Source organism: Mycobacterium sp. G7A2, from assembly GCF_041902445.1.
Classification (GTDB): domain Bacteria; phylum Actinomycetota; class Actinomycetes; order Mycobacteriales; family Mycobacteriaceae; genus Mycobacterium.
Genome location: NZ_CP169251.1, coordinates 5,802,371 through 5,859,033, shown reverse-complemented (window position 1 = coordinate 5,859,033; position 56,663 = coordinate 5,802,371). Strand labels below are relative to the sequence as shown.

General features: G+C 68.4%; 54 protein-coding genes (2 of these 54 running past the window's edge). 29 read left to right on the top strand and 25 right to left on the bottom strand.

Features of this window, described 5'->3' with window-relative positions; all coding sequences use genetic code 11:
* Nucleotides 1-741 carry the 3' portion of an NmrA family NAD(P)-binding protein gene (locus tag ACEWX3_RS27830; RefSeq protein WP_374158325.1) on the top strand. The gene continues 129 nt to the left of window position 1, outside the view, so only the last 741 of its 870 coding nucleotides appear in the window; its start codon lies beyond the left edge, outside the window; it ends in the stop codon at nt 739-741.
* A 62-nt stretch (nt 742-803) separates the two neighbouring features.
* On the opposite strand, the gene ACEWX3_RS27825 is transcribed toward ACEWX3_RS27830, so the two are convergent.
* Nucleotides 804-1,016: a DUF3072 domain-containing protein gene (locus ACEWX3_RS27825; protein ID WP_221351024.1), complete on the bottom strand. Its 213-nt coding sequence runs from the start codon at nt 1,014-1,016 to the stop codon at nt 804-806.
* Nucleotides 1,017-1,099: 83 nt separating this feature from the next.
* On the opposite strand from ACEWX3_RS27825, the gene ACEWX3_RS27820 reads away from it, so the two are divergent.
* Together ACEWX3_RS27820 and ACEWX3_RS27815 are read left to right on the top strand one after the other, a co-directional pair.
* On the top strand, nt 1,100-1,597 hold the full coding sequence (locus ACEWX3_RS27820; protein ID WP_207068552.1) for a pyridoxamine 5'-phosphate oxidase family protein: 498 nt from the start codon (nt 1,100-1,102) through the stop codon (nt 1,595-1,597).
* 54 nt (nt 1,598-1,651) lie between these two features.
* Complete coding sequence (locus tag ACEWX3_RS27815) at nt 1,652-1,897, top strand: hypothetical protein (RefSeq protein WP_283605081.1); 246 nt, start codon at nt 1,652-1,654, stop codon at nt 1,895-1,897.
* Nucleotides 1,898-1,912: 15 nt separating this feature from the next.
* Here ACEWX3_RS27815 and ACEWX3_RS27810 read toward each other — a convergent pair whose 3' ends face one another.
* From ACEWX3_RS27810 to ACEWX3_RS27790, 5 genes are all read right to left on the bottom strand, one after another.
* Nucleotides 1,913-2,248 carry a GNAT family N-acetyltransferase gene (locus ACEWX3_RS27810; RefSeq protein ID WP_374158324.1) on the bottom strand — a complete coding sequence of 112 codons (336 nt, stop codon included), beginning with the start codon at nt 2,246-2,248 and terminating at the stop codon, nt 1,913-1,915.
* A 9-nt stretch (nt 2,249-2,257) separates the two neighbouring features.
* Nucleotides 2,258-2,566, bottom strand: coding sequence for a GNAT family N-acetyltransferase (locus ACEWX3_RS27805; RefSeq protein ID WP_163672477.1), 309 nt, complete (start codon nt 2,564-2,566; stop codon nt 2,258-2,260).
* Nucleotides 2,567-2,573: 7 nt separating this feature from the next.
* Entirely contained in the window at nt 2,574-3,572 is a 999-nt protein-coding gene (locus ACEWX3_RS27800) for a pirin family protein (protein ID WP_374158323.1), read from the bottom strand.
* Nucleotides 3,569-4,009, bottom strand: coding sequence for an EVE domain-containing protein (locus ACEWX3_RS27795; RefSeq protein ID WP_374158322.1), 441 nt, complete (start codon nt 4,007-4,009; stop codon nt 3,569-3,571). The genes ACEWX3_RS27800 and ACEWX3_RS27795 overlap by 4 nt, the downstream gene beginning before the upstream one ends.
* Nucleotides 4,010-4,075: 66 nt before the next feature.
* A complete protein-coding gene (locus tag ACEWX3_RS27790) occupies nt 4,076-4,927 on the bottom strand; it encodes an alpha/beta fold hydrolase (protein ID WP_374158321.1) in 852 nt (283 codons plus the stop codon).
* Nucleotides 4,928-4,987: 60 nt separating this feature from the next.
* On the opposite strand from ACEWX3_RS27790, the gene ACEWX3_RS27785 reads away from it, so the two are divergent.
* The 3 genes from ACEWX3_RS27785 to ACEWX3_RS27775 all read left to right on the top strand — a co-directional run bounded on the left by ACEWX3_RS27785 (nt 4,988) and on the right by ACEWX3_RS27775 (nt 7,513).
* Complete coding sequence (locus ACEWX3_RS27785; RefSeq protein ID WP_374158320.1) at nt 4,988-5,605, top strand: TetR/AcrR family transcriptional regulator; 618 nt, start codon at nt 4,988-4,990, stop codon at nt 5,603-5,605.
* A gap of 95 nt (nt 5,606-5,700) precedes the next feature.
* The gene (locus ACEWX3_RS27780; protein WP_374158319.1) at nt 5,701-5,970 is read left to right on the top strand and encodes a DivIVA domain-containing protein; all 270 of its coding nucleotides are present in this window, start codon (nt 5,701-5,703) and stop codon (nt 5,968-5,970) included.
* Entirely contained in the window at nt 5,963-7,513 is a 1,551-nt protein-coding gene (locus ACEWX3_RS27775) for an acyl-CoA carboxylase subunit beta (RefSeq protein ID WP_374158318.1), read from the top strand. The genes ACEWX3_RS27780 and ACEWX3_RS27775 overlap by 8 nt, the downstream gene beginning before the upstream one ends.
* 185 nt (nt 7,514-7,698) lie before the next feature.
* On the opposite strand, the gene ACEWX3_RS27770 is transcribed toward ACEWX3_RS27775, so the two are convergent.
* A complete protein-coding gene (locus tag ACEWX3_RS27770; protein WP_152514878.1) occupies nt 7,699-7,992 on the bottom strand; it encodes a WhiB family transcriptional regulator in 294 nt (97 codons plus the stop codon).
* Between the two features lie 276 nt (nt 7,993-8,268).
* Here ACEWX3_RS27770 and ACEWX3_RS27765 point away from each other — a divergent pair, with 276 nt between their 5' ends.
* Nucleotides 8,269-9,009: a transcriptional regulator gene (locus tag ACEWX3_RS27765; protein ID WP_374158317.1), complete on the top strand. Its 741-nt coding sequence runs from the start codon at nt 8,269-8,271 to the stop codon at nt 9,007-9,009.
* 11 nt (nt 9,010-9,020) lie between these two features.
* Here ACEWX3_RS27765 and ACEWX3_RS27760 read toward each other — a convergent pair whose 3' ends face one another.
* The gene (locus ACEWX3_RS27760; protein WP_374158316.1) at nt 9,021-10,304 is read right to left on the bottom strand and encodes a MinD/ParA family protein; all 1,284 of its coding nucleotides are present in this window, start codon (nt 10,302-10,304) and stop codon (nt 9,021-9,023) included.
* Nucleotides 10,305-10,653: 349 nt separating this feature from the next.
* On the opposite strand from ACEWX3_RS27760, the gene ACEWX3_RS27755 reads away from it, so the two are divergent.
* The 15 genes from ACEWX3_RS27755 (at nt 10,654) to ACEWX3_RS27685 (ending at nt 27,057) form a co-directional block, all read left to right on the top strand.
* Nucleotides 10,654-11,760, top strand: coding sequence for an EspA/EspE family type VII secretion system effector (locus tag ACEWX3_RS27755; RefSeq protein WP_374158315.1), 1,107 nt, complete (start codon nt 10,654-10,656; stop codon nt 11,758-11,760).
* Between the two features lie 17 nt (nt 11,761-11,777).
* Nucleotides 11,778-12,098, top strand: coding sequence for a type VII secretion target (locus tag ACEWX3_RS27750; RefSeq protein WP_374158314.1), 321 nt, complete (start codon nt 11,778-11,780; stop codon nt 12,096-12,098).
* Entirely contained in the window at nt 12,098-12,979 is an 882-nt protein-coding gene (locus tag ACEWX3_RS27745) for an ESX secretion-associated protein EspG (protein ID WP_374158313.1), read from the top strand. Before ACEWX3_RS27750 ends, ACEWX3_RS27745 begins: the two co-directional genes overlap by 1 nt.
* A 15-nt stretch (nt 12,980-12,994) precedes the next feature.
* On the top strand, nt 12,995-13,555 hold the full coding sequence (locus tag ACEWX3_RS27740) for a hypothetical protein (protein ID WP_374158312.1): 561 nt from the start codon (nt 12,995-12,997) through the stop codon (nt 13,553-13,555).
* Nucleotides 13,552-15,273 (top strand): type VII secretion AAA-ATPase EccA, encoded by a 1,722-nt coding sequence (eccA, locus tag ACEWX3_RS27735; RefSeq protein ID WP_374158311.1) that lies wholly within the window; start codon nt 13,552-13,554, stop codon nt 15,271-15,273. Before ACEWX3_RS27740 ends, eccA begins: the two co-directional genes overlap by 4 nt.
* A 3-nt stretch (nt 15,274-15,276) precedes the next feature.
* Complete coding sequence (gene eccB / locus ACEWX3_RS27730) at nt 15,277-16,749, top strand: type VII secretion protein EccB (protein WP_207068536.1); 1,473 nt, start codon at nt 15,277-15,279, stop codon at nt 16,747-16,749.
* Nucleotides 16,746-18,971, top strand: coding sequence for a type VII secretion protein EccCa (gene eccCa / locus ACEWX3_RS27725; protein WP_374158310.1), 2,226 nt, complete (start codon nt 16,746-16,748; stop codon nt 18,969-18,971). The genes eccB and eccCa overlap by 4 nt, the downstream gene beginning before the upstream one ends.
* Complete coding sequence (gene eccCb / locus ACEWX3_RS27720) at nt 18,968-20,749, top strand: type VII secretion protein EccCb (RefSeq protein WP_374158309.1); 1,782 nt, start codon at nt 18,968-18,970, stop codon at nt 20,747-20,749. Before eccCa ends, eccCb begins: the two co-directional genes overlap by 4 nt.
* A 148-nt stretch (nt 20,750-20,897) precedes the next feature.
* The gene (locus ACEWX3_RS27715) at nt 20,898-21,194 is read left to right on the top strand and encodes a PE family protein (RefSeq protein ID WP_152514889.1); all 297 of its coding nucleotides are present in this window, start codon (nt 20,898-20,900) and stop codon (nt 21,192-21,194) included.
* A 30-nt stretch (nt 21,195-21,224) separates the two neighbouring features.
* Nucleotides 21,225-22,532, top strand: a complete 1,308-nt coding sequence (locus tag ACEWX3_RS27710) for a PPE family protein (protein WP_374158308.1) — start codon at nt 21,225-21,227, stop codon at nt 22,530-22,532.
* Between the two features lie 86 nt (nt 22,533-22,618).
* Complete coding sequence (locus tag ACEWX3_RS27705) at nt 22,619-22,924, top strand: WXG100 family type VII secretion target (protein WP_152514891.1); 306 nt, start codon at nt 22,619-22,621, stop codon at nt 22,922-22,924.
* 38 nt (nt 22,925-22,962) lie between these two features.
* Nucleotides 22,963-23,250 (top strand): WXG100 family type VII secretion target, encoded by a 288-nt coding sequence (locus ACEWX3_RS27700; protein WP_152514892.1) that lies wholly within the window; start codon nt 22,963-22,965, stop codon nt 23,248-23,250.
* A gap of 93 nt (nt 23,251-23,343) precedes the next feature.
* Nucleotides 23,344-24,723 carry a MinD/ParA family protein gene (locus ACEWX3_RS27695; RefSeq protein ID WP_374158307.1) on the top strand — a complete coding sequence of 460 codons (1,380 nt, stop codon included), beginning with the start codon at nt 23,344-23,346 and terminating at the stop codon, nt 24,721-24,723.
* Nucleotides 24,720-26,246, top strand: a complete 1,527-nt coding sequence (gene eccD, locus ACEWX3_RS27690) for a type VII secretion integral membrane protein EccD (RefSeq protein WP_374158306.1) — start codon at nt 24,720-24,722, stop codon at nt 26,244-26,246. The genes ACEWX3_RS27695 and eccD overlap by 4 nt, the downstream gene beginning before the upstream one ends.
* A gap of 10 nt (nt 26,247-26,256) precedes the next feature.
* On the top strand, nt 26,257-27,057 hold the full coding sequence (locus ACEWX3_RS27685; protein WP_374158305.1) for a hypothetical protein: 801 nt from the start codon (nt 26,257-26,259) through the stop codon (nt 27,055-27,057).
* Between the two features lie 50 nt (nt 27,058-27,107).
* Here ACEWX3_RS27685 and ACEWX3_RS27680 read toward each other — a convergent pair whose 3' ends face one another.
* On the bottom strand, nt 27,108-29,762 hold the full coding sequence (locus ACEWX3_RS27680) for a beta strand repeat-containing protein (protein ID WP_374158304.1): 2,655 nt from the start codon (nt 29,760-29,762) through the stop codon (nt 27,108-27,110).
* A 538-nt stretch (nt 29,763-30,300) separates the two neighbouring features.
* Here ACEWX3_RS27680 and ACEWX3_RS27675 point away from each other — a divergent pair.
* On the top strand, nt 30,301-31,947 hold the full coding sequence (locus ACEWX3_RS27675) for an IS1634 family transposase (protein WP_374158303.1): 1,647 nt from the start codon (nt 30,301-30,303) through the stop codon (nt 31,945-31,947).
* A gap of 424 nt (nt 31,948-32,371) precedes the next feature.
* Here the strand turns inward: ACEWX3_RS27675 and ACEWX3_RS27670 are convergent, their stop codons facing one another.
* The 12 genes from ACEWX3_RS27670 to ACEWX3_RS27615 form a co-directional block, all read right to left on the bottom strand.
* Nucleotides 32,372-33,181 carry a secretion protein EccK gene (locus ACEWX3_RS27670; protein ID WP_374158302.1) on the bottom strand — a complete coding sequence of 270 codons (810 nt, stop codon included), beginning with the start codon at nt 33,179-33,181 and terminating at the stop codon, nt 32,372-32,374.
* A gap of 1,338 nt (nt 33,182-34,519) precedes the next feature.
* Complete coding sequence (locus ACEWX3_RS27665; RefSeq protein ID WP_374158301.1) at nt 34,520-35,437, bottom strand: hypothetical protein; 918 nt, start codon at nt 35,435-35,437, stop codon at nt 34,520-34,522.
* Between the two features lie 343 nt (nt 35,438-35,780).
* A complete protein-coding gene (locus tag ACEWX3_RS27660; RefSeq protein ID WP_221350673.1) occupies nt 35,781-36,119 on the bottom strand; it encodes a YbaB/EbfC family nucleoid-associated protein in 339 nt (112 codons plus the stop codon).
* Complete coding sequence (locus ACEWX3_RS27655; protein WP_374158300.1) at nt 36,116-37,711, bottom strand: ESX-1 secretion-associated protein; 1,596 nt, start codon at nt 37,709-37,711, stop codon at nt 36,116-36,118. The genes ACEWX3_RS27660 and ACEWX3_RS27655 overlap by 4 nt, the downstream gene beginning before the upstream one ends.
* 25 nt (nt 37,712-37,736) lie before the next feature.
* Nucleotides 37,737-39,134 (bottom strand): type VII secretion protein EccE, encoded by a 1,398-nt coding sequence (gene eccE, locus ACEWX3_RS27650; RefSeq protein WP_374158299.1) that lies wholly within the window; start codon nt 39,132-39,134, stop codon nt 37,737-37,739.
* Entirely contained in the window at nt 39,131-40,477 is a 1,347-nt protein-coding gene (mycP, locus tag ACEWX3_RS27645; RefSeq protein ID WP_374158298.1) for a type VII secretion-associated serine protease mycosin, read from the bottom strand. The genes eccE and mycP overlap by 4 nt, the downstream gene beginning before the upstream one ends.
* A gap of 213 nt (nt 40,478-40,690) precedes the next feature.
* Nucleotides 40,691-41,080, bottom strand: coding sequence for a type II toxin-antitoxin system VapC family toxin (locus ACEWX3_RS27640; protein ID WP_374158297.1), 390 nt, complete (start codon nt 41,078-41,080; stop codon nt 40,691-40,693).
* Nucleotides 41,077-41,322, bottom strand: coding sequence for a type II toxin-antitoxin system Phd/YefM family antitoxin (locus ACEWX3_RS27635; RefSeq protein WP_374158296.1), 246 nt, complete (start codon nt 41,320-41,322; stop codon nt 41,077-41,079). The genes ACEWX3_RS27640 and ACEWX3_RS27635 overlap by 4 nt, the downstream gene beginning before the upstream one ends.
* 87 nt (nt 41,323-41,409) lie before the next feature.
* On the bottom strand, nt 41,410-41,667 hold the full coding sequence (locus ACEWX3_RS27630) for an HPr family phosphocarrier protein (RefSeq protein WP_152514905.1): 258 nt from the start codon (nt 41,665-41,667) through the stop codon (nt 41,410-41,412).
* A gap of 60 nt (nt 41,668-41,727) precedes the next feature.
* Entirely contained in the window at nt 41,728-43,728 is a 2,001-nt protein-coding gene (locus tag ACEWX3_RS27625) for a fructose-specific PTS transporter subunit EIIC (protein WP_374158295.1), read from the bottom strand.
* Between the two features lie 24 nt (nt 43,729-43,752).
* Complete coding sequence (locus ACEWX3_RS27620) at nt 43,753-44,730, bottom strand: 1-phosphofructokinase family hexose kinase (RefSeq protein ID WP_207068824.1); 978 nt, start codon at nt 44,728-44,730, stop codon at nt 43,753-43,755.
* Complete coding sequence (locus ACEWX3_RS27615; RefSeq protein WP_374158294.1) at nt 44,727-45,506, bottom strand: DeoR/GlpR family DNA-binding transcription regulator; 780 nt, start codon at nt 45,504-45,506, stop codon at nt 44,727-44,729. The genes ACEWX3_RS27620 and ACEWX3_RS27615 overlap by 4 nt, the downstream gene beginning before the upstream one ends.
* 102 nt (nt 45,507-45,608) lie before the next feature.
* On the opposite strand from ACEWX3_RS27615, the gene ptsP reads away from it, so the two are divergent.
* Complete coding sequence (gene ptsP / locus ACEWX3_RS27610; RefSeq protein WP_374158293.1) at nt 45,609-47,306, top strand: phosphoenolpyruvate--protein phosphotransferase; 1,698 nt, start codon at nt 45,609-45,611, stop codon at nt 47,304-47,306.
* Nucleotides 47,307-47,473: 167 nt separating this feature from the next.
* On the opposite strand, the gene ACEWX3_RS27605 is transcribed toward ptsP, so the two are convergent.
* Together ACEWX3_RS27605 and ACEWX3_RS27600 are read right to left on the bottom strand one after the other, a co-directional pair.
* Complete coding sequence (locus ACEWX3_RS27605) at nt 47,474-47,731, bottom strand: hypothetical protein (RefSeq protein WP_374158292.1); 258 nt, start codon at nt 47,729-47,731, stop codon at nt 47,474-47,476.
* 62 nt (nt 47,732-47,793) lie between these two features.
* Nucleotides 47,794-47,949 (bottom strand): hypothetical protein, encoded by a 156-nt coding sequence (locus ACEWX3_RS27600; RefSeq protein ID WP_152519433.1) that lies wholly within the window; start codon nt 47,947-47,949, stop codon nt 47,794-47,796.
* A 111-nt stretch (nt 47,950-48,060) separates the two neighbouring features.
* Here ACEWX3_RS27600 and ACEWX3_RS27595 point away from each other — a divergent pair, with 111 nt between their 5' ends.
* Nucleotides 48,061-49,803, top strand: a complete 1,743-nt coding sequence (locus ACEWX3_RS27595; RefSeq protein WP_374158291.1) for an FAD-dependent oxidoreductase — start codon at nt 48,061-48,063, stop codon at nt 49,801-49,803.
* Between the two features lie 88 nt (nt 49,804-49,891).
* On the opposite strand, the gene ACEWX3_RS27590 is transcribed toward ACEWX3_RS27595, so the two are convergent.
* Entirely contained in the window at nt 49,892-50,251 is a 360-nt protein-coding gene (locus ACEWX3_RS27590; protein WP_283605044.1) for a hypothetical protein, read from the bottom strand.
* Nucleotides 50,252-50,443: 192 nt separating this feature from the next.
* Nucleotides 50,444-53,230 carry a LuxR C-terminal-related transcriptional regulator gene (locus tag ACEWX3_RS27585; RefSeq protein WP_374158290.1) on the bottom strand — a complete coding sequence of 929 codons (2,787 nt, stop codon included), beginning with the start codon at nt 53,228-53,230 and terminating at the stop codon, nt 50,444-50,446.
* Between the two features lie 134 nt (nt 53,231-53,364).
* Between ACEWX3_RS27585 and ACEWX3_RS27580 the strand changes: the two genes are divergently transcribed.
* The 4 genes from ACEWX3_RS27580 to ACEWX3_RS27565 all read left to right on the top strand — a co-directional run.
* On the top strand, nt 53,365-54,510 hold the full coding sequence (locus ACEWX3_RS27580; protein WP_374158289.1) for a DUF5995 family protein: 1,146 nt from the start codon (nt 53,365-53,367) through the stop codon (nt 54,508-54,510).
* 126 nt (nt 54,511-54,636) lie between these two features.
* Complete coding sequence (locus ACEWX3_RS27575; RefSeq protein ID WP_374158288.1) at nt 54,637-56,346, top strand: carbon starvation protein A; 1,710 nt, start codon at nt 54,637-54,639, stop codon at nt 56,344-56,346.
* Nucleotides 56,347-56,350: 4 nt separating this feature from the next.
* A complete protein-coding gene (locus ACEWX3_RS27570) occupies nt 56,351-56,626 on the top strand; it encodes a cory-CC-star protein (RefSeq protein ID WP_374158287.1) in 276 nt (91 codons plus the stop codon).
* Nucleotides 56,617-56,663, top strand: the start of a protein-coding gene (locus ACEWX3_RS27565) for an ArsA family ATPase (RefSeq protein ID WP_374158286.1). 1,015 nt of this gene lie beyond the right edge of the window; the window shows 47 of its 1,062 coding nt (coding positions 1-47); its start codon is at nt 56,617-56,619; its stop codon lies beyond the right edge, outside the window. Before ACEWX3_RS27570 ends, ACEWX3_RS27565 begins: the two co-directional genes overlap by 10 nt.

Genomic DNA, 56,663 nt, shown 5'->3' with positions numbered 1-56,663 from the left:
GTGCGCTTCGACTTCTTCGACCGTGGCACCTGGGCGGCGGCCCTCGACGGGGCGCAGTCGCTGTTTCTGCTGTTCCCGCTGCCGGGCAACAAGGCCGCCCGGGCGGCGCTGGTGCCGTTCGTGCAGGCTGCGCAGCAGGCGGGCTGCCGGCACGTGGTGTACGTGTCGGTGTTCGGCGCGGACCGGGCCCGCGTCATCCCGCACCACACGGTCGAGAAGGCGCTGCGGGACAGCCGAATGACGTGGACCGTGCTGCGGTGCGGGTTCTTCATGCAGAACCTGCACCGCGCCATCTCCACCCACGGCATCGACATCACCGAACGCCACGAGTTGTTCATCCCGGCCGGCCGCGGCGCCACCGCTTTTCTGGACGCCCGAGACGCCGCGGCGGTGGCCGCCGCCGTCCTCGACGACCCGGACCGGCACCGCAACGTCGTGCACCATCTCAGCGGCCCCCGGCGGTGGCGGATGGCCGAGGTGGCCGACGAACTCAGCGCCGTGCTGGGGTATCGGGTCCGTTACACCGACCCCAACCTGATCGCGTTCGCGCGCCGGCTACGTGCCCGCGGTGTCGGGTGGGACACCATCGGGTTCATGGCCGCGGTCTACACCCTGACCCGATTCGGGGCCAACCAGCAGATCACCACCGACGTGCAGCGCCTGCTGGGCCGGCCCCCGGGCACGCTGGAACAGTTCCTGCGCGACAGCGCCTGGCGGTTCCGCGATCGGGTGTGGACCTAGGAGTCACTCGCCACGGTCGGATATGCCGGTCACTGTCCGCGATCAGGTGTGGACCCAGCCGGTCACTCGCCGCGCCCGGTCTGCTGCTGCAGGTCGTCGATCATCTCGGAGGCCTGCGCCTTGGTCAGGTCGTCGGACACCTCGGCACCGGCTTCCTGGGCCAGAGTGTGCAGGTAGCTGCGCTGCGCGCCGGTCATCGGCTCGTCGCCGGTCACCCACTGCGAGGTGTCCTTCGTGGGGTTCTCCTGCGGGGCCTGGGTGATGTCTTCGCTCATGCCGACCCGAATGCCCATCGCAAGTGTGTTCGAAACGCGGGCCTCGGTGACGGGCGCGATCGCGGCACTGCCAGTATCGACGGGTGGGCAAGAACGAACGCGCCAAGATCGTCATGACCGACGGCGAGATCGCCGAATTCATCGAACGCAGCCGCACCGCCACGATGGCCACCGTGCTTCCCAGCGGCCGGCCTCACCTGGTGGCCATGTGGTACGCCGTGCTCGACGGCGAGATCTGGTTCGAGACGAAAGCCAAGTCGCAGAAGGCGGTGAATCTGCGTCGCGACCCGACCATCACCGTGATGATCGAGGACGGCCTGTCCTACGACACGCTGCGCGGGGTGTCGATCGACGGGACGGCCGAGATCCACGACGATCCGGAGACGAATCTGCGGGTCGGCATCAGCGTGTGGGAGCGCTACACCGGCCCCTACACCGAGGAGATGCGGCCCTTCGTCGACCAGATGATGAACAACCGCATCTGTGTGCGCGTGGTCCCGTCGCGGCTGCGCAGCTGGGATCACCGCAAGCTGGGCATGGACGGCATGCCGATCTCCGGCAGCACGGCGCAGTACCTCTAGGCCAAAAGGCCGTTTGACCTGGAGTCATGCGCCTGTGCATGTCATGCTGCAAGCATGCCTAAGACGGTGCGAATCCGTGACATCGACGATGAGGTGTATGCGGGTTTGGTGCGCCGAGCCGGCGAAGAAGGAATCAGCGTCCCGGAGCTGCTGCGCCGTGAGGCGGCGCGCATAGTCGCGCGGCCATCGATCGCGGAATGGCTGCGGCGGGCCGGTCGTCGGCCCTCACAGATCACGACCGGTGACGTGGTGCAGACGCTGGACGGGTGGCGCGGTGCGTGGCCCGATGCTGATCGTTGACGGGGACCTGGCCCGCTAACGCTGCGACGCCACCTGCTTGGCCTCGGCGGTCACCGGGTCGGTGATGTCGCCGAACTCATCGTTCTTGTCGATGAACGCGGCGACCATCGGACACACCGGCACGATCCGCAGTCCGGCGTCGCGGGTGGCTTCCAGCGCCTGACGCACCAGGATGGTGCCCAAACCCCGCCCTTCGAACTTGTCGTCGACTTCGGTGTGCGGGAAGATCCGCTGGCCGTCACGGTCGAGGAACTCGGTGAAGCCGGCCTGCTCGCCGTCGACACTGATGGTGAACCTGTCAGACTGCTGGGTGACTTCGGTGGGAGCACCGGTCTTGTCGGTCGTCGTCATGGTCTCTGGCTACCCACTCGAGCGGTCGAGCAGATCAGCGAATTCCGGATTCTTGTCGATGAACTCCGCGACCATCCAGCAGTGCGGCACCACCCGCAACCCGGTGGGGCGGGTGGCCTCCAGCGCTGCGCGCACCAGGATGGTGGCCAGACCGCGGCCCTGGAACTGCGGGTTGACCTCGGTGTGCGGGAAGAGGCGCCGGCCGTCGCGGTCGATGAAGTCGGCGACGCCGACGATGCGGCCGTCGACCGAGATGGTGAAGCGGTCGCCCTGCTCGCTGACCTGGGTGGGCGCACCGGTCCGGTCGGTGGTGGTCATCTGTTCTCTATACCCCCGGGTTGGCGCGCGATACCCCCGGATTGGACCGCGGACGCAGCCTGCCGTTGGGCAGCGGAGGCGCGGGCAACCGATCCGGCGATCCGCGGTAGCCGTCGACGGCGCCGAACCGGGCGTCGTGGCTCTGCCATTGCTCGCGGTAGGCGGCGATGTCGTCGTGGCTGCGGCCGACGAAGTTCCACCACATGACCAGCTCCTCGCCGAACGGGGTGCCGCCGAGCACCAGGACCCGCGCCGGCGTCGAACCGCGGTTGGCCAGGTGTAGCCGAGGTCGGCCCGGCTCCTGGTAGGCCAGGTCGGCCACCTGTAGCCGCGCTCCGCACGCCTCGACCTCCCCCTGGTCGACGAGCACGCCGTGTTCGAAGCCCGGGTCGACGTCGAGGTCCGCCTGCGCGCCCGCCTCGAGGTCCAGCTGCGCACCGAGCAGCGGAGTGAACGTATGCACCGGGGAGCGCTGCCCGGCGAGCTCGCCGAGGAACACCCGCGCGGTCACCCCGTCGCCCGCGGCGCCGGGATCGGGCGCGTAGTGCGCGAAATCGCGCGCGGTGTCGCGGTCGGCGTGCGGCAGCGCAACCCAGAGCTGCACCCCGTGCAGCACCTCGTCACCCGGCGCGGTCGTCACCGACACCTCGGAGTGGCAGATGCCAGCCCCGGCCGTCATCAGGTTCAGCTCACCCGGACGCACCATGGCGTGCACGCCGGCGGAGTCGCGGTGCTCGACCAGGCCGCTGAACAACCAGCTGACCGTCTGCAGCCCGGTGTGCGGATGGGGCGGCACGTCCATGCCGGAGCCGCCGCGCTGGTCGTGCGGGCCGTAGTGGTCGACGAAACACCACGCCCCGATCAGGGAGCGTTCCCGCTGGGGAAGTGTCCGGCGCACCCGGACGGCGCGCGGCCCACCCAGCGGCACGTCACGGGGATGCAGAACACCGGTGAATGACGATGGGGCACAGTCGACTTCGTCAGGTGCGGTGTCGGTGTTGCTCACGTGCCCACAGTAGCGTCCCGGATGGGTACCAACATGGCCGATCGCAGCACGTCGAGGTCGTGGTCGTCGATGCGGAACACCCCGAACCGGAACTTGAAGCCCCACCGGGACTTGTCCTCGATGAAGTCCAGCCGCTCGAGCAGCGGCCGGATCGGGGTTTCCACGCAGTCGAGGAAGTCGACTTTGCGCCGCCACGGCGTGAAGTCCGGAGACACCTCGGCCTGGTACGGCTCGTCGTCGGTGATCTGCCCGATCGCCGTGAACGCCTGCAGCGGCGGGCCGTCGGGATAGACCGTGCGCGGTGAGTAGAAGGCGATCCAGTCGCCGCGGGCCATCTTGGCCAGCATGTGCGGCTTGCCGTGGTTGGCCTGGGTGAACCCGCCTTGAACGCCGCGTTCGACGTGGTCGCGGCTGACCGTGTTGATCCAGTTCGTCATGGACTCACGCTAGGACCGGGCACCGACGATCCGCGGCCCTCGGGAGACCGCCTGTGGATAACTTTGTCATGGGGACGTGCTGGCGGCGGTGATGTCGGAGACGGCGTGTGCCACCGCGGCCGGGTTGTCCAGCGCGACGAACGTCGTCGCGTCGGGCACGGCGACGAGCGTCGCCGCGGGGAACGCCTCGGCCAGACGACGCCCGAGTTCCGGGGTGAAGCACCTGTCGCGTTGACCCCACACCAGCGTGACGGGCTTGGTGAACCGGTTCAACCGCGTCCCGACGTCGGTGAGGTCGGTGGCCGCGACCGCGCGCAGCAGCGCCGCAAGATCGAGCCGGATGCGGACGTCGCGGCGCGCCGGCGCCAACCACGAGTCGGTCAGGTGCGGGTCGGGGCGGGTCATCAGCAGGCCATAGCCCAGCGGAGAGTGGCGCAACGCACGCAACCGCAGCTGCTCGGCCAGCACCTTGATCGAGCGGGGACCGCGCAGCAGCGCGAACACCAGTGTGAACGGAAACGGTGGAAACTGTTCGAACGCATCGCAATTGGTCAGCACCATCCGGCCGATGCGTTCGGGGTGCGCGTCGACGACCAGCTGGCAGATGCCGCCGCCGGTGTCGTTGCCGACCAGCGTCACGTCCTGCAGGCCCAGCTCGGTGATGAAGTCGTGGACCAGTTCGGCCATCCCGGACGGTGACAGCACCGCGGCATCGGTGACCGGGATCGTGTGGGAGCCCAGCGACAGGTTCGGCAGGAAGCAGCGATAGCCCTGCTCGGCGAGCGTCTCGGCTGCGGCGGCCCACAGTCGGCTGTCGACGAGGATGCCGTGGACGAACACCACCGGCGGGTGGGGCGAGGTGTCCGGCCCGATCACTCGGTAGTCGATCGTGGCCTGGGGGAGCGCGAGCTGCGGCATGGCCGCTATCCTTTCCGGGAAACTTACAAACACTGTGTATGAAAGTTACGTACAGACTGTATGGAAGTCAATGGTCGCCGTAGGACGCAGGCCGAGCGCACCGCCGCCACCCGGGCCGTCCTGATCGACGCGGCACGGGCGCTGTTCGCCGAGCAGGGCTTTGCCAACGTGCCCACCCAGGCCATCGCCGCCGCGGCGGGCGTCACCCGGGGGGCGCTGTATCACCAGTTCGCCGACAAGACAGCGCTGTTCACCGCGGTGTACGAGGACGTCGAGCGCACGGTGGTGGCCGAAGTCGCCGAGCGCATCGCCGCCGCGCAGCCGCCCGACTCGCTGGCCGCCATGCGGTTGGGGGCGCGGCTGTTCCTGGAGGTCTGCTCGGCGCCCGACGTGCAGCAGATCGTGCTGATCGACGCGCCGGCGGCGCTGGGCTGGGACACCTGGCGCGCGGTGGGGGCGAAGTACGGACTGGGGGTGATCGAGGCGATGCTCGCCCAGGCCGTTGCGGAGGGCGCGATTCCCGAGCAGCCGTTGCGTTCGACCGCGCACGTGCTGCTCGGTGCACTCGACGAGGCGGCGTTGTTCGTCTCGCGTGCCGAGGATCAGCAGCAGGCCCGCGCGGAGATGGACGCGGTGTGCGCGCGGCTCATCGACGGCATCGCCGGGCGAACGGGGTGATCAGTGTCCGGGCATGTACGTCGCTGAGGTGACTCGCCGCCAGTGAGGCGCGAACCCGAGGAGGCACCACGTCGCCGGGGCTAGAGTCAGGCCCCATGGGCGACGGCGTGCTGCGAGCTGAGGATCTGCGCAACATCACCTTCGAGAAGCCGGCGTTCGGCAAACGCGGTTACGACGAGAAGTCCGTCAACGATTTCCTGGCGCTGGCCGCCCGCCGCCTCGACGGGCGCGGGCATCTGTCGGCCGACGACGTGCGGGGCATGCGGTTCAACAAGCCCAAGCTCGGCAAGCGTGGCTACGACCCCGCCCAGGTCGACACGCTCGTCGACGAGATCGCCACCGCCATCGCGCATCTCGATGGCTGAGCGCGACGACCTCACCGAACTGAGGCGCCGCCGGGAGCTGACCGAGGACGCCGCCCGCCCGGATGCGGTGACCCGGCGGCACGAGCGCGGTGGGCGCACCGCGCGGGAGAACGTCGCCGACCTCGTCGACGCCGGCTCGTTCGTCGAATACGGCCGCTTCGCCATTGCCCCGCAGCGGATGCGCCGCGACGTCGACGACCTCATCGCGCGCACCCCGGCCGACGGGCTGGTTGCCGGCACCGCGCGCATCAACGGCGACGTGTTCGGACCTGAAGCCAGTGCCTGCGCGGTGCTGTCGTACGACTACACGGTGCTGGCCGGCACCCAGGGCGCGCTGGGGCATCGCAAAAAGGACCGATTGTTCGAGCTGATCGAGCGGATGCGGCTGCCCACGGTGTTCTTCGCCGAGGGTGGTGGCGGTCGGCCGGGCGACACCGACTATCCGGTGGTGTCCGCGCTGGACACCCGGGCCTTCGCGCTGTGGGCCAAGCTGTCCGGGGTGGTGCCGCGTATCGCCGTGGTGCACGGCCGCTGCTTCGCCGGCAACGCCGTCATCGCCGGCGCGTCGGATCTCATCGTCGCGACGAAGACCGCGTCGCTGGGCATGGGCGGGCCGGCGATGATCGCCGGCGGCGGGCTCGGTGAGGTGGCGCCTGATGACGTCGGGCCGATGTCGGTGCAGGAACCCAACGGCAACGTCGACGTCGTGGTCGCCGACGAGGCCGAGGCGGTCGCGGTGACCAAGACGCTGCTGGGTTACTTCCAGGGTCGGGTGACTGCATGGACGGCACCGGATCAGACGCCGCTGCGCGACGCGGTGCCCGAGAGGGCGCGGCGCGCCTACGACGTCGCCCCGATCATCGAGACGCTGGCCGACGAGGGGTCGGTGACGTTCCTGCGGCCCCGGTTCGCCCGGGAAATGGTGACCGCGCTGGCGCGCATCGAGGGCCGTGCCGTCGGCATCATCGCCAACGACACCCGCTTCACCGCCGGCGCGATCACCGCGGCCGCCTCGGACAAGGCCGCCCGGCTGCTGCAGCTGTGTGATGCGTTCGGGTTGCCGGTGGTGTCGCTGATCGACTGTCCCGGATACATGGTCGGTCCGGCTGCCGAGGCGGAGTCGCTGGTGCGCCGGGCATCGCGGATGCTGGTGGCCGGGGCGGCACTACGGGTGCCGATGGTCGCGGTGATCCTGCGGCGCGGCTACGGGTTGGGTGCGCAGGCGATGGCCGGCGGCAGCCTGCATGAACCGGTGCTGACGGTGGCGTGGCCGGGGGCGCATCTGGGCCCGATGGGCCTCGAGGGCGCGGTGCGTCTGGGTATGCGCAAGGAACTCGAGGCGATCGCCGACGACGCCGAACGTGAGAAGCGAGTCGCCGCGGCGACGGCTGCGGCGCAGGACAACGCCAAGGCGCTCAACGCGGCGATGCTCTTCGAGATCGACGACGTGATCGACCCCGACGAGACCCGCGGCGTCATCGCCGCGACGTTGGCGGCGGCGCGTACCGAAGACCAGCGCGACAGGTTCGTCGACACCTGGTGAGAGAAATCTGGGGGACGGTGCCGGCTGCGCCTCTCGGCAAGTGGTCGCTCGAAGCGACGGTTCTGAGTTGGGGCCCGGGGCATGCCCGGCACCGTCGGACGGTGTAACCACGCGGTACGGCGCGCTATTCCACCGGGCCCGTACGCTGCCGGACCCCTCGTTCCCGGCAGCGGGCGGGCGCGGCATCAGGCGATGTCGGCGTAGTAGACGCGCCGCTCGCGGACCGGGTAGCCGTTGCGCTCGGCGAGTGACTTGAGCTGGCGAAGGGCAAAGGTGCGGCCACGACCGGCCTCGGGAACGTAGATGCCGGCCCACAGGCCTTCGGCGCGGGGCAACTCGCAGGCATCCCGGGCGCACAGCCAGCGGCGCGGGCACGACCGGCACAGCGCCTTTGCCTCGTCGTCGGCCGTCGTGGTCCACCTTTCCGGATCGCGGGTGCAGACGCCGACCGGTGTCTCGTCGAAGGGATTGGCGGTCATCGGCTTGCTCCTCACGTGCGCTGGGCGGCGCTGTCGCCGCGGTGAAGTGAAACTATCGCACAAAACCGTAGCAACGCAACAGTTAGATCGAGTGGAAGCGCAGCGGCCACTGTGGCGCTCACGCATGGCAGCGCTACTCAGCGATTCAAATACCTGCGATCAACTGCTAAAACATCTAGACACGTCGCCGAATGCAGCACCAAGTCGTAGCGGCTTGCGTAGCGATCGCTACGATGAATTCCGCCGATCCCAGCCCGATCCGGAGGACGCCGGTAGATGACCACCCCCGAGCCGGTCGATCAGTCGACCGGCGCTCCGGATCCCGGGATGGTCCGGGCGGGGGCTGCCGCGGCGGCCCGGCGCCGTGAGCTGAACATCAGCCAGCGCAGCCTGGCCAGCAGCGGCATCATCAACGCCGGGGCGTTGATCGCCTTCGAGAAGGGCCGAAGTTGGCCCCGTGAACGGACGCGGGCAAAGCTCGAAGAGGTGCTGAAGTGGCCGCCCGGAACAATCGCCCGACTGCGTCGCGGCGAGGTGTTACGGCCCGTAGAGCCACCCGCCACCGCGTCGGCATCCTCCGACGGGGACGAGGTGTCGCTGCTCGCACAGGCGGTCGTGGCCGCGGTCGGGGGCTTCGGCTCGACGGTCGCGTCGCTCCCCCCGGTCGAGGACCCGGCATTCACCCCCCGGGTCACCGCGATCCTGTCCGATCTGCGTCAACTCGAAGCGGTGGCCGCCCGCGCCGCACGCATCGGCAGGGTCACCCCGGCGTTGATCAAGGCGCTCGGCACAGTGCGTCGGCTCTACGACGACGTGATGCTGAGGGCGGCCACCGCGCCGCAGGCCACCCTCGGGCAGCGGCTCTACGCCGCCCGACGCGAAGCCAACCTGACGGTGGATGAGACCGCCCAAGCCGCAGGCGTCGACGGGGCGGCGATCCAGCAGGCGGAGTCCGAACTGCCGGTCCCTGCATCCGACGCCGAGGCCATCGAAGCGCTCGTCGCTCAGCTCAGGTGAGCTCGGCCGGCTCAGTGCCGGTCGCGGCTGCGGTCGTCCTGGCGGGGGAAGTGCTCGGCCAGCGCTGCGCACACTTCGAGCAAGCGCGTCCGGGTCGGCCGCGACATCTCCGCGGTCCCGTCGATCACCCCGCCGGGGCGCAGATGGCCGTCGAACGGCACCTCGACGACCCGTTGGCCCTGACTCGAGAACTGCTGAGCCAACGTCGATTTGGTGCGCTTGTCGGCGTGACCGTCGGAGTCGTTGAGCACCACGACGGTGCGGCGCAGCAGTCCGGTCATACCGCGCGCGGACAACCAGTCCAGCGTCTGGCCGGCCGCGGCGGCACCGTCCACCCATGGCGACGACACCACCACCAGCGCATCCAGGTCGCGCAGCACTTCCTGCGTGACCGGTGAATCCATCGTCGAGCTGCAGTCGATGACCGAGATCGAGAAATGGCGGTCCAGGCGGGCCGCGGCTTCCCGGTAGATGGCCGGGTCGAGCACCCGGCGACGGGCCGGTGTGGCCTCCCCGGCCAGAACGAACAGACCGGCGGCGTTGCTGCCGACGCGGTGACGGATGTCGGCGAACGTCTCCAGATGTTGATCGGCGGTCAGTTCCCAGAACGAGGTTTGTACCCGAGGGTCGACCCGGCTGCCGAGCTTGCCGAATGCGGTGTCGGCGTCGACGGCGATGACGCGGTCGTCCTGACGGAGTTCGGCGAGCACCGAGCCGATACTCGCCGAGACGGTGGTCTTGCCGACCCCGCCCTTGCCCATCACGCCGACCTTGAAATGCCCGCGCAGTGGGTCCCGGATCGTCTTCTCCAGCTCCGCGATCCGGCGTTCCTCGGGGGAGGGGCCGAGGTTGACCAAGCCGAACGTGGCGGTGAACAGCGCCCGTCGCCAACCCCGGCCCGGCGTGGGTTTGCGGGTCGGAACGACACCGTCGGCGCGGATCAGCTCGGCATAGGAGTTGGTTTGTGGTGGTGCGGGGGGCTGCGGCGCGCCACCGAACATCGGCGCCGGCTGCCCGGGCTGGATCGGCCGGGTGGGCGGGGTCCAAGCCTGTGGACCCGGTGCGGAGCCCCACCCGCCCGGACGTGCGGGCGGCGCGCCGTACACCGGCTGCCGAAACGAGTTGCCGGGGCGCTCGGCCTCGAACGGGTGCGGGTGAGCGCCGGCGGGGGGCCGAGGGGGCACGGGTTGCCGCGGCGGCGACGCCGGTTCCTGGTGCGACGCCGGCTCGGCATCGGGGTCCCCGGGTCCGGTCCAGCCCGGCTCGTTCCGCAATGTCTCATCGCGGTCGGTCACAGCACGTCTCCTCCAGGTTGGTCGGTCGCCGAGACTAAGCGAACGCGTACCACGAGCGTCCGCCAGGCTAGCGGGCGACGGATGCGAGCAAATCGACGCGTGGGTCACTGTTCGCAGGACGGCGCGGGACGCGACACCTACCGGCAGCCGCCGCGTCCGACGTCGAGAGGCGGAGATCGCCTGCAGCTACAAAAATTTGCTGACAGCTGAAACAAGCACATCAATGGGTAAGCAGAAGTTGCTGATCGGCGCTGCAGATCGAGGCCGCATTCCCTTCTGGGCAGCGATATTGGCGTCTGGAGGACCCGGGCTCCACTGGTAGTCTGCCCTGGGGAAGGGGAGGTTCAGCATGCGCGGAATCGATGGGGTCGGCAGTTCCGGCAAAGGTACCGGTTCGCCGGTTCTCGAAGCCGGTCTCGACGTCATCGACGGGATGCGCAGAACCACCGGGTCGGGGGAGCCGGAGCGCGGCGAAGCGTTCCGGCGGGGTGCGCAGCGATTCCGAGAGGCCGGCGACCACATCACGGCGGCACAGCCCCAGGACTGGGCGGGTCGAGGCGCTCAGGCGTACGGGCTGGCCAACCGCCGCCACGCTCGCCGCGTCGCCGCGGTCGCGGCACTCGACGATGCCGCGCATGCCGTACTGGCCCGCCAAGCCGAGCAGATCGTCCACCGTCGGCACGTGATCGATGACCAAGCGGATCGCCTGGCCCGCTTCAGCCGCACCTCGCGCGACATCGCCACGACGCCAGGCGTCGGCGCAGCGTTGAAGGCCACGTTCGAGATGGCTGCGGTGGCGACCGCCCTCGACACCTGCCGCGATGCGCTTCACGGGCTGATGCAGCAGGTCAACGACAATGCCGATGAGCTGCGCAGTATCACCGTCGAGTACGCGGTCCTGACCGACGATCCGCCGGGTCCGTCGGACGCGCCGGCGGAGCAGGGCGACCCCGGGCCGGGCGGCCGTGAGGACGAGAATGAGGCCGAGCCGCAGGTCGCAGTGCCGGCCGGGTTCGGTGGTGCCGGCGTACCTGCGGCCACGGCTGACGTGGCTGGCCCGCCGGAGTCGCATCAACCCGAAGCGATGCCTGCCGAGGCGATGTCCGCGCTGAGCTCCGCGATGGGGGGCGCGGGCGGAATGATCGGCGCACTGGTCGCCCCGGTCGCCGCGGCGCTCGCGGGGGTTGCCGGTGCGGTGACGCAGGCTCTGCCAGTCCTCTCGGACTCCCCGGGGACACTCGGTGACGAAGCTCGCTCCGATGACAAGGCACCTCCCGAAGAGTCGGTGGACGTCGAGGACGAGAAGGCCGAGCACGACGAGACCGACGAGGCCGAGGACCCGGACAGGGCCCCGGCGCCTGCCGAGAATGCCGCCTCGGCCACGGCCACCCCATCCCCACCGCTGCTGCCGCCGACCGTGCCGAGTCCCGCTGCGCCCATCAGGCCGCCGACATGACCGAGCAGGAGACTGTTGTGACCTCCCACCGGCTGCAGGTGACGACGACGCACCTGCGGGCTCTGGGTGACCATCACGCCCGCGCCGCCGGCGCGATCGACGCAGCCGCAGGCTTCACGGCCGGCACCGACCGGTCGGTCACGTCCTCGCATGGCGTCATCGCCGCATCGACGGTGCAGGTCATGGAGGAACTCCTGCAGGCCCGGCGGCGGTGCAGCTCCGCGGCGGCCCACGCCGCGCGCGCGGTCAGCGAGGACTTGGCGGTCGTGGCGCAGCGCTACGAGGCGACCGACGAGTCGGCCGGCGTCGACCTCGACCGCCAGATCGGGTCGCCGTGATGGCCAGCCCGTTCATCGGCGACGGGGAACCCACCCACTACGACGATGTCGTCGGCGTCGAGGTGACGATCGACGGAATGCTGGTGATCGCTGACCTGCTGCACCTGGTCGACTTTCCTCTGTCGCTGGGTATCCGCCCCAACATCCCGTACGAAGACCAGCGCAAGATCGTATGGGACCAGGTCACCCGCGATCTGACCGCACAGGGGATTCTCACCGCCTTCGGCGATCCGCACCCCGAGGTGGCGGCCATGGTCGACACCCTCAGCAGGCCCGACCGGCTGCTGGACTGCCGGTGGTGGCGCCGCGACGTCGGTGGCAAAATGGTTCGCTTCGTGGTGTGTCGCAAGGGGGATCGGCATGTCGTGGCCGCGCGGGACGAGGACATGCTCGTGCTGCAGCGGGTGGCACCCCAGGTGGGGCTGTCGGCCATGGTGAACGTCGTGATCGGCGACGCCGCCGCCGCCGACGTCGAACCCCTGACGGGGATCGCCACGAAGCTGGCGGAGGTCCGCACCGCAGAACAACTCGCCGGTTACGGCATCCCGCCGTCGTCGGCCCGCATCTATGCCGAAGCGACCGGCAACCCCGACAGCTGGGTGGAAATCACCGCCTCCGAACGTCACCCCGGCGGCACGTTCTCCCCGGCCGGGGTGGCCGCGGGAGTGCTCGACTCGCCGCACGGCAGAATCGTGTCGATTCCGCGGCGGGTGAGCGGCGAGCTCTACGGCAGCTTCCTGCCCGGCACACCCGAGAACTTCCGGCGTGCGCTCGACGGCCTGATGGAGTTCCTGCCGTCCAAGAGCTGGTTCGAGCACAAGGACGTGCTCGAACCCGACAATGTCCTCGACACCGACGCAGACCTGTCGTACCCCGACTGAGAAAGGCGATCCACGGTGGCCCACCTCCCGCCCGGCGATCCCGGGGACGACGGGAATCCCGACGGCGACTTGGCGGCGCTCGACTTCGGCGCCGCCGCAGACGACGACGCTCCTGAGACCGACCTCGGCGTCATCCTCGGGGACTACCCCGGTGACGGCGGCGACATCGACGCGGCGACGGACAACGATCCCATCGCTGCGTTCCCGTCCCCCGGCCTCGGAGACGGGCACGCCGACGATGCCGCCGCACCGCTGTTCACCGTCGGCAACCCTCCCGGCACCGTGACCGTGACGACGTTCCTGGATGGCCGCGTCCACCGGGTGGACCTCGCGCCGGCGACCGCGACGATGGCCGAGTCCGCCCTGGCCGACGAGATCGTCGTCATCGCGGCGCTGGCCACCCAGGATGCCCGGTCGGCCCAGTACACGGTCATGCTGGACGGCATGCGTGAACACGGCCACGACAATGCCGCCACCCGCGACTTCCTCAATCGCGAACTGGATCTGCCCACCCCGGAACAAGCTGCGGCCGCACGGATCGAGCTGTTCACGAACCGCTACGCAGGTGAGGAATGACTGAACATCTGGCCGGCCTCTTCGGCACCGCGGTCGGCATGCTGCCCAGCGCGCCCGCACGCTCGCTCGAGCTGTTCACCGAGATCACCGATGTCGACGACACCGCCTGCGACGCGTGGGTGGGACGCATCCGCTGCGGTGACCGAGATCGGGCGACCATGTTCAGGGCGTGGTTCTCGCGCACCAGTTTCGGCCAGCTCGCGGGCGCCGCCGAGATGTCGATGAACAGCCTGGGCACCAGGGTCCCGATCGGCGGCATGTTCGGTGACATCACCTATCCGGTCAATTCGCCGCTGGCCATCACCATGGGATTCGCGGTGAGCGAGGCCGCCGAGGGTAACTACGCCGACGCGATGGAGGCGATCGAGGACGTCCCCGCGGCCGGCGCCGAACACCTGGTCGCCTGGGTCAAGGCCGTCATCTACGCGGCGGCGCAACGATGGACCGACGTCATCGACGAGGTGCGCAGCGCCGCGGCCTGGCCGGACAAGTTCCTCGCGGCCGCAGCCGGGGTGGCCCACGGTGTCGCTGCCGCCAACCTGGGCCTGTTCACCGAAGCTGAGCGCCGGCTGACGGAGGCCAACGCCTCACCCGCCGGGGAGGCCTGCAACCAGGCGATCGCCTGGTTCCTGGCGATGACCTACCGGAGCCAGGGCAACGAGGAGGGCGCCCTGGCCCTGCTGGAATGGCTGCAGGCAAGCCATCCGACGCCCACTGTCACCGCCGCACTGCGTGACCCCGCCTATCGGTTGCAGACCACGACTGCTGAGCAGATCAGCGCCCGGCGCGACCCGTGGGACCCGAGCAGTGGCGAGGCCGACACGTCGGTGCGCGATCAGCTCTTGGCCGATGCCCAGGCCGAACTGGACCGCCAGATCGGGCTGAGCCGGGTCAAGGAACAGATCGAGCGCTACCGCGCGGCGACGCAGATGGCCAAGGTGCGCGCCGCTCGCGGGATGAAGGTCGCGCAGGCGTCCAAGCACATGATCTTCACCGGCCCGCCCGGCACCGGAAAGACCACGATCGCGCGGGTGGTCGCCAACATCCTGGCGGGCCTCGGTGTGATCGCCGAACCCAAACTCGTCGAAACCTCCCGCAAGGACTTCGTCGCCGAATACGAAGGGCAGTCGGCGGTCAAGACCGCGCGCACCATCGACCGGGCCGTGGGCGGCGTGCTGTTCATCGACGAGGCCTACACCCTGGTGCAGGAACGCGACGGCCGTGCCGACCCATTCGGTACCGAGGCGCTGGACACCCTGTTGGCCAGAATGGAGAACGACCGCGACCGGCTGGTGGTGATCATCGCCGGCTACAGCAATGACATCGACCGGCTGCTGGAGACCAACGACGGATTGCGTTCGCGGTTTTCCACCCGCATCGAATTCGACTCGTACTCACCGCAGGAGATCGTCGAGATCGCCGAAGTCATTGCCGCGGGAACGGATTCGAGCCTCAGTGCGGAGGCAGCGACCGCGGTGTTCGAGGCCGCGACGCTGCTGGTTCAGAGCAGCACCAACGGCAAGCCCGCGATCGACGTCGCCGGAAACGGGCGCTACGCCCGCCAGTTGGTCGAGGCCGGTGAGCAGACCCGGGACATGAGACTGGCCCGGTCCGCGGACATCGACAGCCTCGAGGTCGCCCAGCTCAGCGAGATCAGCGGGGCGGACATGGCTGCGGCGATCACGTCGGTGCACAGCAGACTGAACATCAGCGGGTAGACGATGGCAGGTTTCAGGCTCACCACCAAGGTGCAGGTCAGCGGCTGGCGTTTCCTGCTGCGCCGCGTCGAGCATGCCATCGTGCGACGCGACACCCGCATGTTCGACGACCCGCTGCAGTTCTACAGCCGCGCAGTGAGCGCAGGCATCATCATCGCGGTCCTCATCTGTCTCGGCGCCGCGTTGCTCGCCTACTTCAAACCGCTCGGCAAGCGCGGCGGGGACAGCCTTCTGGTCGACCGCACCACCAATCAGCTCTACGTCGTGCTGCCCGATACCGGCCAGCTGCGTCCCGTCTACAACCTCACCTCGGCGCGACTGATCCTGGGCAACAGCAACAACCCGGTCGCGGTGAAGTCCGAGGAACTCGACAACATGCCAAAGGGGCAACCGCTCGGCATCCCCGGGGCCCCATACGCCACCCCCGTCTCGTCGTCGCCCGTCTCGCAATGGTCGTTGTGTGACACGGTGATCCAACCGGAGACGGTGGCGCCGAGCGTCGACACGTCGGTGCTGATCACACCTCTGGCGCTGGACGGTTCGGTCGGCGCGCTGAGATCCGGGCAGGGCATGCTGGTGTCCTACGAGGGACAGGACTGGCTCATCACCGACACCGGCCGCCACTCGATCGACCTCGCCGACCGGGCGGTCACCTCGGCGGTCGGCATCCCCGTCACGGCGCGTTCGGCACCGATCTCCGAGGGCCTGTTCAATGCTCTGTCCGACGCCGGGCCGTGGCGGCTGCCCGCGATTCCGGGCAGTGGCGCACCCAACACCGTCGGGCTACCACCGGAACTGGTCATCGGATCCGTGTTCACCACCGACACCGAATCCGACGAACAGCATTACGTGGTGCTGCCCAATGGCGTCGCCAAGGTCAACGACACCACCGCCGCGGCGCTGCGGGCCACCAACTCCTACGGATTGGTCGCCTCGCCGTCGATGGCACCGAGTGCGGTGGCCGCGATCGTCGAGCAGGTGTACGACTCGCCGCTGCCCGACGCACCGATGGACATCCTTGCGCGCGAGGAACTTCCGGCGCTGTGCTGGACATGGCAGCGTGAGACCGGCGACCAGGCGCCGCAGACGACGGTCATCGCCGGCCGCCACCTGCCGCTACCCGCCGCCGACATGGCCACCGGGATCAAACAGATCAGCGGTGACGCGACCGTGCACATCAGCGGTGGTCAGTACATTCGGCTGCAATCACCGGATCCCCGCTTCGGCGAGAGCCTCTACTACATCGACCCACAAGGCGTCCGCTACGGACTGCCCGACGAGGACACGGCAGCCAAATTAGGGCTGACGTCGCCGCGCACCGCGCCGTGGCAGGTGGTCAGCCTTCTCGTTGACGGCCCGGTGCTGTCCAAAGAGGCTGCACTGATCGAACACGACACATTGCCGCCGAACCCGAACCCGCGCAAGGTCGGAGCAGGGGACGCCCAGCCCGCCGGAAGCAACGGAGGTGGCGGATGACGACCCGCAAGTTCACACCCATCATGAAGCGCGGCCCGAGGCTCAGCCCCGGGGAGATCAACGTGGTCCCGCCCGACGACCTCGGCGTCGACATCCCGCCGTCGGGCATGCAGAAGGCCCTGCCCTGGGTGCTGGGCGGCTGCATGCTCGGCATGATCGCGATCATGATCTTCAGTGGGGTGCGGCAACTCTCGCCGTACATGTTCATGATGCCGCTGATGATGGTGATGGGCGCCGTCGGTCTGGTGGCCAGCGGCGGCAGCGGAGGCAAGAAGGTCCCGGAGATCAATTCCGACCGCAAGGAGTACCTGCGTTATCTCGCCGGACTGCGGACGAGGGTCACGTCGTCGGCGGCGGCGCAGGTGACGTTCTTCAACTATCACGCACCGCATCCCGACGACCTGCTGTCCGTAATCGGCACCCACCGGCAGTGGTCACGGGCGTCCACCGCCGATTTCTATGCGGCGGCCCGAATCGGCATCGGGTCCGAGCCCGCGGTGGACCGCCTGTTGAAGCCTGCGGTCGGCGGCGACCTGGCCGGACCCGCGGGTGCGCCGCAGGCGCACCTCGAGCCCGTCAGCCACATGTGGGTCACAAAATTCTTGCGCACCCACGGCCTGATCCATGACTGCCCGAAACTCGTTCAGCTGCGCACGTTTCCGACGATTGCGATCGGGGGCGACCCCGACGGCGCGGCCGGACTGTTGACGGCGATGATCTGCCACCTGGCGGTGTTCCATCCGCCGGACCTGTTGCAGATCCGGGTGTTGACCGATGATCCGGAGGATTCCCACTGGGCCTGGCTGAAGTGGCTGCCCCACGTGGCACACCAGTCCGACACCGACGCCGCCGGTCACACCCGGATGATCTTCACCCGGCCCGACGGTCTGAGCGACCTGGCCGCTCGTGGCCCGCACACCGCCGACGCCACACCGAACGGCCCCTATGTCGTCGTCATCGACCTGTCCGGCGGCAAAGCGGGCTTCCCCGCCGACGGCCGGGCCGGCGTCACCGTCATCACGCTCGGTAACCATCGCTCGGCCTACCGCATCCGCGTCGACGCCGACGGCACAGCCGACGACCGGCTCCCCAACCAGACCTTCCGGCTGGTGGCCAGCCAGGTCGACACGATGACCGCCGGGCAGGCCCAGCGGGTGGCGCGCAAGCTGGCGGGATGGTCCATCACCGGGACGATCATCGACAAGAGCACCCGGGTGCAGAAGAAGGTCGCCACCGAATGGCACGAGATCGTGGGCGCGCAATCGGTGGAGGAGGTGACCCCCGCGCGCTGGCGAATGTTCACCGACACCGACCGTGACCGGCTCCGAATCCCGTTCGGCCACGAGCTCAAGACCGGCGACGTGATGTACCTCGACATCAAGGAGGGTGCAGAGTTCGGCGCGGGCCCGCACGGCATGCTGATCGGCACCACCGGCTCGGGTAAGTCGGAGTTCCTGCGGACGTTGATCCTGTCGCTGGCCGCCACCCACCACCCCGACCAGATCAATCTGCTGCTGACGGACTTCAAGGGTGGATCGACATTCCTGGGCATGGAGAAGTTGCCGCACACCGCCGCGGTGGTGACCAACATGGAAGAGGAGGCGGAGCTCGTCAGCCGGATGGGCGAGGTGCTCAGCGGCGAACTGGACCGTCGGCAGTCGATCCTGCGCCAGGCCGGCATCCAGGTCGGAGCGGCCGGCGCCCTGTCGGGCGTGGCCGAGTACGAGAAACATCGTGAGCGCGGCGCCGATCTGCCACCGTTGCCCACACTGTTCGTCGTCGTCGACGAGTTCGCCGAGCTGCTGCAGAACCATCCCGACTTCATCGGGCTGTTCGACCGCATCTGCCGGGTGGGCCGTTCGCTGCGGGTGCACCTGCTGCTGGCCACGCAGTCGCTGAACACCGGCGGCACCCGCATCGACAAGCTCGAGCCGAACCTGACCTATCGCATCGCGTTGCGCACCACGAGCTCCGCGGAATCCAAGGCGGTGATCGGGACGCCCGAGGCGCAATACATCTCGAACAAGGAGAGCGGCGTCGGGTTCCTGCGGGTCGGCATGGAGGATCCGGTGAAGTTCCAGAGCGTCTATACGGGTAACCCGTACGTGCCCGTCGCCGCCGCCGCCGGTGACGACGACGCACCTCGGGCCCAGGCAGACAAGACGCTACGGATCCACCGCTTCACCGCAGCCCCGATCATGGATGCGACGGTGGCGCAATGACGATCGAGTCCGGGCAGAAGGTGCTCCGCGAGGTCGTCCTCGACCAGCTGACCACCGGCGAGAACCATGCGTATCGGATGTGGTTGCCCCCGTTGGCCGATCCAACTCCGGTCAACGAACTGATCGCGCGTGACTACGATCGTCGCCCACTGCGGATCGGTCTGGGAGTCATGGACGAGCCCCGCCGGCACCGCCAAGAAGTCTGGGGTATCGACATCTCCACCGCCGCGGGCAACATCGCCGTCGGCGGAGCCCCACAGACCGGCAAGTCGACCTTCCTGCAGACGTTCATCCTGTCGGCCTCGGCGTCACACACCCCGCGGCAGATCCAGTTCTACTGCGTGGACATGGGCGGCGGTGGCCTCATGTACATCGAGGACCTGCCCCACGTCGGCGGTGTCGCCACCCGCGCCGAGCCCGACCGGGTCAACCGCGTGATTGCGGAGGTCAAAGCCGTTCTGCGGCAGCGCGAGCAGACCTTCAAGCAGTTCCGGGTCGGCTCGATGGCCGACTACCGGCAGATGCGCGAAGATCCGGACAACCCGGCGTCGGCGGATCCGTTCGGTGACGTGTTCCTGGTGATCGACGGTTGGCCGGCCTTCGCCGCGGAGTTCACCGACCTGGAAGCCGTCGTGCAGGACATCGCCGGGCAGGGGTTGGCCTACGGTGTGCACACGATGATCTCCACCCCGCGGTGGACGGAGCTCAAGGCGCGGATCCGCGACTACCTGGGCACCAAGGTCGAATTCCGGTTGGGCGATGTCAACGAGACCCAGATCGACCGCATCACCCGCGAGATCCCACTGAACCGGCCGGGGCGCGCGGTGTCCACCGAGAGGTTCCATCTGATGATCGGCGTGCCGCGCCTGGACGGTGTGCACAGCGCCGAGGCGTTGGTGCCGGCGATGGCCGCGGCCGTACAGGAAGTGTCCGCGCGCCACACCATGGAAGCGCCGCCCGTGCGGGTGCTGCCCAGCCGGATCCATCTGCACCAGCTCGATCCGAATCCACCCGGCCCCGAGGCCGATTACCGGACCCGGTGGACAGTGCCGGTGGGGGTGCGTGAAGCCGATCTCACCGTGGCGCACAGCCACATGCACACCAGCCCGCACCATCTGATCTTCGGAGCGCCCAAATCCGGGAAAACGACCATCGCTCATGCGCTGGCCCGGGCCATCTGCGCGCGCAACAGTCCAGAACAGGTCCGGTTCATGGTGGCCGACTACCGGTCGGGGCTGCTGGAAGCGGTCCCGGAGACCCATCTGCTGGCGGCCGGCGCCATCAATCGCAACCATGCCACCCTCGAACAGTCGGTCAAGGCGCTGGCGGCGAACCTGACCAAGCGTCTGCCACCGGCGGATCTGACACCGTCACAACTGCGGGCCCGGTCATGGTGGACAGGCCCCGACATCGTGCTGTTGGTCGACGACTGGCACATGATCGTCGCGGCCGGCGGGATGATGTCGCCGATGGCCCCGTTGGCGCCGCTGCTTCCGGCGGCCGCGGACATCGGTCTGCACCTGATCGTGACCTGTCAGATGAGTCAGGCCCACCGGGCCACGATGGACAAGTTCGTCGGCGCTGCGTACGGGGCGGGTACGCCGACGATGTTCCTGTCCGGTGAGAAGCAGGACTTCCCGTCGCGCGAGATCCTGGTCAAGAAACGACCACCTGGCCAGGCGTTTTATGTGACGCCGGATGGTAAGGAAGTGATTCAGGCGGCGTATGTGGATCCGCCCGAAGAAGATGTGTTCGCAGCACCCTCGGACGCCGGTTAGTATGGAATAGCGGTTCATTCCAGCAAACGCTGTTTGACCGGATGGCAATTGGGTCGGGGGACTCCAATCTCACCCACAGATAATTGCTGCTGTTTGCGCAAGTAACTAAATACATGCATGTCTTTAGCAAGAGTGAGGAGAACAGCAAATGCAACCACTGAGCCACAATGCAGGTGCTGTGGGGGTCGGCGGTCAGGTCGTCGCAAATGGCGCGCGGGGATTGGCAACGGGAACTGCGGCGACTGCACAAGTAAGTGCACTTACGCCCGCCGGTGCTGACGAGGTGTCCGTGCTGGCCTCGACGGCGTTCATGGCCGAGGGGGTGCAGACGCTCGGCATCAACGCACTGGCTCAGGAGGAGATCTCCCGCGCCGGCGCGACCGTGATCGAGGTGGCCGGCGTCTATCAGGCGGTCGACGGCGAGAACGGCGCCACGCTGATCTGAGTTGAGCACCCGATTCGAGTCGAGTGAGCCATGGCCATTCCACCCATCTTCATTCCACCCATCTGGGGAGCGTTTCCTCCCGAGGTGAACACCTCGCGCCTGATGGCAGGCGCGGGGCCCGCGCCGATGTTGCAGGCTGCGGCCGGCTGGGAGGTGCTGGCGGTCTCGTTGGAGACCCAGGCTGACGAGCTGGCCGCCAGCCTGGCCTCGTTGGCCCAGATGTGGCAGGGCATGGGCAGCGAGCGGGCCATCACCGCATCGATGCCCATGGTGGTGTGGTTGCGGATGCTCGCACTGCAGGCGCAGAAGCGCGCGCTGCAGGCCTCGGCGCAGGCCAGTTCCTATACGACGGCGTTGGCCACGACGCCCCCACTGCCGGAGATCGAGCTCAACCACGTCACTCACGGGGTCCTCGAGGCCACCAACTTCCTCGGTGTGAACACCGTGCCGATCGGGCTGAACGAGGCCGACTACGTGCGGATGTGGGACCAGGCCGCGACCGTCATGAGCGCCTATCAGGCCGAGACGACGGCCAACGCCACGTTCGAGCCGGTCGCTCCTCCCCAACCGATCGTGCTGCCCGGGGCAGCGAGCGCAGCGATGTCGATGGGCATGGCCAGCGCCGCCCCGATGGCCGGCAGCGCCGCGGTCCGCAATGCGGCGTTCACCCACGTCAGCGGGCAGGGCAAGATCGAGGAAGCCAACCTCAAGGCGGGCCGCATGGAGCAGGCCGTCAACCAGGCGGCCAATCAGGGCCGCTCGCAGGGCGACCCGGGTCAGATGATGCAGCAGGCGCCCCAGATGGGCATGCAGATGGCTTCGCAGCTCGGCTCCACGCTCGGTCAGTTGCCTCAGCAGATGATGCAGGGCGTCACCCAGCCTTTCCAGCAGCTCACCCAGCCGCTGCAGCAGGTGTCGTCGATGTTCGGCCAGATGAGCGGAATGATGGGCGGCGATCGGGGCGCGCAGATCGGAATGCTCGGCGCCACACCGTTTTCCAACCACCCTGCGATCGGCGGCAATGGTGCGGCCAGCGGCGCCGGCCTGGTCCGGGCCGCGTCACTGCCCGGCGCCGGCGGCACCGCGGCGCGCACCCCGCTGATGTCGAACCTGGTAGGCAAGGAACTGCAGCCCACCTTGTCACCGGTATCGGTCGGTGCCGGCGCGGCTGCGGGAGCGGCCGCGGCAGGACTGGCCCCCGTCGGTGGTGGCGGCATGGGCGGCGGACCGATGGGCATGCTCGGCCAACGGGGGAAAAGCGGCGGCAGCAGGGCAAGTCTGAATGCGCCGGCCCCACTCGAACACGACCTCAGTGAGGACGACGAGGACGACTGGTGATCGTCCCCCACGACTTGCCGACCGCCTGGGTCGGGAGGGCCCGCCGACGTCGGCGGGAGCACAGGTAAACAGAGAGAAGGTCAGCAATGGCATTGGTGAATGCGGATACCCCGCAGTTGATGGCGGAGGCGGCGAACTTCGACCGGATCTCCGGTGAGCTTCAGTCCGTCCTCGCCCAGGTCGAGTCGACAGCAGCGGCGCTGCAGCAGAGTCTGCACAGCGAAGGTGCGGGGCAGGCCGCGCAGGCCGCGCTGCTGCGTTTCCACGAGGCGTCGAATCAGCAGATCCGTCTGCTCACCGACATCTCGCAGAACATCCACACCAGCGGATCGTCGTACCTCAACACCGACGCGAACAACGCCGACGACCTCGCGTCGCAGATGCAGATCTAGCCAAATCCCGAGACCGAGACTGAGAACGGAGAACACAAGTGGGACAGATCAACTACGAGTTCGGCGCGATCGAGGCCGGCGCGGGCGAGATCCACGCGGCCGTCGGACGCACTGCGGGGCTGCTCGACGAGGGCCAGGGGTCGCTCGCCCGCCTGCAGTCGGCATGGGTCGGCGACGGCTCGATGTCGTATCAGGCCGTCCAGCAGCGCTGGGACGCGAACTCCAACGAACTCAACATGGCCCTGCAGAGCCTGGCTCAGGCCATCAGCAACGCCGGTTCGACGATGGGAACCACCGAAGCGGGCGTGATCGGGACCTTTTCCTAAACGCGGTGGAGCGCGCCGGTGGGCGACCGGTTTAGATGAAGGGATCGCCCACCGCGTGCACCGCTTTCCATGCCGAAACACTGAGAGGTACACATGTCGGCCGACTACGACCGGCTCTTCCACTCCCCGGATGCCGTTCGAACGGCCGACGAGGAGATAGAGCACGACACCCCGCCAGCCGGCCGGGACACCGCGTCCTCGCATGTGGCTGCGCCGCGCAACGACGCGACCCCACCGCCCATGCCGATCGCGCAGCCGCGCGCGCAGGCTGCCGCCGCTCCGCCGCCCCGGCAGTCCGAGATCACCAGCCAGATCCCGGCGACACAGACGACCGGCCCGCAGCACGTTCCCAACAACGGGATGATGCGTGCGCCCCAGACCTCCGCGCCGCAGGGGGCACGCCACGAACAACAGCGGCCTGCCCCGGCGCCTGCCCCCCGCCACGCGCCCGCACCGGCACCGTCGCAGCACTTCGCGGACCCCGCCGCCGACTGGCGTCCCTCGCCGCAGCCGGCGCCGACGTCCGCGGCGTCGATGGGTAACCACCGCGCGATCGACGCGCTGTCGCACGTCGGCGTCCGTTCGGCGGTCAAGATGCCCTCCCAACGTGGGTGGCGGCACTGGATCTACCTGATGACCCGCATCAATCTCGGCCTCTCGCCCGACGAGATGTACGAGATGGATCTGCACGCCAGGATTCGTCGTAACGCGCGCGATTCGTACCAGATCGGCGTGTTCGGTCTCAAGGGCGGAGTCGGAAAGACCGCTGTCACCGTGGCGCTCGGCTCAGCTCTGAGCAAGGTGCGCGGCGACCGCATTCTCGCGATCGATGCCGACCCCGACGGCGGGAACCTCGCCGACCGGGCCGGCCGGCAGTCCGCGGCGACGATCTCGGATCTGCTCTCCGACAAGGAGCTGCACCGCTACAACGACATCCGTGCCTACACCAGCATGAACGGCTCCAACCTCGAGGTGCTCTCCTCCGAGGAGTACAGCGCGGCCCGTCGCGAGTTCAACGACGAGGATTGGCAGGGCGCCACCGACATCGTGTCGCGGTACTACAACCTCGTGCTCGCTGACTGTGGCGCCGGGCTGTTCCAGCCGGCGGCGCGCAGCGTGTTGTCGACGGTGTCGGGCCTGGTGATCGTGGCCAGCGCCTCGATCGACGGTGCGCGGCAGGCGGCGATCACCATGGACTGGTTGCGCCAGAACGGATATCAGGATCTGCTCGGCCGCTCCTGTGTGGTGATCAACCACGTCGTCCCGGGCAAGCCCAACATCGACGTCGACGACCTCGTGCAGCAGTTCGAACGGCATGTGTCCCCCGGTCGGGTGATCGTGTTGCCGTTCGACAAGCACATCGCGGCCGGCACCGAGATCCAACTCGACCTGCTGGGCAAGACGTTCGAGCGTCGGATCGTCGAGTTGGCGGCCGCGCTGTCGGACGACTTCGACAGGCTCGAGCGGCGTTGACCGCCACGGCGACCCCGGCCAGTTCGCCGAGCGTCACCCCCGGCCGTCCGTCGACCACCCGGGTCACCATCCTGACCGGGCGGCGGATGACCGATCTGGTGCTGCCCTCGACTGCGCCGATCGAGAGCTACGTCGACGAGACGGTGTCGGTGCTGGCCGAGATCCTCGACGACACCCCACCGGACGTGCTGGCCGGCTTCGACTTCAACGCACAGGGGGTGTGGTCGTTCGCCCGGCCAGGTGCCCCGCCGATGAAGCTCACGGAGTCACTCGACGAGGCGGGGGTGGTCGACGGTTCGCTGTTGACGGTGGTGTCGGTGAGCCGTACCGAGCGGTACCGGCCGCTGGTCGAGGACGTCATCGATGCGATCGCCGTCCTCGACGAGACCCCGGAATTCGACCGGCGCGCGCTGTACCGCTTCATGGGGTGGATGGTGCCGTTGGTGGCGTTGGTCGTCACCGTGGTCACGATGCTGTCCTGGTCGGCGACGGGTCGCGACTGGTGGTGGGCGGCCGCGCTCGGTGCATTCGGGCTGGGCCTCGCGGCCGCAAGCACATTGGCCCAGAACAGGTTCAACAGCCTCGACATGGCTGAGAGCCTGCTGGTCGCGTCGCTGTTCACCCTCGGCGGTGCGGTGGCCCTGGCGGTACCGCTGCCAAGGGGCGTGGACAGTATCGGCGCGCCGCAGATCGCCGGTGCAGGGGCGCTGATCTTCTTGATGGTGCTCGCCTCCCGCGGTGGACCACGTCGGCGGGCCGAAGTCGCCGCGTTCCTCGCGGTGATGGCGTTGGCGGTGACCGTCGCTGCGGTCGCGTTCGGCTACGGCTGGGACAGTTGGGTGCCGGCCGGGGCCATCGCATTCGGTCTGATCGTCGTCACGAACGCGGCCAAACTGACGGTCGCCGTAGCGCGGATCGCGTTGCCGCCGATCCCGGCGCCGGGCGAGACCGTGTCGAACGACGAACTGCTCGACCCCGTCTCCACGACCGACACCTCAGAAGAGTCCGAGACCTGGCAGGCGATCATCGCATCGGTGCCCGACTCGGCGGCGCGGCTGACCGAGCGCAGCCGCCTTGCCAAACGGTTGCTGATCGGGTTCCTCACCGCCGGTGCGGCGATCTTGGCGGCCGGGTCGATCGCGGTTGTCGTGCAAGGCCATTTCTTCCTGCACAGTCTGATCGTCGCGGGGCTGGTGACGGTGGTCTGCGGGTTCCGGTCTCGGCTCTATGCCGAACGGTGGTGTGCCTGGGCGCTGATCGCTGCCGCCATCGCCATTCCCACAGGCGTGATGGTCCGACTGTGTCTGTGGTACCCGGAGCGGGCCTGGCTGGTGCTGGGGATCTACGTGCTTGTCTCGGTGGTGGCGGTGATCGTCGTCGGCGCGACCGAGAGCGTCCGGCGGGTGTCTCCGGTCACCAAACGCATTCTCGAGCTGCTCGACGGTGCGGCGATCGCTGCGGTGATCCCGATGTTGCTGTGGATCGCCGGGGTGTACGACCTGCTGCGGAACCTGCGGTTCTAGGAGGCTGAGCATGGGCAATCCACCACCGTTGTCGGTCGATCCCGAACAGCTCGCTGCAGCCGGCAACGAGTTGAAGTACTCGGCGAGCCAGATACCCGCTGCCCCTGCGCCTTTCGGTGTAGTGGGCTCGGATCCGTTGACCCAGGCCATCGACCTGCAGATTCCCGCCATCGAAGATCCGATCGCCACGCAGTTGCCGGCGGTGAAGACGCAGGCGACCAAGACCGCGCAGAACGTCATCTCAGCAGCCGAGGCATACCTGACCACCGATCAGCAGCTGGGCGGGCAGGTCAGCCAGGAGATGCAGAACCTCCCTGCTGCCGAAGGGCTTTCCGGTGGGGGCGGCTCCGCCGGTGGTGCCGCGGCGTCCGCTGCCGGCGGTACGGCCGGTGCGGCGGGGTTGGCAGCGGGTGGCTCGGGGCCGATGAGTCAGATGATGGGCATGCCGATGCAGATGGCCAGCCAGATGTCGCAGATGCCGACCCAGGCGATGGGCGCGATGACATCGGCTCCGCAGGGCGTGATGCAGGGCGCCCAGCAGGTTGGGCAGCAGGTGCAGCAGATGGTCGGGCAATTCGGCGAGGCCGACCAGTTCGGTGAGGCCGGCCAGCTCTCTGACGCCGCCGGGTCGGACGAGCCTGGCTCAGGACCTCACGCGGAGCAGTCCGTGCAGGAGGGTGCGGCGGCCGGTGATTCCAACGCCGAACGCGCCCCCGAGGCAAAGGAAAAGACCGAGGGTGAGGACGCTGATCGAGACGAATCAGGCGGCCGGCATCGGCGTGCCGAGGAAGACCCTGGCATCGATCTGTAGCCCTGACGCCGTGCCTGGTTCCTGCCGGGCGCCGCGTCGTTTCGTCTCCGTCAGCTGTTGATGTATTGGGTGACGGCGTTCATGGCCTTGTCGGCGATCTGGGCCTTGAGAACCGTCACCAGTGCAGTCACCTCGAAGATGGCGGTTTGCAACGCCGCTCCACCACTGCCGTCGGTGGCCAGATCGCTGACCACGGCGCCGTCGGTTGCCTCCGCCTCGGCGAGGTTGTCCTCACCGAGAGCAATGGCGTTGGCCGAGCCGTTGACACTGTCGGCCAGAGCGGCGCTCATGTCGCCGACTACGGTGGCTTCGGCCCGGCCGGCGTCGCTGGCCGCCTGGGCGGCGCTGCCGCTGCCGAGGATGACGCCTCGGCTGCGGCCACCGTTGTCCGCCTGACTGGCGATCACGCTGTTTCCGCCGATGTTCGTGGCTGACGCCACGCTGCCAGCTCCCTCGGCCTCAGAGACATTGGTCGAACTGCGGCTGACTGTGACGTAAGCGCGTGCGCCGTTCTCGGCGGCCGCACTTCCTGAGCTGTTGGTGTCGCTGGTGACCGTGGCGCGGCCGTCATTCTGGGCATAGGCAAGGCCGTCCGAGTCTTTGCTCACATCCACGGTGGCCCGACTGCGATCGATCGCGACGGCGCCAGCGATGCTGCTGACTTGGGCGACGGAATTGGCTGCGCCTTCTTCGGCGCCGAATGCGGTGGCGGAGCTGGTATCTCGGGCGACTGAACGGGCCGTGCCGCCCTCGAAAGCGGTCGCGGTGGCGGAGCTGCCGCTGCTGGCCAGGGCGCTGGAGCGGCCCATCTCGCTGGTGGCTTCGGCGACGCTGCCGTTGATGGCGACGGCGCTGGCCAGACCGCCGTCAGCGCTGGCGGAGGCGGCGCTGTCATCGTCGGCGAAGGCGCTGGCCAAGCCGCCGTCTGTGCTGTCGGCGCTGGCGACGCTGGAGTCGTAGGCAGCAGATTTCGCCCAGCCGCCGTCGGTGTCGGCAACTGCGGTGCTCTCGCTGCCCGCGACGGCTTTGGCCACGCCGTCTACTGCGCTCGCCTCCGCGGAACCGTTGTCGCCGAACGCCAGGGCACGGCTGATGCCGCCGAAAGCGTCGGCATCGGCCGTGTTGCCGTCACCGATAACCCGCGCGTAAGCGGCGCCGCTGTCAGTTGCTTCCGCTGTCCCATGGTTGCCGGTGCCGCTCACCAGGACCGTGGCACGAGAGTCGGTGGCCGCAGCCGAACCGACGTTCTCGTCACCAATGAGAACGACACTGGCGCCCCGGCCGAAACCACCGTTCGCTTCTGCCGAGGCGTTCGCTGAGCTGTCCGTGCCGACGACGAGGCCTGTCGAGTTTGCAGCTCCTTGGCCGAACGCCAAGACGTCGCTGCTGGAACCGACGATGCGACCGATCGCCGTGGACCCGTCGAGACCCACGGAGTTGGCGACACTGCCGGAGCCGATGATGACCGATTTACTTCGCGACCCCGCCCCGGCAAACGCTGCGGCGTTATTGATTTCACCAATGATCGCGGCGGTCGCGAAGCCCTCCCCACTTGCGGTGGCGGTGTTGCTGTCGCCGTGGATGTAGGCCACGCTGCGACCGTCGCTGGCCGTGCCGACGTTGCCGTCGCCGACGATCCGCACCGTGTTGAAGTCGCCGTCGGTGGCGTCAGCGTCGTTGTTGTTGCCGTAGACGCGGGCGGTGTTGAAGTTGCCGCCGGTGGCATCGGCGGTGGAGTCGTCGCCGCGGACGACGGCGCGGCTGAACCAGCCTTCGGCGGTGGCGACGGCGTTGTTGCCGCGGGCGATGGCGATAGAGCCGAAGCCGTCGGAGATGGCGACGGCGGTGCCTCGCTGGATGATCTGGTTTCCATTGATCGAGACGCTGAAGTCGGCGAAGGAGATTCCGATTTGTTCGCCGATCCAGCTGAGCACACCCACCAGCGCGGAGGCCTGCGCCGACGCCGGCGCAGGGGCGGGGGCGGTCATTGCGGTGACCTGCTGCGAGACCAGGGTGGTGGCGACCTGGGTGAAGGTGCCGGGAGCGTATTGCAACGCTGCAGGCTTGGTCGGCGGGGCCTCGGCGGAGTCGTCCACCTTTGCGGCTGCAGCGGGCTGTGCGGCCGCGGCCGCCGCGGGGGCCAGCACTGAGCGTCGCGACGACTCCGTGGACACCGCTACCGGGAGCACCGGGCTTTCCGTGGGAGTTGCCGGCGTCTGCGGGTCTGGGGCCTCGTCGGTATCGCGGACGGTGTCGGCGACCTCGACTTCGGCCAGGTCGCCCGCGGAGTTGTCCAGGTGGGCGGTGAGGTCCACCTCGTCCTCAGCCGCGTCGTCGGTGCCGAGATCGTCAGCGTCGTCAGTGTCCGCGTCGGCAATGTCGACATCGTCGACCTCTGCGCCGAGATCCTCGGCATCCTCATCGGTGTCGGTGTCGGTGTCGGTGTCGGTGTCGGTGTCGGTGTCGGTGTCGGTGTCGGTGTCGGAGGACCGCTCAGCGGCGGGGCTGGAACCGGCGGAGCTTCTGGCCGAGGACGCCCCAGGCGACGAGGATGACGATGCTGAGGAGCTGGCGTTGCTGCTCGATGATGAGGCGTCATCGGAGTCAGCGGCCGCCGTCCAGGGCGCGGCGAGCAGCACAGCCCCCACACCGAGTGCGGCGGCCAGCCCGCCGACCCGGCCGATGCTCTGGGAGTGGGCCCGCACCTGTATCCGACGGTGGGCGCCTATAGGCGGTGTCTGTAGCCGATGCTTGCCCGTCGAACCCACCTGTGACCCCCTTGGATCGCCTGCCAAAGCAGGCACCTGAGAACTTGCTGCGAATGCGCTGGGCTTCCACGCTATCGCCGTCGACGACGGTGGGGATATAGGGAATTCCCTACACTTGACCCTCGCTGTCGTTCCAGGATCACCATTCAGCGCGAGGCCGCCGGCCCGGATCAAACACGCCTAGGCACTCCAAATCACGCCCTTCCGGCTCGTGACTGGGCGTTCGGTGTCCGCTACGACGACCCCAAACGCTGGTCTGCGGCTCTTGCGCCAACCGTGAGTTGCGACGATGCAAATTCAGGGTTTCGGCCTCAAACTTGAAATCTGAAGCGCCAAATTCAAGGTTGGGGGCTCAACCTTGACCTGACTTGGGTCACATTGGACTTTCCCTCGAAGTGGTGATGCGTTGACCTGCGGTGATGGTTGCAGTTAGTGCACCGGCTAGGCACTAATTCGTCTCGGTAGGCTCGGGCTGGTGGTGTGGATTCGGCGGGTGCGCACGGCCTCGGGGGCCACTGCGGTTCAGATCGCCGAATCGGTCGACGGCCGCCGGCGGATCGTCCGGCATGTGGGGTCGGCCCGCGATGACGCTGAACTGGGACTACTCGTCGAGGAGGCTCGGCGGTTGTTGGCCGATGATGCCCAGCGGGAGCTCGATCTGGGAATCACCCCGAAGGCCGTCAAAGCCGAGTTGGTAGGCCCGCCGGCCGCGACGCTGTTCACCGACGCTGGTGGTGGGCCCGCGCCGCGGCAGCTGGTCACCCGAGCTCAGGTCTTGAAGTCCTGCAGCGGACTGCTCTACGACGCCCTCGCCGGTGTGTACGCCGACCTGGGCTTCGACGACGCGGTCGACGATCGAGTGTACCGGGATCTGGTGATCGCTCGGGTGGTGGAGCCGACCAGCCTGCTTGATGTTGATCGAGTGCTGGCCGAGATGGGCCGCGCATCGGCATCGCTGTCGACACGTAAACGGACGTTGCGTCGTGCGTCGTCGGGTGGCTACCGTGCTCAGATCGCCGCCGCATGTTTCAAAACCGCTTGCGCCACAGGTGATCTGAGCCTAGTGCTCTACGACGTCACGACCCTGTATTTCGAGGCCGACAAAGAAGACGACCTGCGTAAAGTCGGGTATTCCAAGGAGCGCCGCGTCGATCCGCAGATCGTGGTGGGGCTGTTGGTCGACAGGCGTGGGTTCCCGCTGGAGATCGGGTGCTTCGAAGGCAACAAGGCGGAGACGCTGACCATCGTGCCGATCGTGAAAGCGTTCCAAACGCGTCACCAGGTCGCCGACATGGTCGTCGTCGCCGACGCCGGCATGCTGTCGGCCACGAACCTGCGTGACCTCGATGAGGCCGGGTTGCGGTTCATCGTCGGATCCCGCGTGACCAAGGCGCCGGGCGATCTGGCATCCCACTTCCATTGGCACGGTGATTTGTTCACCGACGGCCAGATCATCGACACCATCACCCCACGCGACCAACGCGGCACCGACACCAAGAGTAGCGACCCGAAACTCAAAGCCGAACCGGTCTGGAACCCGAATACACACCCGAAATCGTGGCGGGCGGTGTGGGCCTACTCGACCAAACGCGCAGTGCGCGACACCAAGACGCTGAACCTGCAGGAGCACAAGGCCCGCGCTGTCGTCGCCGGCGACAAGACCGCCCGCACACCGCGATTCGTTACAGTTCGAAACGGCTCCCGCACACTCGACGAGGCCTCCCTGCAGCGGGCACGCCATCTGGTCGGCCTCAAGGGCTACGTCACCAACATCGAGGTCGCACTCATGCCCGCAACCGAGATCATCGCCAGCTACCACGACCTATGGCGAGTCGAACAGTCGTTCCGGATGTCGAAATCCGATCTCGCCGCCCGGCCGATGTTCGCCCGCACCCGCGACGCCATCGAAGCCCACCTGACCATAGTGTTCACCGCCCTGGCGCTCAGCCGCGAAGTCCAGACACGAACCCGACTGTCACTGCGACGGTTCCTGCACACCCTCAAGCCACTGCGCAGCGCCACCATCGACATCAACGGCGTCATCGCCACCTACCCACCCGCACTGAACCCCGAGGTCGAGGCGATACTCGACGCCCTCAAGCCCACGAAATCAAGGCACTAAGCCAAATGACCCAACTCGGGGTGGGGATATAGGGAATTCCCTACACTTGACCCTCGCTGTCGTTCCAGGATCACCATTCAGCGCGAGGCCGCCGGCCCGGATCAAACACGCCTAGGCACTCCAAATCACGCCCTTCCGGCTCGTGACTGGGCGTTCGGTGTCCGCTACGACGACCCCAAACGCTGGTCTGCGGCTCTTGCGCCAACCGTGAGTTGCGACGATGCAAATTCAGGGTTTCGGCCTCAAACTTGAAATCTGAAGCGCCAAATTCAAGGTTGGGGGCTCAACCTTGAAAACCGAGGCACCCATTTTTATGTTGACCGGTATGACATTCATGGGGCGGCCCCGGGCATTCTCGCGTTGCAGCTCCACGGCGACAGTGTCCTAGCCGTGCTCCTGGAGCGTTGACGGCCGTACGCCGGACTCAGGCAGGCGCCTCCGAGGCGACAGCGTCATTCATGAGGACGCCGAGGTGTTGCCAGTAGATCCAGTCGGTGATGGCGTGACGCTGCGCATCCGGCTCGGAAGCGGTTTGCGCTCGGTGCAGCGCCAACTCTTGGGCATGGTTGGCGTAGGCGACGAACGCGTGCAGGTGCGCTGCGCCCCGTTGGGGACTGGTGCTCATCAACGGCTTCGCAACGTTGAACCACAGCTTGGCGCTCTGATCGGCGGGCGGTTCTAGGTCTGTCGCGGCGGGAGGGAGGAGTTCGGTCAGTCCGGTGTCGGCAACTGCGTTGAGGCGTTGCGCAGCGTCGGGAGCGATGACCTCTAACCGGCTGCGGCCGTTCATTGTTCCGTCATCGGGGATGTCCTCGGTGGTCAGGACGATTCTGGCGACTCCGGGATCGAAGTTCGCGAACTGCTCTTCGGTGGCGACGACGGCGCGCAGCTGCTTGTCGTGGTGGCGGCACCAACCCTGGATAGCCAAGATGGGATAGGTCGCCCAAGTCGCCCGCTCGGCCGGAGAGATCGACTCGTCGGCGGTCGCCATCTTCACGTGTTCGGGCAAGTGCACCCCGTCGGGGATGTAAGCCAGCCCGTAGGAGTTGGCGACGACGATCGTGCCGTCGGCGGTGAGGCCGGTGACCCAGAAGAAGCCGAAGTCCATCACACCGACGTTGAGGGCAGCGCCGATGTGGCGTGCCCGCTGGAGCGGATCGCCGCCGCCGGCCTTACGCCCTCCCGGAGTGGAGGCGGCCAAGATCGCGTCGCGCTCCGCTCGGGCCGTTGACACGGGAACCGGCGCCGGGGCTGCCGCGGCGCCACTGGCACTGGCCGCCGACATCGGGGCGACGCCGGGCCCTGCAGCGGCAGGAGCCGTGCCCGCAGCAGGCGGCGCAGGCGGAGCGGGAGTGGTCGGTGGGCCCAGAGGCACCGGCGGCGGAGCAGCCGCCGACCCACCAACGGGAGCAGCACCGACCGGGGCTGCACCTGTGGGCGCGGCTCCGGAAGCTGCGCCGCTTGAACCTGAGGACGAGCCACCTGGGGAGGGCGGCGCGGCGGCGGATTGACTCGTTGGTGCCGGCGAATTTGTTGGGGGACTCGCAAGCGACGACGAAGCAAGTGGTTGTGAGGAGTTGCTTAGTTGAGCCTGGATCGGCCTAGCAGTCGAGGCCGCGGGTTTCGGAGATGCGTCGCCAGTCTTCCCTGACATTGGATTTCCGTTAGTACCCGGCGAGGTCGCCGAACCCGAAGTTACCGATGCGTCCGTGGGGGCTGACAATGATGATGTGGTCCCCTTGGCCGGACCGCCACCCGAGCCGGCCAACGAGGGAGAGCTAGAGGCGTAGCTCCCAGAATTGTTCGTCGCGGAACCACCCGCAGCAGCCGACGGCGCCGCCGCATGCTCGTTCAATCGGGGAGCAATCGATGGAGGCCCGTTCGTTTCGGTCTGCATGGGATTGAGGACCTGCGCGGTGGCTGGCTGTGCAACAGTCGGGCTCGGCGCTGAGTTACTGCGGGGGTTAGCGGTAGTCGTCAGAGACTGGAAATTCTGGGGTGCACGTGTGGGGTCGGTTCGACCGCTCTCCGACTGTTTAGGTGGGGTCGGGGTCAACGGCGGAACAGAATCTAGGGGTGGATTCCACATACTGAACATAGGGATCTGTTGGCTCGCCCCTAGAACGATCCGCTCGTGGTCCTCCCTTCTGCGAAGTATCTCTTCGGCTAGTTCGCGAGCCTGATCCAAAGAGGAATCCTCGCGTATCCGGGCGAATTCACCCTCTGCAGCAGCTAGGCTGGAATTGATTGCAATCTTGACATTTTCAACTACGGCGGCAATCCAGTTGTAGTAAGCGAAAGCCTTGCCTAGGTGATGAATTAAAACGTCCATGGCCTGTATATCGGATTGCACGGAGGCATCACCCGCATTAGCGCCGCTTCCGGTCCACACGCCATCGCTGAACACTCTGATTTGCTGCGCTCTCCAATCTCTAACAACCCAACCGGCCTCGTTTCTCAGAGATATGAGGGTTCCCGCACGCTGAATCAAGGCGGACTCGTCCACGTCAGGCCATCCGCTGGGTTGAGTCATGGCATCGACAAACTCGACCGGCAGTCTCTCTATGCCCACCTAACTGCCTAACGCTTCACATGCTGAATCGATTGCAACCATAAGCGCCGTTGAGGCGCTGTCGAGAAAATTGTCGGAAGGCATATAGGTTGGAATGGCCTGTACGTAAGCACGGCGGTAATTGGCGGCCAGTGCGGCGAAATCGCGCCACGTCAAGTTTGTGCTTAGTAATGCGATCTGTTCCATCGAACTGGCGTTCTCGCGCATAACCGTCACCATATTCGCGGATGACGCCTGCTGGGAGGGCGTCCACTGACTGGCGGGGAGGTTCGGATCGAAAATTTGCCGCCACGCCTCCGTCGCTTCGCCGTAACTTGCGACCAATTCGTCCCATTGGTCGCAAGCGGGGAGCCGCTTCACGATAAATTGGGTTGGATCAAACGGATTACCCACTGGTGCAACCTCGGTGGGCGGAATAGACGGAGGAAGAAGTTGGCTGCGTGCGGGCGCCGACTCGTACCCGATCGCTGCGCAGATAGCATTGAGGGTAGCGGATAGGCCGTTTCCTGCAGACGCTAGGTAGTCGTCCGTTGGCTTGTAATCCGGAAGGGCGGCGGCGTAAGCGCGCCAATAAGCGACCGCTTGCTCATAGATTTCCCGCATCACTCGGTGTGGCGTGCGCGCCGCAAGAACTGTCGTTTGCTCAGCCGCTGCAACCATATCTCGAGCAGCTTTCTCGACGATTTCACGCTGCTCAGGACTCCATTCTTCCTGGGGGATAGAGGGGTCGATGTCGGCCCAACCCTTTTGCTGTTCATCGAACAGCTTCTGCGAGATCGGAGTCCATGCATCGCAGGTGGGGTCTTCGGTAATTATCTCGGCGGGCCCATCATCATCGGCACTGGCGATATCGGGTGCGACAATCGACGAACTGGGGGGTGCGGCGGTTGGCGCCGTGGCAGTCCGGGGATTCGCCATATCCGCCGACCCATCTTTAGTCACCCACAAAGTGACGACCACCGTCAGTGCTATTACAACGGCGAGCGCGATCCCGCCGAGAATCCACTTCGCACGGTTCCCGCCGCGCTGCGGTGACGGTTCCCACGGAGGCTGCGGACCCCACGCGGGAGGCTGCTGACCAGGCCCGGGCGGCGGTGGCGGCCATGGGCCCGGAGGCGGCGTCGTCACTTGAACTGCCCCCTGTCACGCCTGACCATCCGATTCCTCCCAGATCAGCCGCACGGAGCACGCGCGGCATGGCTCAAACAAGCTTACGAGAGGCTCGAGACCACCCGGGACACCGATTTGAGGCGAGACGCCTCTACGACTCGCTCGGCATCTCCGCCGTGATCTCGGCGACCACCGCATCGATGCGCTCCCGATCGGCATCGATCGAGGCAGACGCAGCCTCGTTGGCCTTCTGCAGCGCTTCGTTCACCCGCTGCTCCACGACTTCGGCACCCAGCCGCAGCAGCCCGTCCTGGATGTAGACATCGGTGAGCAGATGGTGCCCGTTCAGCGTCACCTCGACGGTCTCGGTCTCATCCGAGGCGGTGAAAGTCTCGTTGGCCATCTTGTCCAGCTGCTCGTCCATCAACGACTGCAGCCGCTTCGCCTGCCGCAACACAGCCGCCACCTCGGGGTGCATGTCGTCGGTCATTGCGACTCCCTCTTCGACTCATCCGGTCCGCGGCGTCGCGGCCGATGCCCGATCACCGGCTCGGTGTGCGGCCGCTCCTCGGTGTAAATCTCTTCATCCTCCGACAATTGAGGGTTGCGTTTTTTGTCACCGCTCTCGCCGCCGCGCGCCCCGCCCATCATCGGAGCCATACCCCCCATGCCGCCGCCGGCCGTCCCACCGCCTGACGATCCGCCCGGCGCTGTTGTCGAGGAACCCGCCGCAGTGACCGGCGTCGGGGCGACTGTCTCGGCACCCACCGCCGGCTGCAGTGGCGACGACGGCATCCCACCGCCGCCTGCTCCGCCACCAGAGCCGCCACCGCCAGCCGCGGCAGGCCGCAGGCTCGGATCGGTGGGCAGCTTCGGATCTCCCTTGCCCAGCCCCGGCATTCTTGAGGGCGCTCCGCTCGGCGCGCCCCCGCTGGGCGCCCCACCGGGCGAGCCGCCCTGCCCACCGCCTGGCGACCCTCCTCCTTGGGGGGAGCCCTGCGACGCGGCCTGACCGGCCTGCTCGGCCGCGGACATCGGCGACACCGGGGCTTCCTGCGGCATCCCCTCGGGTGGCGCCTGCCCGGCGCCGCCGGGCTGCCCACCACCGGCGCCGGCACCCGCCTGGCGCGCATCAGCGGCATCCGGGGCGGGCCGTCTGGCACGTCGGTGATCCTCCGCGGTCACCGGGGTTCCGGTCACCACCGGGCTCGGCGGGTCATCCGGCTCGACCTGACGGGTCTGAGCACCGGCCGCATACGAGGTCCGGATCTCCTCGGACGACGCTTGAAGCTCGGCCATGCGCTCAAGGTTCGCCATCACCTGCGGGGTCAGCGGCTTGCCCATGGTCTGCTCTTCGAGCCGCTTGTACTCCTCGGCGATCGGCTGGTGTGCGGTGCGGGCCTTGTCGTGCTCAGAGGCGATCCGGTCGGCCTCGTCGGCCAGGTTCTTCCACGATTCGGCGAGGCTGACCAACCAGTCCCGGTAGGCGTTGAACTTCCCGTAGGCCGCGTCGGCGGCCTCCCCCTCCCAGTCAAGGCTGTTCACCTCGAACGCCTCTGCCGACGTCGCCAGCGACTGCCCGTTGGCCCGCCACATTGCTGCCGCCGCACGCAACGACTCGCCGTCGTCGCCGGCGTCCAGTGCGACCTCGGCCGCGCTGACGTCCATGAACCCCTGATCAGAGGCCAACTGCCCCTTGGGGATCGGCATCGCCTCAGGCGACGGCAGTGCCGGGATGTCCACGGGCTTCGGGTAGACCGTCGCACCGGGACCGGCCGGAGCGGGGCCGCCGATCGTACTGTCGATGTCCTCACCGGACATCTCATCGATCTGGGCGTAGGCGTCGCCGACATTGCGCAGCGTCTGCGCCAACCGCTCACCTTCCTTTTGTCCGTACGCCTGCCGAGCCCACAGACCGTCGGCGTTGACTTGCAGGTTCGTCACAGCAACGCTGGCGATGACAAGCGCATCAGCCGATATCAGCGGCGGCTGGGCGGCCTGGCTCGGCCACGACAACGCGTCAATCTGGGCGGCCTTGCCGTGCAGATCCTGTGGATCGACCTGCAGTTCCTCACCGCTCATGTGTGTCCCCCGACCTCACGAGTCCTCAGCTCTCCAGAACCATTTGGTAGCGGCTCTCCTCACGCGGATTGATCAGCCGGATCGGCAGCTGCTTGTGCCGCGGAGTGGCGATGTAGTTCTGCCGTAACATCACCTGCCCCACCCCGGCATGCGCCCCGAGATAGGTGGTGGAGTGCGGCCAGACCACCTTGGGCACCTGGCCGACCCGTGCGTTGATGTAGCCGGCGAACTCGCGGAACTGCGGTGCCAGCGTGACGACCGCACCGGCCGCCGCGCTGCGCACGACGAACTGCGTGAACAACCGCGCATCACCGAGGTTGATGCTGACGTCGACGTCGTCGAACGGCATGTACACCGGGTAGCGGTCGGCGGTCTCTCCGACGAGCACGCCGGCCGAGCCCACCGGCAACTCGTAGTGCCGATCGGTCACGGGGCTCTCGCCGAGCAGCGCCGCGCGTTGTCCGCCGTAAAGGCACGAAAACCCGCGCGGGGTCGACGGATTGGACAGCGTCGTCAACAGGACCGTCGCGGTGGGTGCTGCACCGGGAGCGACGCGCACTCGCGTCAACGTGTGGTCGGCGCGCGCTGACCACCACACATCGGGACCGCCCGGCGCGACATAGGCTGCGGTGAACGTGCTGCGCCCCTTGATCATCGACCATGTCTCGCGTTCGAAACTGATCTCGGTGGCCCGGTCGTAGTCGTCGAAGCTCCGCGCTGGCCGCGCGTCGACGCCGTGGCTGGCCAGATGGTCGGCGATGCGTGTCGTCGACGCGACCAGGTACTGCGCCAACCCCGACAACCCGGCGTCGCGGCGCAACGCCGACCTGCGAGTCCGCTCCGGATCGGCACGCAGCACGATCCAGGTGCGACGGTTAGCCGGAGCCGGGTAGGGGCCCACGACCTGCTCGTAGAGCGCCACCAACGCTGCGGGCGCGGTCTTCCCGACGCGATAGCCGGACGACACCACGTCGGCTTCCAGGTCCGGGCAGTAGGCGCTGAGCAACTCCTCGACGAACCGGGTGTGCACGACGTCGTCGGTGAACGCCTCCCCGTTGACGATCACCGTGGGGGTGAAGGGCCGCGGAATCAGCTCGATGGCCGACACCAGGTGATCACCCTGCCAGCGCAACGCCACGTGATCGCCGGGGACGACCGTCGCCCCGACGGCGGGCTCCGACGGGGTTGCCGGGGGTTGGCGGTGCCGGCGCCGCCACGCGAACAGTGCCGCCACCCAGCCGGTGAGTCGACGTCCGCGGACCGTGACCACCGCCGCCAGTCCGATGATGACCGCCAGCGTGATGCCCAGCCACAGCATGTCCATCTCGGCGAACACCAGCACACACGCCGGGATCAGCACGGCCGCCCACAGCGCGTGGCCAGTGGTGAAGCGCAACCCGAACAGAGCCAGGAACCGGTTCATCGGCGCCTCAACGCCCGTCGTGCCAACGCCCCGACCCCCAGCGCCAGAGCCACCCCACCACCCACGACGACCACCCAGGTGATGGGAGCGCGGTCCGGCGGTGGCACATAGGCCGGCGGCGGAACTTCGTTGACCTGGTATGGAATCCGCTCCGGCCCAGCCGGGACATCCCAGGTGAGCGCCGCCACCGGATCGATCACGCCGGCGCCCACCACGTTGTTCACCCCGCCTCCGGGATGACGCGCGGTGGCGGTGATGCGGTTGATGATCTGCGCCGGCGTGTACTCGGGGAACCGCTGCCGCAGCAACGCTGCCAGCCCCGAGACATAGGCCGCCGAGAAGGAGGTGCCGCTGATCGGGATGGGACCGTCCTCCCCCTGCAGCGCGTTCACCGGATTGCCGTCGTAGCCGAGGGCCACCAGGTTCTCGCCCGGCGCGGCGGCCCCGACCCACGGGCCGTGCATCGAGAATCCGCTGGGCTGGCCGTTGGGGGCGATCGCCCCGACGCTCAACACGAGCGGTGAATACCAGGCCGGCGAGACGATCAACTGCACCTGCTGCCAGCCCCGAGGGTCGGCGGGGACGGCCGGATCGGGTGGCGGGTTCTGCGTGCAGTCGCCACCGGTGTTGCCCGCCGCGGCGACGACCACCGCCCCCTTGACGTTGACGGCGAAGTTGATCGCCGCGCCGACCGCCCGCTCGTCGATGCGCCGGGTCGGCTTGTAACACGCCGCTTCGCTGATGTTGATGACCTGCGCGCCCAGGTTGGCGGCGTGCACGATGGCGCGAGCCAGGCTGCGCAGAGAGCCCGCAGTCTGGGTGGTGTTGGGGTTGTTGGGGTCGGTGCGCGCGCCGACGGGCGAGAAGCTGTCAGAGGTCTGGCGCAGCGACAGGATGCGCGCGTCCGGCGCGACGCCGACGAACGCATCGGTCGGGGCCGGGCGTCCCGCGATGACCGATGCCGTCAACGTGCCATGTGCGTCGCAGTCCGACATGCCGGTTCCGGCCGCGTCAACGAAGTCGCCGCCGGGTTCGGCCGGTACCCGCGGCGACCCGTTCACCCCGGTATCGATCACCGCAACGGTGACGCCGGCGCCGGTGGCGAACTTCTGCGCTTCGGCCAGTCTCAGGTAGTCACTGGCCCACGGCTGGTCGGCGAAGTTCGAGTCCGGGAACACGGTCGGAGCCGCACAGATGCGGCGTTGCTCCATGGGCTGGTCCGGGCCGGTCTCGTCAGGTGGTACCGCCCCGGCATCGATGACGGGCGGCTCGATCGCGCCCGCGGGTGGAGCCAGCAACAGGACCATCGCCACTGCGGCGACCAGCGCACCTATTCGGCGCACGCGGCGTCACCCCCCGATTCACCCGACCGGCGCCCATTGCTCTGGTGCGCCACCAGCAAACTCGCCACCCAGCCGCGGGTGGCATTGAAACTGGTGTCGAGGGTACGTGGCGTGGGCACCAGGAAATCTTATGGGGCCCGCGCGGGGGGTCGTTCCGCTTTCTGTGCCGGGTGCACGGCTACCCCGGCGACCGGCCCGTCGGTGGAGGCGCAGTCACATCTCCAACGTCGGGGTCAGCGCAGCGGCACGGATCTTCGCATCGCGCGTGGCGACGGTGAGATTTCGTCGGAGGGCTTGCGCCACGATCATCCGATCGAACGGGTCGCGGTGATCCCAGGCAAGTCTCCCGGCGAGGATAGCGTCCTCGGAATCGATAGGGAGATCCGCGACCCGCATGGCCTCCAGCTGTCGATTCCAGGACGCCAACAACGTCGCGCCGTCGAGCCGGCCCAGACGCGTCTTGATGGAAACTTCCCAGGCCGAGGCGGCACTCACCCAGACCGAGGTCGCCGGATCGGCCAGCTGGTCGAGTGCTGCGGAACTGAGGGTTGCGGGCTTGCTGATCAGCCACAGCAGAACGTGCGTGTCCAACAGCACATTCACGTCGTCAAGACGCCTTCCCACGACGCGAGTTCGGATTCTGGTAGAGGCTCGTCGAAGTCTGCTGGGACCTTGAGACTCGGCAGTTGGCCGAATCGCCTAGGCGACGGATGAGCCGGAACCAAGTGTGCGACCTCGCGGCCATGGTTGGTGATGATCACCGTTTTCCCGGTTCGCTCGACTTCGGCCAAGAGCGCGTTCAACCGGTTCTTGGCCTCGGTGCTGGACACCTTCTCGGAAGCCATGGTGACGAGACTAACCCGAAATGGGCCAGTCGCGCTAGCGCAAATAGCGTGAATGTTCAGCTGGCCCTCCGGCCGGCCGCGCGCCCCCTACGCGTCGAGGTCCTTCTCTACCAGGTCGGCGACGGTGTTCATGGCGCCCTCGTCCTCGGATTCCACGGTGACTTCGGCGCCCTTGCCGGCGCCCAGCGTCATGATCATCAACGCCGAGCCGGCGTCGACGGGCTCACCGCCGTCCATCGACAGGGTCACGGGCACTCCGGCGTTGACGACGGCCTCGGCGATGATCGCGGCGGGGCGGGCGTGCAGGCCGATGGCCGAGCCGACGACGACGTTCTTGCTGGGCATGGATTCTCCTTTGTGTGGTGGTGAAACTTTGTGTGGTGGTGACGCGAGGTCGGGTAGAGATCAGGCGTTGACGAGTTCGGGCTCGGACTTGTCCGCGGGCTTGATGAACTGCTTGGCGACGATCACCGAGGCCGCGGCGGCGGCCATGCCGGCCAGGATCGCGATGACGAAGCCGATCTTGTTCTCGATGGCGAACAGCACGAAGATGCCGCCGTGCGGGGCGCGCGAGGTGGCGCCGAACGCCATCGACAGACCTCCGGTGACGGCGCCGCCGATCATCATCGACGGGATCACCCGCAGCGGGTCGGCGGCAGCGAACGGGATGGCGCCCTCGGAGATGAACGAGGCACCCAGCAGCCAGGCCGCGCGGCCGTTCTCCCGCTCCGGCTCGCTGAACAGCTTGGGCCGCAACACGGTGGCCAGCGCCATCGCCAGCGGCGGCACCATGCCCGCCGACATCACCGCGGCCATGATCTCGAACGAGGCGGTGGTGGAGGCGGCCAGCCCGGCGGTGGCGAACGCGTAGGCCGCCTTGTTCACCGGGCCGCCCAGGTCGAAGCACATCATCAGGCCGAGGATGATGCCGAGGAAGATCGCCGACGTGCCGGACAGTCCGTTGAGCCAGTCGGTGAGGCTGGTGTTCACCCAGGCCAGCGGGCGGCCGACGAAGAAGAACATGATCAGACCGACGGCCAGCGAGGCGAACAGCGGCACGATCACCACCGGCATCAGACCCCGGAACCATTGCGGCACCTTCAGATTGCTGATCCACAGCGCCGCGAAACCGGCGATCACACCGCCGACGATGCCGCCGATGAAGCCGCCGCCGATGAACACCGCCAGCGCGCCGGCGGTGAAACCCGGTGCGATACCGGGCCGGTCGGCGATCGCGAACGAGATGTAGCCGGCAAGCGCGGGCACCAGGAAGCCGAACGCCAGCCCGCCGAGCGCGAACAGCACCGCGCCCAGGTACTGCAGGAAGCCACCCGGGGGCAAATCGGTCAGCGAGTTGTTCAGCGCGATGTCGTTGCCGGTGTCGGCGATCTCGTAGCCGCCGAACAGGAAGCCCAGCGCGATCAGCAGACCGCCGGCGGCGACGAACGGGATCATGTAGCTGACACCGGTCAGCAGGATCTGGCGGGTGCGGGTGCCCCAGCCGACCTTACCGGCGGGCGCCCCTGCGGTGCCGGCGTCGGCGCCGGAGCCCTCGACCTTGGCGGCGTTCGGATTGTCCGCGGCGGCAACGGCTTCGGCGACCATCTTGGCCGGCTCGTTGATGGCGCGCTTGACACCGGAAGCCACGACGGGCTTGCCGGCGAAGCGGCCCTTGTCCTTGACGCCGACGTCGGTGGCGAAGATGACGGCGTCGGCGCCCGCGATGACGTCGGCGGGCAGCGGGGTGCTGCCCGAGGAGCCCTGCGTCTCGACGGTCAGCTCGACCCCGGCCTCCTTGGCCGCGGCGGCCAGCGCGTCGGCGGCCATGTAGGTGTGCGCGATGCCGGTCGGGCACGCGGTGATCGCGACCAGATGCTTGGCCCGCTTCTGCTCGGCGGGCTTGTCGGCGGCAGCGGGCGTCGACTCGGCAGCCGGCTTCGGATTCACGACACCGTCGACCAGCTCGACCACCTCGTCGGCGCTGCCGGCGTTGCGCAGCGACTCCACGAAGTCCTTGCGCACCAGCGCCCGCGCCAGCGCGGTCAGCAGCTTCATGTGGTCCTGGCCGCCCGACTCGGGCGCGGCGATCAGGAATGCCAGATCAGCCGGGCCGTCCGGGGCGCCGAAGTCGACCTTGGGGGACAGCCGGGCGAAACCGATGGTCGGGGTGTCGACGTAGGGGGAGCGGCAGTGCGGGATCGCGATGCCGCCGGGCAGCCCGGTGGCCGACTGCTCCTCGCGGGCCATCGCGGCGCCGATCAGGCCGTCGGGGTCGGAGGTGCGTCCGGCGTCGGCCAGCGCGCCGACGAGCTTGGCGATCGCGGCCTGCTTGTCGCCCTCGACGTCGGTGTCGAGCAGCACCAGATCACGGGTGATGATCGGGGGTGAGGTGGTGGAGCTGGTCATGGGAACTACTCTCGTCTCTCGGGGTCAGCGGGTGGCGGGAATCGGTGAGATCGGCGCAACCTGAACGGCATTCAGATCGACCTGGGCGGGGGTGGGCAACGTGGTGCCCGGCAGCGCGGCGGCGGCGCTGCCGTAGGCGACGGCCATCTGCAGCCGCTGGGGCGGGACGGCGCCACCGACTTCGGCGCGCACGTACCCGGCCAGCGACGAATCACCGGCGCCGACGGTGCTGCGCGGCGTGATGGGCGGCGGGGTGGCCAGCCAGGCGCCGTTGCGGTCGACCAGCACCGCGCCGGCCGCGCCGAGCGTGGCCAGCACCGCGCCGATGCCGCGGTCGATCAGTTGGCGGGCGGCGGCCACCACGGGTTCCGGATCGCCCTGGGCCACAGCGTCTTCCAGTGAGTCCGCGGGCAGGCCCAGCACGCTGGCCAGCTCCTCGCCGTTGGGTTTGATCAGGTCCGGGGCGCCTCGGTCCAGCGACTCGCACAGCGCGGCCAGCGGCGCGTCGGAGGTGTCGACGGCGATGCGGCAGCGGTGTCCCGCGAGCTGGGCGACGACGTCGCCGTACCAGGAGACCGGCATCCCCGGCGGCAACGACCCCGACATCACCACCCAGTCCGCGCCGTCGGCGGCGGCCAGCACGGCGTCGGTCAGCGCGGTGACCGTCGCCGCGTCCAGCGTCGCGCCCGGCTCGTTGACCTTGGTGGTGGTTCCGTCGGGTTCGGTGATCGTCAGATTGATGCGCGCCGGCTCCAGCGTCGGGACCACCTGGAACGGGACGGCGATGGCCTGCAGCGCGGTGATCAGCGGGTCGTTGGCCGCGGCGGGCAGCACCGCCAGCGTGTCGACGCCGGCCAGGGTCAGCGCGCGGGCGACGTTGACACCCTTGCCGCCGGCCTGGTTGGTGACCGAGGTGACCCGGTGCACGGCGCCGCGGGTCAGCTGCGCGGGCAGCGTGACCGTGCGGTCGATGCTCGGGTTGGGGGTGACGGTGACGATCACGGAGTTCCTCCTGCGCAGATGACTTCGACGCCCTGTTCGGTCAGCTCCCGGCTGGCCTCGGCGCTGATCTCGGGATCGGTGATGAGGGTGTCCACACACGAGATGGGGGCGAAGCTGACGAGATCTTCGCGACCCACCTTCGACGAGTCGGCGGCGACGACGACGTAGTTGGCGGCGCGCACCATGGCCCGTTTGACGGCGGCCTCGTCGCTGTCGGGGGTGGACAGGCCGTGACGCACGCTGATGCCGTTGGTGCCGATGAACGCGATGTCGACGCGCAGCGTGTCCAGGACTCGCAGCGCCTGCTCGCCGACGGCGGCCTGCGTGACCCCGCGCACCCGTCCGCCCAGCAGCTGCAGCGCCACGGTCGGCATGGTGGCCAGCCGCGCGGCGATCGGCACCGAGTTGGTGACCACGACCAGGGACCGGTCGGTGGGCACCTGCGCGGCGATCCGCATGGTGGTGGTGCCGGCGTCGAGCAGCACGCTCGCCCCGGACAGCGGGAAGAACTCGGCGGCCGCCGCGGCGATGGCGTCCTTGTACTCGGCTCGGGTGACGTCGCGTTCCCCGACGCCCGGCTCGACCAGGTGCAGCGCACGGACCGGCACGGCGCCGCCGTGCACCCGCCGGACGATGCCCGCCTTGTCCAGCACGGCGAGGTCGCGGCGCACGGTCTCGGTGGTGACGTCGTAGGCCTGCGCCAGCTCGGTGACCGAGGCGCGGCCCTTGGCCATCACCAGCGAGGCGATCGCCTGCTGCCGTTCCTCGGGGTACATGGGACTCCGTTTATGTGGTAATCGATCCGTTTGTCTGTGGATATCTTTGGTTTTACTCCTGAACGTGTTGACTTGTCAACGGTTTCTTGTAACCTGGTTCACATGACTGCGACGTCTTCGCCTACATCACCGAGCGCGGCCGGCACCGTCCTGCACGGGGTGCCCGTCGTGGCCGGAGTCCAGTACGCACCCGTGATCCGTCCCGGCGCCCCGCCGGATCTGAGCGCCGACACCACCGCCGAGCTCGCCGAGGGGGAGCGGGCCGACGAAGTGCAGCGCTTCACCGACGCCGCCGCCACCGTGGCCACCCGGCTGCGCGAACGCGCCGGCAACGCCAGCGGCGCCGCCTCGGAGGTGCTGGCCGCGACGGCCACGCTGGCCCAGGACCGCGGCTGGCTGGGCGCGGCGGAGAAGCGCATCAAAGACGGTGCGCCGGCGGTCGGCGCGGTCAACGCCGCCATCGACCAGTTCGTGGAGATGTTCACCAAGATGGGCGGGCTGATGGCAGAGCGGGTCACCGACCTGCGCGACATCCGCTCGCGCGTCGTCGCCCAGCTCAAAGGACTGCCCGAACCCGGCGTCCCGGTGCCCGACGAACCGTCGATCCTGTGCGCCGAAGACCTCGCCCCCGCCGACACCGCCGGCCTGGACCCGGCGCTGGTCGTCGCGCTGGCCACCACGCTGGGCGGGCCCACCAGCCACACCGCCATCATCGCCCGCCAGCTCGGCATCCCCTGTGTCGTCGCGGTCACCGGCCTCGACGACGTCGCCTCCGGGACGATGGTCATGGTCGACGGCACGCTGGGCACCGTCACCGTCGCGCCCGAGGAATCCGCGGCGCGCGATGCCGTTGCCGCAGCGGAGCAGGCCGCCGCCGAGGCCGCGAACTGGTCCGGCCCGGGCACCACCGCCGACGGGCACGCCGTCGCGGTGCTGGCCAACGTGCAGGACGGCGCGGCCGCGCGCTCAGCGCGAGAGACCCCGGCCGAGGGCGTCGGGCTGTTCCGCACCGAACTGTGCTTCCTCAACACCGACACCGAGCCGACCGTCGACGAACAGGCCACCATCTACGCCGAGGTGCTCGAGGCATTCGACGGCAAGAAGGTCGTGGTGCGCACCCTCGACGCCGGCTCGGACAAGCCGCTGAAGTTCGCCGGGCACCCCGACGAGGCCAACCCGGCGCTCGGGGTGCGCGGTATCCGCATCGCCGAGAACAACCCGAACCTGCTCGCTCATCAGCTCGACGCGATCGCCGAGGCGGCCGGCCGCACCGGAAACCAGCCGTGGGTGATGGCCCCGATGATCGCCACCGCGGACGAGGCGGAACGGTTCGCGGCCAAGTGCCGGGAACGGGGGCTGACGCCGGGGGTCATGATCGAGGTGCCCGCGGCGGCGCTGCTGGCCGAGAAGATCCTCGAGCACGTCGACTTCCTGTCCATCGGCACCAACGACCTGGCGCAGTACACGATGGCGGCCGATCGGATGTCGGCCGATCTGGCCACGCTGACCGACCCGTGGCAGCCGGCTGTGCTGGCTTTGGTGGCGATGACGATCCGCGCGGGTCAGGCAGCCGGTAAGCCGGTGGGGGTGTGCGGTGAAGCCGCCGCGGACCCGCTGCTGGCCTGCGTGCTGACCGGGATGGGTGTCACGTCGCTGTCTGCGGCTGCGGCGGCGGTGCGCGGGGTGGGCGCCAAGCTCGCCCAGGTCACGCTGAAGCAGTGTTCCGAGGCGGCCGAAGCGGTGTTGGCCACGGGCAGCGCCGCCGATGCGCGGGCCGCGGCCCTGGCGGTACTGGGATAACCGGGCGACGCCGGGTCAGACCCGCTGGGTCGAACCGGTCTCGAGGAGCAGGGGTCCGCGAGAGTGCTCCCTCGGTCGTGAAAACTCCCTGGCCACTACAGGGAATACACGTTCGCGCCCCTGGGAATAGACGTTCGCGGCCCTCGCGCTGTGCCGGCGACGCTCGCTCAGACGGTCCAGCCGGTCGCTTGCGGCCAGTTCTCGACATCGCGGCCGTCGCACCGCAGCGTCACGAAGTCGTATCCGGCCTCGGCGGCCCGGCCCGTCGTGTCGGCGAAGACACGACGGGCCTCCTCCTCAGCGCCTCGGGTCACAGTGACCTCTTCGACGCCTTGGGCGGGGTCGCCGCGGTCGAGCAGTGTGGCGGCCGCGACCTCCCACTGCAGGCTTTTCTCAGATGGTTCGTGCGCTCCGGAAATCGTCATCTCCTCCTTCATGCGGGGTGTACCCGGCGAGGAGGGCGACTACCGGAGGGTTCTCGGCTGGGTCAGAACCAGACTTTTCGGCCACCGACCGGCTTGCCGACGGCGCCGAGGATCCACAGCACCACACCGACGACGACGAGGATGCCGCCGATCGTGGTCAGGATCGACAGGCTGGTGAAGTAGCCGATCAGTAGAAGGATGATGCCCAGGATGATCACGGTTGCTCCAGGTCTGTTGTTTGGATGGTGACTGTCGGCGCACGAATTACCTCTCACGTCAGTTCCCAAACACAGTCAGCGGCGCCGCGCCACGCTGGATAGGGTTGATCGGTGACGACAGTGGCCGTCCTGGGTGGGGGCGTCGGCGGACTGAGCGCGGCACACGAGCTGGCCGAACGCGGGTTCGACGTGACGGTGTACGAGACGCGCGACGCGTTCGGCGGGAAGGCGCGGTCGATGCCGGTGCCGGGGTCGGGCACCGACGGACGGGTGGATCTGCCCGGCGAACACGGCTTCCGGTTCTTCCCCGGTTTCTACCGCCACGTGACCGACACCATGAAGCGCATCCCCAGCGGCACCGCCACCGTGTACGACCATCTCACCCGGTGCAGTGAGGTGCTGATGGCCCAGGGCGGTGGGCGCTCGGAGATCGTCACCCCGCTGGGCATTCCCCGCTCGTTCGACGAGCTCGTCACCGGGTTGCGCGGCCTGCGGGAGATCGTCTTCGACGCCGGCGTCCCGCTGCCGGAGTTCGCGTTCTTCGTCGACCGCGTCCTGACGTTCATGACCGCGTGCGACGAACGCCGCCTGAGTCAGTTCGAGGCGATGAGCTGGTGGGATTTCGTTGCCGCCGAGGGTAAGTCGCCGGCCTACCAGAAGTTCCTGGCCACCGGCATGACCCGCACGCTGGTGGCGGCCAAGGCCGAGGACATGTCCGCGCGCACCGGCGGGGCGATCCTGTCCCAGCTGATCTACGACATGCTGCAACTCAACAGCCGCGTCGACAACGTGCTCGACGCACCCACCAGCGAAGTGTGGATCGATCCGTGGCTCGAGCATCTGCGCGGCCTGGGCGTCACGCTGCGGCCGGGTTGCGAGGTCTCGGGCATCCACTGCCGGGGCCGCCGGCTGACCGGCGTCACCGTGACCACCGCCGACGGTCCCGAGGAGGTCTTCGCCGACTATTACCTCGCCGCGCTGCCGGTGGAGCGCCTGCGCGAGCTGGTGTCCCCGGCGATGCGGGCGGCCGACCCGGCGCTGGCCCGGATGTTCGGGCTGCGCTGGGACTGGATGACCGGCGTGATGTTCTACCTGGACACCGATGTGCCGCTGGAGCACGGCCACGCCATCTTCATCGACTCCGAATGGGCGCTGACCGCGATCTCGCAACGCCAGTTCTGGCCGGCGGTGGATCTGGAACAGCGCGGTGACGGGCGGGTTGAGGGCATCCTGTCGGTCGACGTCTCGGCGTGGGATGTGCCGGGGCGGGTCACCGGCAAGGTCGCCAAAGCGTGCACCAAGGACGAGATCAGGCAGGAGGTGTGGGCGCAGCTGGTCGACCACATCGACGACGGCTCGCTGACCGAGTCCAACGTCGTGACGTGGTTCCTGGACCCGGCGATCGAATTCCCCAACCCCGGTGAGGCCACCAACGCCGAACCGTTGCTGATCAACACCGCCGGGTCGTGGGCGAACCGCCCGGACGCCGGTACCGCCATCGGAAACCTTTTCCTCGCCGCCGATTTCGTACGCACCCACACCGACCTGGCCACCATGGAGGGCGCCAACGAAGCCGCGCGGGCCGCCGTCAACGGCATCCTCGACGCGCTCGGCTCCGACCAGCCACGCTGTGACGTGCACCCGCTCGAGGAGCCGTGGGTGCTGTGGCCGTTCCGTCAGCTCGACCGGCTGCGTTGGAAACTGGGCCGCGACGTGGCGCGGCCGCCGTTCCGGCTGACCGACGCGGGCACGCTGGAACCGACCAGTGCGATCGCGCGCGCCGCGCTACGGGTGTTGCGCCGACGGTCGAACCGGCCGATGCTGGTCGAACCCGCTGGGCGCCAGCGGTCCTGACGCGGGGCGGAGGGCCTGCCTGGCGAGGATGCTGGTTGTTCAGGCCACAGCAGCCACGACTTACTTCGACCGTCACCGCGCGGCTCTGTCACCTCGACCGTGACCGTGGGGTTGCTCTTCGCGCTTCCTCGTCGAGCCGGCTGCGCGCGTCGTCCCAGCGGGGTGGGAGGTGCGTTCCGCCGAGTGGCCAGAAGACGAATACAGATCCCTTGGTCCGCGTGCGGAAGCGCGTCATGACGTCCAGGTGAGGCTGCTGCGCCACAGCTGAGTCGAGCGCGTCGCGGTCGTTCCACGCCGAGAGAGTGTAGAAGGTCTTGGCGAATGGCTTGGCGATCAACGAAACGCCGACAACTCCCGGCGACCTGAGCATCTGCCGACGAATCCGCAAGGCCGCCAACAGGAACGGGATGACATCGCGCCATCGGCCCAACTGGAAGCGAGAGGCCATCACCACCACCTCGTCGCGTAGCGACGCGGATCTCGTCGGTTGCGTCCACGGAAGTGTCGGCATAAGCACGTCCCCTTGTTTGGTCAGATCGACCCTTGCATCCCAATAGTGACATGTCAATAGTGGAATGTGCAGCTGGATGTCTTCCCGCCGTCAAGGAACCGCCACGCTGCTGATCGAATCCTCGGCGCGTCAGCGGACGTCGTCGATGCGGCGGCCGAGCTCGGCGCGGGAGCGGATGCCCAGCTTGCGGTACACCCGACTGAGGTTGGACTCCACCGTCTTCGGGCTGATGAACAACGCCGACGCGATGTCGCGGTTGGTCATCCCGGTGGCCGCCAGCTCGGCGACCCGCTGCTCGGTCGGCGACAGCTGCGCCGCGCCGGACCGTCTGACGTTGGTACGGGCCAGCTCGTGGCGCACCCGCTCGACCCACAGCTGCGCACCCATGGCCTCGAAGCAGGCCAGCGCCTCGGCCAGCGTCGCCGACGCCGACTCCTTGGCCTTCTGTCGTCGCTGCAGCTGCCCCAGCAGCAGCTGCGTGCGGGCCCGTTCGAACGGCATCGGCACGCGATCGTGGGCGGCCATCGCCGCCCGCGCGGAATCCAGCGCGTCATCCAGCGACCCCCGCGCGGCCAGGACCATCGCGCGGCACCGGTTACCAGTGGCCAACATCCAGGCCCGGTCGAACCGCTGTCCCTGGGACAGCAGCAGTGTGCACAGCTGCTCGGCCTCGTCTAGGCGGTTCAGCGACACCAACGCCTCGGCGGCGTCCGGCAGGAACCAGCCCTGCATCAGCTCGATGCCCGGGACGCGTGGCAACCGATCGACCAGGGGTTGCAGCGCCTCGATCGCGGCGTCGAAGTCGCGGCGGGACACCGCGAGGAACCCGGCCGTCATGAGCGCCCAGTCGGCCATCCGCACCGAACCCGACTTCTGCACGGCTTCCAGCACGGCGGCGCAATCCCCTTCGGCCACCGCCTGCTGCCCCCGGTAGGCGGCCACCGCGGCACGCACCGTCAACGGGATGACGTCGACGTGTTCGCCGCCGAGCTGCTGGGCCCGGTGCACCGCCTCCTCGGCCTGCAGCGCGGCCTGCCCGAGATCCCCGCTCCACAGCGCGATCAACGCGCTGTAGGACTCGACGGCCATCATGTTCCGGTCGTCACCGCGCTGCAGGCAGTGCCGGCGGACGGCGTCGATCTGCGTGCGCGCGGCGTCCAGGTCGCCGGTCCAGGCCGACAGCAGCGCCTGCACGAAGCCGGCCCGCGACGGTGAGGGCACGTCGTCGTCGGGTTCCTCGAGGGCCAGTGCGCGCTGCAGCGCCTTCTCGTCGACGCCGTGGCCGTGGATGAACGCCGTGTGCACCCACATCGTCTGCGCCTGCGAAATCAGCGACGGCATCCCGAGTTCTTCGGCGACCGACACGGCGCGGCGCGCGGTGGCCATCATCTCCTCCACCCACCCCGTGTCGTCGGTCCCGTCGGCGAAGGCGCCCATGCCCCGCGCGAACGTCAGCGAAATCAGCGTCTGCACCAACACCGGCGGTGCGTCGGCGGCGTCCTCGGCGGCCTGGTTGAGCAGCTCGGCCGCGCGGGTGAAGTGGTTGTCGTAGATGTGCACCGCGGCAAGCAGATTCAACGCGATCGCGCGCAGCCACCCGGGCCGCAGCTGCTCGAGCACCTCGTCGAGCAGCGCGCGGGCGCGGGCAGCGTCACCGGCCTGGAAATGGTCGCCGGCGGCGCGCACCCGGCGCATCGGCTTGTCCCCGCCCAAGCCGATCGCGAGCTCGAGCAGCTCGGCCGCGGCCGCCGGGGCGCCACGCTCGCGGGCGCTCTGCGCGGCCGCGTCGAGAGCCGCCAGGGTGGCCTCGTCGGACGTGGTGGCGGCCAGCGCAAGGTGGCGGGCGCGCAGCTCCGGTGCCTGCTCGACAGCGGCCAGGGCGCGGTGCGCCGCACGCCGCCGGGCCGCCGTGGCCTCGGCGTAGGTGCCGCGGGCCAGCAGCGGATGGGTGAACCCGACGCGGTTGCCGTCGATGGCGACCACACCGTCGATTTCGACGTCCTCGAGCAGCTCGACGATGCGCCCGGCCGTGGCACCGGCCGCCCGGGCCAGCAGGTCCACCGTCGCGGCCGACACGCAGGACAGCATCAGGAGCACCTCGGCGGTGTCACCGCGGTAGCGGCCGGTCCGCTCGCGCACCACCTCGGCCAGCGTGGGGGGCAGCGCGGGTTGGGCGGACGGCTCCCTTCTGCCGTCGAGCACGCGCGCGAGCTCGATCGCATAGAACGGGTTGCCGCCACTGATCTCGGCGATACGGACCAGTTCGGCGCGCGGGAAGCCGTGCCCGAACCGGTCGACCAGCACGCTGTGCAACGCGCCGATCGACAACGGCTGCAAGCGCATCCGCGTCACATCGTCGGGCAGCGACAGATCCAGCCATGCCGTGGCGGTCAGCCCGTCGGTGTCGCGGCGCTCGGTGGCCAGCACGCCGACACGGCCCCGCAGCCGGCGGGTGGCGAATGCCAGCACCGCCCTGCTCGACGGGTCCAGCCACTGGGTGTCGTCGATAGCCAGGATGGTCGGCGCGCTCGCGGCCGCCGCCTCGACGAGTGTGGCGAACGCGGCCGCGGTCACCCGCTGGTCGGTCACGGGCCCGTCGCCCCCGGCGCGGAACAGCACCCGGTCGATCGCAAGCCGCTGCAGATCGGGCAGCTGGGCGATCACGTCGGCGTCCACGTCGGCGAGCAGGTCCGCCACCGCCGCGTAGGCCAGCACTGACTCGGCCTGACCGACACGTGCCGTCAGAACCCGGAAACCGCTCTGCCGGACCGCGGTGATGGCGGCCAGCCAGGCGGTTGTTTTGCCGATACCGGCCTCGCCGTCGAAAACCAGTGCGGCAGGACCACGTTGCACGGCTGTCACGAAATCGGTGACCGCCTGGTGTTGCGGTTGATGTCCCGCCCCCTGGCTGGTCACCGCAGCATCATCGCAGCCTGCGGTGTGGTCTGCTTCCTGTACGGCGAAACTGTTTGCCGAAATCGCGGCGCCCGGCACGGTTGTGTCCGAGCGTGATAGAACGACGAAGACTGGCCCGGCGGGGGGGAGTGCAGATGAACGGCGACGGGGTGCAGGCCGTGCGCGGCGACACCGAGGTCGCGCTGAGGGAGCTCTGCGACCTGGTGGACGCGGCCCTCGACGAGTCGCAGGCAGGGCTCGACGGGCTGACCGAGGTTGCCGCAGGCCTGAAGGCGGTGTACATCGCCGCGGTCGGGGCCGCGGAGCTGGCGCGGGTGCGCACCGAGGACATCCTGGCCACTCTGGCGCCGGCGCCGGCCGAGACGGCCGCCGTCGACGCGTCGCTGCTGACCGAGCGGGGCGCCTGGACTCTGGAGAGAATGCGGCGGCGCAACTCGGTGGCACCGTCGGCGGTGGCGCCGCCGACACCGGGGCCGGCCCCGTCGGCGTTGCCCGCGGCCAAGCTGCCCTACCTGGAGACGGCCCGCACGGTCGACGACGTGATCGCGCGGTTCGACCAGATCATCGACTGGGCCATCGAATTCGGCACGAGCCTCGGGGGCCTCGGGTACTTCGCCACCGTGTACCGGCGGGCCACCGTCGCCATCCGGGAGAAGATCCGCGCCGGAGACTACTTCGACGACAATGCGCGCATGGCGCGCTTCGACGTCATCTTCGCCCAGCGGTACTTCGACGCGCTCAACGCGTTCTTCCATCCCCGCGACTACCAGGCGCCCAGCCACGTCTGGCAGTGGTCTTTCGACGGACACGAACACGACGCGCCGATCCTGTTGCAGCACATGCTGACCGCGGTGAACTCCCACGTGAATCTGGATCTGGGCATCGCGGCGATGCTGGCCGCCGAGGGGGATCTGGCGTCGCTGGAAGACGACTTCGACCGGATCAACATGCTGCTGGCCGACGAGGTGTCGATCTTCCTGGACACCGCCGGGCAACTCTCGCCGCGCGTCACGGTGCTGCGCCGGCTGGTGCCCTGCCAGGACCGTGCGCTGAACCTGCTGCTGCGCGTCTTCCGCAACCTGGCCTGGTCGTTCGCCAACCAGCTCGACGCGCACGAGAAACGGCGCCCCGACGACATCGCCGTGCACGACGCGTGGGCCGGGGTCCTGGGCTCCTACTACCTGCACACCACCGAGACGATCGACCGGCTGGTGCGATGGATCGCCGACAAGGAGAGTCGCGACGTGGCCTACAACGTGCGGGTGCTGGCCGGGCGTTGATCGGGCGACCGTGCACGTGAGGTCCGAGCGGCGGACAAGGGCCCGCGATGTGATCTAGTTCACACAGCGGTAGCATGGTGACTCAGACCGAGACCCACCGAGACCCTGCACCGAGATCGGAGCGACATGAACTCCGTCGTCCTCGCCGTGGTCGGCGTGGCCATGATGGTCCTCGGGTACGTGCTGTACTCGAAATTCCTGGCCCGCCGTGTCTACAAGCTCCAGGACTCCTTCGTCACCCCCGCCCACGAGCTCGGTGACGGCGTGGATTACGTGCCCACCAACAAGTACGTATTGTGGGGCCACCACTTCACCTCCGTGGCCGGGGCGGCACCCATCGTGGGGCCCGCGATCGCCGTCATCTGGGGGTGGGTGCCGGCATTCCTCTGGGTGACCATCGGCACCGTCTTCTTCGCCGGCGTCCACGACCTCGGCGCCCTGTGGGCCTCCAGCCGGCACAAGGGCAAGTCGATCGGGTCGCTGTCCGGGCAGTACATCGGCCACCGCGGGCGCAACCTGTTCCTCGTCGTGATCTTCCTGGTCCTGCTCATGGTCAACGCGGCGTTCGCCGTGGTCATATCCGGGCTCCTCGTCAACACGCCCACCGCGGTGATCCCCACCTGGGGTGCCATCGTCGTCGCGTTGCTCATCGGTCAGGCCATCTACCGGCTCAAGTGGAGCCTGCCGCTCGTGTCCGTCATCGGCGTCGTGGCTCTCTACGCCCTGATCCTGGTCGGCGACCGTGTCCCGGTGGTGCTGCCGGAGACGGTCCTCGGATTGTCGGCGAACGCGTTCTGGATCGTCGTGCTCTTCCTCTATGCCGGCGTGGCCTCGGTGCTTCCGGTCTGGTTGCTGCTGCAGCCGCGCGACTACATCAACGGGCTGCAGCTGTTCATCGCCCTGGGCATCCTCTACGGGGCGGTGCTGATCTCCGCTCCGACCGTGGTGGCGCCCGCGTTCAACGACTCTCTGCCCGAGGGCACGCCCAGCATCGTGCCGCTGCTGTTCGTGACCATCGCGTGCGGTGCCATCTCCGGCTTCCACGGGATCGTCGCCTCGGGCACGTCCTCCAAACAACTGGACAAGGAGCCGGACGCCCGCTTCGTCGGCTACTTCGGTGCGGTCGGCGAGGGCCTCCTCGCGCTCGGCGCGATCATCGCGACCACCGCCGGATTCCGGACCATCACCGACTGGGAGGCCGTCTACTCCGCGTTCGGCCAGGGCGGGGTGTCCGCGTTCATCGAGGGTGGCGCCGCCATCGTCAACCAGGGCCTCGGCATCCCCGCCGGGCTCAGCGCCACCATCCTGGCGACCATGGCCATCCTCTTCGCGGCCACCACCATGGACACCGGCATCCGCCTGCAGCGGTTCGTGGTGCAGGAGGCGGCCCACATCATCGGCTTCTCCCTCAACAAGGCCCTGGCCACCATGATCGTCCTCGGCGTGGCCATGGGCCTCACGTTCGGCGCGGGCGGCGACGGATCGGGCGGAATGCTCATCTGGCCGCTGTTCGGCACCACCAACCAGCTGCTGGCCGGCCTCACCCTGTCGATCATCGCCGTGATCCTGCTGCGCAAGGGCCGCCCCGTGCTCCCGGTTTTGGTCCCGCTGGTGTTCCTGCTGGTGATGTCGGTCTACGCCCTGATCGTCCAGATGGGCGAGTTCTGGGCAACAAAGAACTGGTTGCTGCTCGTGCTCGACGTCATCATCCTCATCGCCGCGGTGTGGGTCATCTTCGAGTCCGCGATCGTGATGTCCCGGGCGAAGAAGAGTCCGCCCGAGCTCGACGAGGACGCCATGGAGGGCACGGCGGCGGGGAAGCGGTCCTCCCGGTGAGCCGGTGACTGTCCGATACCGGCTGCGCAGCCTGCAGGCCCGAATCGGTGCGGGTCTGCACGAGTTCTACGTGGCGCCCTACCGACGCACCTTCGCCCGTGCCCAGCGCGACGAAGAGGACCTGTTCATGATGCTCGTCCTCTCCGAGGCGCTGGGCGTGCCCAATCCCGCCGGCTACTACACCGTGGAGCTGCTGCCCGTGGTCTACGACCGGTTCCACGAGTGGCACCGGCGGATGGGCATGGAACGCTCGCCCTTGGAGCAAGTCTCGTGCTGCTAGAGCTCGCCGCCGCCCGCCGGGTCCTGTTCGTCGGCGG

What these genes read in the sequence shown, in the direction of transcription:
- ACEWX3_RS27825 (WP_221351024.1), bottom strand. Translation starts at nt 1,016, where the DNA reads ATGAGCGAAGACATCACCCAGGCCCCGCAGGAGAACCCCACGAAGGAC.
- ACEWX3_RS27815 (WP_283605081.1), top strand. Translation starts at nt 1,652, where the DNA reads ATGCCTAAGACGGTGCGAATCCGTGACATCGACGATGAGGTGTATGCG.
- ACEWX3_RS27810 (WP_374158324.1), bottom strand. Translation starts at nt 2,248, where the DNA reads ATGACGACGACCGACAAGACCGGTGCTCCCACCGAAGTCACCCAGCAG.
- ACEWX3_RS27805 (WP_163672477.1), bottom strand. Translation starts at nt 2,566, where the DNA reads ATGACCACCACCGACCGGACCGGTGCGCCCACCCAGGTCAGCGAGCAG.
- ACEWX3_RS27795 (WP_374158322.1), bottom strand. Translation starts at nt 4,009, where the DNA reads ATGACGAACTGGATCAACACGGTCAGCCGCGACCACGTCGAACGCGGC.
- ACEWX3_RS27790 (WP_374158321.1), bottom strand. Translation starts at nt 4,927, where the DNA reads ATGCCGCAGCTCGCGCTCCCCCAGGCCACGATCGACTACCGAGTGATC.
- ACEWX3_RS27785 (WP_374158320.1), top strand. Translation starts at nt 4,988, where the DNA reads ATGGAAGTCAATGGTCGCCGTAGGACGCAGGCCGAGCGCACCGCCGCC.
- ACEWX3_RS27780 (WP_374158319.1), top strand. Translation starts at nt 5,701, where the DNA reads ATGGGCGACGGCGTGCTGCGAGCTGAGGATCTGCGCAACATCACCTTC.
- ACEWX3_RS27775 (WP_374158318.1), top strand. Translation starts at nt 5,963, where the DNA reads ATGGCTGAGCGCGACGACCTCACCGAACTGAGGCGCCGCCGGGAGCTG.
- ACEWX3_RS27770 (WP_152514878.1), bottom strand. Translation starts at nt 7,992, where the DNA reads ATGACCGCCAATCCCTTCGACGAGACACCGGTCGGCGTCTGCACCCGC.
- ACEWX3_RS27765 (WP_374158317.1), top strand. Translation starts at nt 8,269, where the DNA reads ATGACCACCCCCGAGCCGGTCGATCAGTCGACCGGCGCTCCGGATCCC.
- ACEWX3_RS27755 (WP_374158315.1), top strand. Translation starts at nt 10,654, where the DNA reads ATGCGCGGAATCGATGGGGTCGGCAGTTCCGGCAAAGGTACCGGTTCG.
- ACEWX3_RS27745 (WP_374158313.1), top strand. Translation starts at nt 12,098, where the DNA reads ATGGCCAGCCCGTTCATCGGCGACGGGGAACCCACCCACTACGACGAT.
- eccA (WP_374158311.1), top strand. Translation starts at nt 13,552, where the DNA reads ATGACTGAACATCTGGCCGGCCTCTTCGGCACCGCGGTCGGCATGCTG.
- eccB (WP_207068536.1), top strand. Translation starts at nt 15,277, where the DNA reads ATGGCAGGTTTCAGGCTCACCACCAAGGTGCAGGTCAGCGGCTGGCGT.
- eccCa (WP_374158310.1), top strand. Translation starts at nt 16,746, where the DNA reads ATGACGACCCGCAAGTTCACACCCATCATGAAGCGCGGCCCGAGGCTC.
- eccCb (WP_374158309.1), top strand. Translation starts at nt 18,968, where the DNA reads ATGACGATCGAGTCCGGGCAGAAGGTGCTCCGCGAGGTCGTCCTCGAC.
- ACEWX3_RS27715 (WP_152514889.1), top strand. Translation starts at nt 20,898, where the DNA reads ATGCAACCACTGAGCCACAATGCAGGTGCTGTGGGGGTCGGCGGTCAG.
- ACEWX3_RS27710 (WP_374158308.1), top strand. Translation starts at nt 21,225, where the DNA reads ATGGCCATTCCACCCATCTTCATTCCACCCATCTGGGGAGCGTTTCCT.
- ACEWX3_RS27705 (WP_152514891.1), top strand. Translation starts at nt 22,619, where the DNA reads ATGGCATTGGTGAATGCGGATACCCCGCAGTTGATGGCGGAGGCGGCG.
- ACEWX3_RS27695 (WP_374158307.1), top strand. Translation starts at nt 23,344, where the DNA reads ATGTCGGCCGACTACGACCGGCTCTTCCACTCCCCGGATGCCGTTCGA.
- ACEWX3_RS27685 (WP_374158305.1), top strand. Translation starts at nt 26,257, where the DNA reads ATGGGCAATCCACCACCGTTGTCGGTCGATCCCGAACAGCTCGCTGCA.
- ACEWX3_RS27665 (WP_374158301.1), bottom strand. Translation starts at nt 35,437, where the DNA reads ATGGCGAATCCCCGGACTGCCACGGCGCCAACCGCCGCACCCCCCAGT.
- ACEWX3_RS27660 (WP_221350673.1), bottom strand. Translation starts at nt 36,119, where the DNA reads ATGACCGACGACATGCACCCCGAGGTGGCGGCTGTGTTGCGGCAGGCG.
- ACEWX3_RS27655 (WP_374158300.1), bottom strand. Translation starts at nt 37,711, where the DNA reads ATGAGCGGTGAGGAACTGCAGGTCGATCCACAGGATCTGCACGGCAAG.
- eccE (WP_374158299.1), bottom strand. Translation starts at nt 39,134, where the DNA reads ATGAACCGGTTCCTGGCTCTGTTCGGGTTGCGCTTCACCACTGGCCAC.
- ACEWX3_RS27635 (WP_374158296.1), bottom strand. Translation starts at nt 41,322, where the DNA reads ATGGCTTCCGAGAAGGTGTCCAGCACCGAGGCCAAGAACCGGTTGAAC.
- ACEWX3_RS27630 (WP_152514905.1), bottom strand. Translation starts at nt 41,667, where the DNA reads ATGCCCAGCAAGAACGTCGTCGTCGGCTCGGCCATCGGCCTGCACGCC.
- ACEWX3_RS27625 (WP_374158295.1), bottom strand. Translation starts at nt 43,728, where the DNA reads ATGACCAGCTCCACCACCTCACCCCCGATCATCACCCGTGATCTGGTG.
- ACEWX3_RS27615 (WP_374158294.1), bottom strand. Translation starts at nt 45,506, where the DNA reads ATGTACCCCGAGGAACGGCAGCAGGCGATCGCCTCGCTGGTGATGGCC.
- ptsP (WP_374158293.1), top strand. Translation starts at nt 45,609, where the DNA reads ATGACTGCGACGTCTTCGCCTACATCACCGAGCGCGGCCGGCACCGTC.
- ACEWX3_RS27605 (WP_374158292.1), bottom strand. Translation starts at nt 47,731, where the DNA reads ATGACGATTTCCGGAGCGCACGAACCATCTGAGAAAAGCCTGCAGTGG.
- ACEWX3_RS27590 (WP_283605044.1), bottom strand. Translation starts at nt 50,251, where the DNA reads ATGGCCTCTCGCTTCCAGTTGGGCCGATGGCGCGATGTCATCCCGTTC.
- ACEWX3_RS27580 (WP_374158289.1), top strand. Translation starts at nt 53,365, where the DNA reads ATGAACGGCGACGGGGTGCAGGCCGTGCGCGGCGACACCGAGGTCGCG.
- ACEWX3_RS27575 (WP_374158288.1), top strand. Translation starts at nt 54,637, where the DNA reads ATGAACTCCGTCGTCCTCGCCGTGGTCGGCGTGGCCATGATGGTCCTC.